Raw genomic sequence first — 57,671 nt, 5'->3', positions numbered from 1 at the left:
TCGATTGTTGAAACCACCAATCAGTCCAAATCGGTTAACCAAGAAGTTTCTGCGCTTAATAAACGTATTGAGGAAAAGATAACTAAACTCAACGTTGAAACTCAACAAGCAACGTCAATTTCAGAGCTAAAGCAATTGGTCGACAATGAGCTCAAAGAGTTAAGTAAGGACCTTATTGAACGTGAAAACATAGAACGCAAAGACAAAGAAACACTACTGCAAAGTTTCGACAAAATAAATGATCGAATCAACGTTTTAGAGTCTAAAGTCACTAACTATAAAAAACGACTTAATGAACAAAAATTCAAAAGTTTACTTGATGGATTGACCAAGTTACCTAATCGCGCTGCTTTTGATGATAGGTATAATCAGGAGTTCCACTTATTTGAAGTCCACAGCAACGATGTGACGCTAGTGGTAATTGATGTTGACCACTTTAAGTCAATCAATGATAAATATGGGCATAGTGCCGGTGATAAAACGCTGCAAGTTATCGCGCGAGCACTCAAAAAATCAATTCGTAAAGCCGATTTTATCGCTCGTTACGGCGGCGAAGAATTTGTGCTATTAATGCCAGGCATGCCCTTAAGTGCCGCCAAGGCACCTTTAGAAAAAATACGTGCAACCGTAAAAGCGATACCATTTAAATTTAAAGAAACAGAAGTGCAAATAACGATTTCCCTTGGAGCCACTCAGTTAAAGGCTGGAGATACGACATTAACAGCATTTGATCGTGCTGATAATGCCCTTTACGACGCTAAAAACTCTGGTAGAGATAGGCTCTGCTTACGAGAATAAAAAGGAGAAGTGCCTATGCATGTACAGCTTAATCCAACAGGAGTTCTTAATCTTTTATCGCAACTTGAAGTTGATTTGTTGCAACAGTCTTCCACTTTTGAACGATATAAACTTTTTAGAAACTGCGTTTTGGCAGTACTGAATGTAGGCAGCCATACTGACTCTAGCTATGAGATATACAAAAAGTTTGAAGACTTTGATGTAAAGCTCGTAGCCAGAGAAAGAGGCATAAAAATTGAGTTAACAAACCCACCAGAATCCGCATTCGTCGACGGCGATATTATTAGTGGTATTCACGAGCATATTTTTTCAGTTATTAGAGACATTCTTTTCATCTGCCAAAGGCATGAAGAAGAGTTAGTTGAGACAAAAAATATCACGCATATGGTCTTCGATATGCTCAGAAATGCGGATGCACTTGAGGTAAATACAGATCCTAATATGGTTGTGTGTTGGGGGGGTCACTCAATCAATGAAATGGAATACAAATACACCAAAGAAGTGGGGTACCAACTCGGCCTGAGAGGATTAAACATATGTACTGGGTGCGGTCCTGGTGCGATGAAAGGCCCCATGAAAGGTGCAACTATTGGGCATGCGAAACAGCGTATAACCAACAACCGCTATCTTGGTTTGACTGAACCGAGCATCATTGCTGCTGAACCACCTAACCCAATTGTCAATGAACTGGTTATTTTACCTGACATCGAGAAGCGGCTCGAAGCTTTTGTACGAACGGCACACGCAATTATCATTTTCCCAGGTGGTGCTGGTACTTCTGAGGAGCTACTTTACTTACTGGGGATATTGTTACACCCAGATAATGACAAGCAAGTTTTACCAGTGATTCTAACGGGGCCGGCTTCAAGCTCTGATTACTTCAATGAAATAGCCAAATTTATTGAAACAACTTTGGGTAAAGAGGCATTAAGTAAGTTTGATATTATCATTGACGATCCAGAGCAAGTCGCAAAGGCGATTAAAAATGCCATGCCCAACGTTAGGGAATATAGGAAGTCAGAGGGCGATGCCTATTATTTCAATTGGACTCTCAAGATTGAGCCACCGTTTCAAAAACCATTTGAACCTACCCACGAAAATATGGCTTCATTGGATTTACACCTTGATCAACCAAAAGAAGTACTGGCTGCCAATTTACGTCGCGCCTTTTCGGGTATTGTCGCGGGCAATGTGAAAGACAATGGAGTTAAAGCAATAAAAGAACATGGCCCGTATACACTTAGCGGCGACAAGTCGCTTATGAAGGATATGGATAATTTATTGCGCGCCTTTGTATCACAAGGTCGAATGAAGTTACCTGGTAGCACATATATACCTTGCTATAAAATTGAGTCTTAATACAAAAACTGAGTAAACGCGGTTTTTTCTTTTGAATAAAAGCAACCAGAGGAGCGGTGAAGTATCGCAGCCCCTCTGGTATAATATGCCAATATTGCATTGTTTTAACCTCTTTGAATTCTATGGCACATTTACTTTTGATTGACGCACTAAATTTAATCCGACGAATCTATGCTGTTGACTGTGAGCAACCAGGATTAACTGATGAGCAAATCATTACAAGCTGCCATCACAGAGTAAAAAATGCGACGCGCAAATTACTTAAAACAACAGAAGCTACTCATGCCATTGCCGTTTTTGATGGTGATCGAAGTTGGCGTTACCACCTTTACGCCGATTACAAAGCAAATAGAAAGCCTATGCCTACGGCACTAAAAGATAACCTCGAACATGTTGCACAAGGGTTTAATGAAAACGGCGTTAAATCCTACTTTCCGCAGCAAGATGAAGCCGATGATGTTATTGCAACGCTTGCGTATAAATCAGCACAGCATCGTGTGCAGACCACTATCATCTCGACAGACAAAGGTTTTTTACCATTACTGCAAGAGCAAGTTAAAGTTTTTGATTACTTTAAACAGCAGTACTTAAATGAAGAGCATGTCACTACAAAGTTCTCAATTACAAAAGAAAAGCTACATGATTATTGGGGGTTAATGGGCGACAAAACCAACGATATACCGGGTGTTAAAGGAATAGGCAAAAAGACGGCTTTAGAAGTATTAGAACAGTACGGTTCAGTAGAAAATGCTGTGCAAAGCACCGATTTAAAAGACAGCATTAGGAAAAAAATTGAAGCAGATATAGACAACTTTGTATTGAGCAAAGCGCTCGTCGCTCTGAGAACAGATATTGAAATGGGGTTTAAACTCAGTCAGCTTCGCTTAACACAATTGCGTTAAACGCAAATCACTTGTTCTGGCTTAGCGCTTGGGCTAGGCTAACCGGGCTGTTCTCAGGTGACGTACATGATAAAAAAAGTTCTACAATATATTTTTCTCGGCTTGGCTGTTTATGCTGGAATCGTCTTTCTTGTCATCAACTTCTATAAAGATGACCCTAGAGCCATGGCGTGGAAAGATAGAGAAGCATTCAATAAGCGGTTTATAAGTAAACTTAAACCGAACGCCGAAATGGAGCTTGATACGGTATTAGATAACTTAGGCAGTCCAGATTTAACTTATGTTAAATCCGACAAAGAATATGTCTACCAAATAGTTTTTTACCGAACGCAATTAATGAAACCAGATGGAATAACGACACAAGACGAATGCACCGGAATGCTATTTAAAAATGGCCAACTTATTTTGTGGGGAGCCGGTGCCATTGTAGCGTATGAGAAAGCACTAAATAATGTCACAAACTAATCAAGAGATATCCAAACAACTATTTGAGCTTATTCAAAAAACGGAAATTGTTCTTAGGCTTTATTATAATAAAAATAAATGGCCCAGTATTTTCCCAACTTTGGCACAACTAGCTCAGTTATATCGCGAAACTTACCGGCTTGCCCCTAATGCTCTTCACAGCTATCTGTCTTTTTATTTTGATGAATATTCTCCTACAACAAACCTTGTAGTCAAAAAGTGTGTACTCGTTTGTATTATGTCTGAAGGGCATGGATATTCAGCAAAGATACAACAAGAACTTTTAGTCGCCTGTATCGCCAGTTTTATCTGTGTTAAAAATGAAAATGACAAACTTCAGAAAAGTTTATCTCTGACAGAGCAAGGCAAAAAGCTTTGGAAACTCAGGTATCAGCTGGCAGTTAAAGTGCTTGAGCATGGTGGCTCGGTAAATAAACAAGCTACACGCATGCTAGCAAGGCTACAGCCATATTGCGAAACCTTAAGAAGCAAAAATGCAACACCTTTATATGATAATACGACCCTAATAGTTGCTATTGCCCAAATTGTCGCCTTTGCTGTAGCAAAAAAAGGATGTAAAAACAATGCGCTAAGCCTATGCATTAAAAGGCTTTATTTGACAAACACTGACGAGTTTGTGAGAGTTTCTTTGTACAAGCTGGTTGAGCAATTTAGCCTCTTACCTGTGGGGTCCTCGACAAATTACGAGGGCACCACAGCGGTGCTTCTTCTCAAAGCAGAGCAACAAGTCTTATGTACTTTGGAAAATAACAAGCTCACCAAATTAATCAAAACTAAGAAACCCTACCGTTTCAGCTTTAATCAAATCTCGACTTCTGACAAACAATTACTCTACAAAGTGTGGAGCCATATTGAGCTACCAAGTATACAGTCAAGCGAGTCTAACTTTGACAGTACATTTGAAGTAATAGAAAAGCTCAATAAAGGTAGCTTTGGAAGTTTCAGGGCAATTGAAAAAACCATCGCCCCTTTCCCTCATATTGAAGAAGCTTTAACACAGGCTGCAAAACTCTATAATAGAGAAGCTCAAAAAGGCGCAAATATTCGCCATAGCCTCACAATGGTTGGGTTAGATACAGCGACACTTTTGTGTCAACGTGTTCTTATTGAGCAGGTCATTTCACAGTTGAGACACCCGTTTGCTCAGGATGTATGGCACAAATATCAGCAAATTTCCCTGGTTTTAGCGACGCTCATTAAGCGCGCATATGGCCAAGAGTATGAGAATATTCTCTCCCCTGTCAGTGCCGTCATTGCTTTTATGTTAAAACACCATGATATTGACATTAAGCGCTTCACATGTACCGATGAGCAATTAGATGATACTAAACCCTACTCGCTTTCTAGGCTATTTGGGTTTCAAACATTTGATGAACAAAAGCTACAAACATACTTTGACTCACACTTTGGAGATAGCCCTGCACACCAAGCATTTCAAAACTCTGAGAAAGAGAAACATAACCAGCTAAGTGGCAAAGCGAAAACCTTTGTTGCTGTTAAAGTACTCTCTATGCAATGGAGTAGCGCAGCATTTGAAGCGACTGCATGGCAAAAAACAATTCTAGAAGAACAAGCGATAAAATTTGGCTGGAAAAACATTGCTGAAGTACATGATGCGCTTTTAGCGCTATCTTTACACAATATAATTGAATAATATTTATTCTATAAATATAGGATATAACAAACATAAGTTCAATTTATGCCGTTTTTTCATTCCTTGCTGGAATAAGTATGAATAAATTGCTATAAAACGCGCTTAATTTTTCAAGCGACAACACACTTTTTATTTCATTGACTACAATAAAGTGGTCCTTTAATTAGGTGTGTATAATTTATTTTGATAAAGGAAAACTAAATGGCTAAGCAAACAGTTACTGTTATTCGAGGCGACGGTATTGGTCCAAGCATTATTGATTCAGCAATTGAAATCTTAAATGCAGCTGGTTGTGACTTTGAATACGAATACGTAGATGCAGGTCTTGCAGCCTTAGAAAAAACAGGTGAACTACTTCCACCTGCGACTCTTGAAGCAATTGAGCGTAACAAGCTTACATTAAAAGGTCCTTTAACTACGCCTGTTGGTGAAGGTTTTACTTCAATCAACGTAACACTTAGAAAGCAGTTTGGCTTATACGCTAACGTACGCCCAGTTAAGTCTTTCGAAGGTACACAAGCACGCTATGATGACATTGATATCATCACTGTACGTGAAAACACACAAGGTATGTACTCAGGTCTTGGACAAGTAACTTCTGAAGATGGTACAGAAGCTGAAGCAATGTCAAAGATCACACGTGAAGGCGCAGAGAAAATCGTAACTTTCGCATACGAACTTGCTCAACGTGAAGGTCGTAAAAAAGTTACAGCTGTGCACAAAGCAAACATCCTTAAGTCAACTTCAGGTCTATTCTTGAAAGTAGCACGCGAGGTTGGCGAGCGTTACCCAGACATCGAATCAGCAGAAATGATTGTTGATGCTACTTGTATGAAACTGGTAATGAACCCTGATGAGTTTGATGTTGTTGTAACAACAAACCTATTTGGCGATATCATCTCTGATCTGTGTGCAGGTCTAGTAGGTGGTTTAGGTATGGCGCCTGGTGCTAACATTGGTGAAAACGCAGCAATTTTCGAAGCTGTGCACGGTAGTGCACCTGACATCGCAGGCAAAAACCTAGCAAACCCAACTTCAGTGATTCTAGCTTCAATTCAAATGCTTGAGTACCTAGACATGGGTGAAACAGCTGAGCGTATCCGCAGCGCTGTTGCTGAAGTAATTAAATCTGGCGATCGTACTACACGTGACCTAGGTGGTAACCACGGTACTACTGATTTCACTCAGGCTGTGATTGAGCGCCTTTAATTAGCGTATAGAGCGAATAGCACCCCCGCTATTCGCTTCACTATCCTTACTCTCCAGCTCAAAATATCTCTATATACACCAATTACATACTTAACTATTTCTTACCGTAACTTTTTGCGTCACTCTCTTTTAATTTTATTGTGATATTCACATTAAACTTCAAGGCTTTATTATTCAAAAATGGTTATTTTTGAAAAATGAAATACTACCTTTCAAATTTATCAACGAAAATAATAGATATATTATGCATATTCACCGCATCATTCCTTGACAGAAAACCAAATTGGCCTTTAAATGAACGGGTGTTTAGATTATTTAAGTAGAAAAGAAATGACGTTTACAAAACTCGCACAGCTAGTCCTCGTGGTGGTCTTGGTTAAAAGTCCATAGGGGCCTGTGTGAGTGAACGCTTTCATCGACCCCGCCATTTGCGGGGTTTTTTTATGCCAAAATTTTATTTGACTGAGGAATGAGGTAATGAATGAGCAATATAATGGCTCCGAGTTAGTTGTAAAGGCGCTAAAAGATTTAGATGTACAATTCATTTTCGGTTACCCTGGTGGTTCAGTGTTGGACCTTTATGATGCACTTTTCGAGCAATCAGATATTGAACATGTACTAGTTCGTCATGAACAAGCTGCCACCCATATGGCTGACGGATATTCTCGTGCTACAGGAAAAACCGGTGTTGTGCTTGCTACGTCTGGACCGGGGGCAACAAACTGTATAACTGGTATTGCCACAGCGTATATGGACTCTATCCCTATGGTCGTGCTATCGGGCCAAGTTCCTTCAAACCTGATAGGCGATGACGCTTTTCAAGAAACAGATATTGTTGGCTGCTCGCGGCCTATTGTGAAGCACAGTTTCAATTGTCGAAATGCCGAAGATATTCCCTCAATCTTAGCAAAAGCCTTTTATTTAGCTGGCTCAGGCCGGCCAGGACCTGTCGTTGTAGAGTTACCAAAAGACGTGTTAAACCCGCAACTCAAGTTTAAGTATGAAATGCCAAAGCAGCTTGAGATGCGTACTTACAACCCGAATACTAAAGGCCATTCAAAACAAATTAAAAAGGCCGTTGAGGCAATTCTAAGCGCTAAAAAGCTGGTAATTTATTCTGGTGGTGGAATTATCCTTTCTAATACCTCAGACAAGCTAACAGAACTTGTAGAAAAGCTAAATGCTCCCATTACTAACACGCTAATGGGCTTAGGAGGCATAAGCGGGAATCATCCGAACTTTATTGGTATGCTCGGTATGCACGGCTCTCTTGAAGCAAACAAAGCCATGGCTAATGCAGACGTAATATTGGCCCTAGGTGCGAGATTTGATGATCGAGTTACAAATAACGTAAGTAAATTTTGCCCAAATGCAAAAATCGTCCATGTAGATGTTGACCCAACATCCATTTCAAAAACAATACAAGCACATATCCCTGTGGTTGGTTGTTTAGATACAGTCATTGATCAAATTTTGCACAGCGCAAATAACAGCAACATCGGTATCGACCGCGGTGCGCAAGAAGTTTGGTGGAATCAAATCACAAGTTGGCGCGCTCAGAATTGTTTGGGCTTTGATACTGAGACTGACAAGTTGAAGCCGCAAACAGTTATTCAAAAACTATATGAGATTACCAAAGGCGATGCATATGTTACTTCTGATGTTGGTCAACACCAGATGTTTGCTGCGCAGTACTACCCTTTTAAAAAGCCAAGGCAGTGGATCAACTCTGGCGGACTCGGCACCATGGGCTTTGGTCTTCCAGCCGCGATGGGCGTAAAAGTCGCTTTCCCTTCTGAGGAGGTTGTTTGTGTCACTGGTGACGGTTCTATTCAAATGAACATCCAAGAGCTGTCTACATGCTTACAATACGGCTTAAATGTAAAGGTGGTTTCATTGAACAACCGCTCTTTAGGAATGGTAAGACAATGGCAGGATATGCTGTACGATGGACGACACTCAAGTTCATATATGGAATCACTACCGGATTTCGTTGCTTTAGCTGAGAGCTATGGTCACGTAGGAATACGGGTTGACCATCCAGATGAGTTAGACGAAGCACTACAAAGGGCTTTTTCAATAAACGATCGACTAGTTTTCCTAGATATTCGAGTAGACGAAAAAGAGCATGTTTATCCGATGCAAATTAAGCATGGTGCTATCGATGAGATGTGGTTGAAAAAGGGAGTAAAAGCATAATGAAGCGTATCTTGGCAATCCTATTAGAAAACGAACCAGGTTCCCTATCAAGAATCGTAGGGTTATTCTCACAACGGGCTTACAACATTGATAGCTTAACGGTAGGAACGACAGACGACAAGACTCTGTCACGCATTACTATCACGACACATGGTGATGACCGCGTTGTAGAGCAAATTACCAAACAAGTTAACAAGCTTGTGGACGTATTGAAAGTTTTAGACTTAACGGAGATTAGTCACGTAGAGCGAGAACTACTAATGGTTAAGGTGTATGCTCGAAATGAAACCACAAGGGCAGCAATAACCAGAGTAAGCGATGTCTTTGGTGGCACCATAATTGATATGGGAAAACAAAGTTACACTATTCAAATGACCAGCAGTAGTGACAAAATTGAAAACTTTTTAAAGATGTTGTGCCATGAAAGTGATTTGATTGAAGTGGTGCGTTCTGGATCTGCTGGGATAGGTCGCGGAGATAAAGCTCTCAGAAATTAAAAAACAAAAAAGAGAGTTATAAACTCTCTTTTTTTAATCTACACCGCCACATTTTTTGTGGCGCTTTTATATCACCTTATTAAAGGTTCACTTGATCTTTTAGACCTTTACCAGCTTTAAATGTTGGGATATTTGCTGCTGGGATTTGGATCTCATCACCTGTTTGAGGGTTACGACCAGTACGTGCTGCACGCTCTTTTACAGAGAAAGTACCAAAACCAACTAGTGCTACTGAGTCACCTTCTTTTAGAGCTTCAGTTACAGCACTAGTTAAAGCATCTAATGCACGGCCAGCTGCCGTTTTAGAGATATCAGCGTCGTTCGCTATCTTTTCAACTAGTTGAGCTTTGTTCATTATTTAATTCCTATATTTTTATTTTCTGCCGGAGCGAATTCTATGTTTATCCATTTTTGCCCTTTGTGCAAGTGCAAATTCGCTTATAACTTAAATATTTCGCTCTAATTGTCCTTATATTGCGCGCATTTAGCATTAATGGGTACGAACCAACTCAGATGTACCTATTTCCCGTCTGATTTTGGGGTGTTTATCAAGCCACCTTAACACTTCAAAACCACAGAACCAAAGGCCCCCATAAGAAACCCAGAACAACCACACAGGTTCGATTGTTAACAACAAACCCACTTGTTGACCAGCATAGTAGCTTCCCGGAGCCCCTAACCAAACTAGTAGTAGCCTAGTTGGCAACGTCAGAACAAATAGTTTCGCAAGAGATTCTCTAAAACTGAATAACAACGCTGCCCATAAAAAAATCAGCCAAACAGGAATCCACCCGCCCTCATATCGAATGATCCCTAACCCACTCGCGACTGCCTCTATAGAAACGGCGACAACTAGGCCAATTAGCACAAACCTACAATCATTTTTTTTATCTGGGCTCAAAGCAACCATGCAAGAAATAGCCAAAGCAACGACTAACATCCCCTGCTCCTGTAAAAAGAAAACAGCAAACCAAGCCGCTTGAAATAGGGCAAAATTAATAACTACAGAATACTTTCTCATCATCACTTAGATACCTAGGCTTTCTTGCAACAAGATGCACTGCACTGGTCGCTCTTTGCTTAAATCCACCTTCGCAGTAACACAAGTAAAATTCCCATAGGCGGTAAAAACGTTGATCAAACTTCTGATTATTTATCGATGGCCAAGCTTCATTAAAGCGCTCTCTCCAATCAAATAACGTTTTAGCATAATGCAATCCAATATCTTTGATTGAGTGAACAACCATATCTGTGTTGTTACATATTTGCTTGCTCATTTCAGTGACAGAAGGAAGACACCCTCCGGGGAATATGTACTGCTGAATGAAGTCAGAATTTTTCAAATAATGCTGGTATCGCTGACATGCAATGGTGATAGCTTGAATCAACATAACACCTTCGGGCTTGAGTAATGAACTACACTTTTCAAAGAAGCCACGTAAATAATCATGCCCTACTGCTTCAATCATTTCTATTGAGACTAGCTTATCGAACCGTCCATTTAACTCCCGGTAGTCGTCTTTAAGTAGCGTTATCTGCCCTTCTAGCCCCAGTTCACAGATCTTCTCTTTAACATACGCATGCTGTTCATCTGAGATAGTAGTTGTCGTAACCTTGCACCCGTAGTTTTGTGCAGCATAAATCGCAAATGCCCCCCAGCCTGTGCCAATCTCAATAACATGGTCACTTGCTTTGAGGTCTACTTGCTCACAAATTTGCTTTAGTTTGTTACTTTGCGCTTCTTCTAGTGATGAATCATGTGATGGATACACAGCACTTGAATAAAGCATCTCTTCGCTCAAAAACGCACTGTACAGATCGTTGCCTAAATCGTAATGAGCAACAATGTTCTTTTTTGAACCAGCTTTTGTATTGCGATTTCTAAAATGCGTCAATTTGTTAGCGAAACCAGATATTAATGCGAACTTCTTTTCAAACTGGTCCAATACGTCTTGGTTAACAACGAAGATCTCTATTAGCTTTGTTAAATCAGAGCACTCCCAAAACCCGAGAATGTATGACTCTCCAGCTCCAACACTACCGCCCAAGGCAAATTTAGAGTACATCTGCTGGGAAAGCACATTGATAGTGACAGAATGCTCACCGTTTTGCTCTCCAAAATCGAAGCCTTGGGTGCCGTCAATAAGCCTGATATGTCCCCAAGTAATTTGATTTAGCGCAGCAAGCACTATCTTTTTGCATACTTTGCTAGTCCAGCTTTCACTTATGTCACTATACTGTTGCGTCGTTTTTTCCATCTTACAAACTTCCGGGATGACCAATAAAAGGAACCTTTTTGATAAAAAGCTTCAAAGCCTGCCAATAGATACCTTTGAGTATCGTGAACGTCATCGCAGGAAAACGCTTCAACAACTTTGTAACAGCGTGTCGCTCAAGGGGCACACGCTGCAACCTTAAAGTCGCATCAAAAAGAAGTTCTCGTTGATTTTTATTTTCAATATGGATAAAGGCATGCTGCGTTGGCGCTTTTATATGCCAATGATAATCCATATCTAAATTCATAAATGGTGATACGTGAAAGGTCTTTTTAAAGTTCACTTTTACACCCAATGGAACAAGATAATAGTGTCGCTCGTTCCAAGGGGTATTACTCACTTCAGCTATCATGTGCGTATATTCATCATCAGAATTGGAGAAGAAGTAAAAATTAACTGGGCTAAAATAATATCCCAAGCACCGACATTGACCCATCAACAAGATACGGCTACCTGTTGCATCGACACCAAGTTCTTTGCTCTTTTCCAGCGCCCTTTGCTTGAGACAAGCACCACCACCAGCTAGATAATCCTCTTGACAAAACTTGAGGAACTTCTTGCCTTTAGTACCAAACATAGGATGAATACCATCTAGGCGGTTTACCTCATCCAAATCAATGCACATCATATACATAGGGTACTTAAAATTATGTGAAGATACCGAGTAGCGCCGATGCCTCACATCCCCTACATAGATGGCACTTCTCAAAACTCAACCCCTAACTTTTTGGCTACATCTACCGCGCTTTTTACACCATCTTCATGGAACCCATTAAACCAATATGCACCGCAGAAGTAGGTTTTATTTGCGCCGTCAACTTCATCTTTTCGTTTTTGTGCTTGAATGCTTTGTGTATTAAATACTGGATGAAAATACTCAAACTTTTGAATGACTTTATCGGATGCAATTTGTTCATCGTTATTTAGGGTCACGCAAAATTGCTGATTTGAATCAAGTTTTTGCAATATGTTCATCTGGTAAGTGACCGTTGCAGGCCTTGACCGCCCTTGGTCCAATAGATAATTCCAGCTGGCCCAAGCCGCCTTTCTTTTTGGTAGCAGACTAATATCAGTATGAAGTACCACGCTGTTTGGCGTATAACTGATCGCACCTAACACTTCTTTCTCAATATCTGATGCGTCGGTTAGTAGCCCCAATGCTTGATCTGAATGACACGCAAAAACAACTTCATCAAAACGTTCAACAGATCCGTTATCGAACAATATTTCAACACCATTATTGTCTCGAGTCACTCCCTGTATATTGGCACTTAACCTAATTTTATCTGCATAAGATTGAGTTAGTGGTGCAATATATTGTTTTGACCCACCAGGAATTACATACCACTGTGGTCTACCTGCAACATCAAGCAAGCCGTGATTATAGAAAAACCGAATGAAGAATTGGATTTCGAAGTCTAGCATTCCCTTCAAGCTTGTTGACCATATAGCCGCTCCCATAGGTAAAATGTAGTGGCTTTTGAAAAAATCATCAAAGCCATATACATCCAAAAACTCACCTAAGTTTTTATACTTAGAGTAATCGCCACTGTGATAAAGCTCTTTTGCAATGCGATTGAACTTGACAATACTGTATAAGAAACGCCAAAACTTTAGCGAGAAAACATTGCGTTTTTGCGCGAATAACGACGCAAAAGTATGGCCATTATATTCAAAATCACGATCTGCGGTCTTTACGCTAAAACTCATTTGGGTTGGGTTGCGGCCAATATTTATTTCGTCTAGTAATTTCTCAAATAGAGGATAAGTTCTATCATTGAATACAATAAAACCAGTATCTACAGCGACGTTTCCCTCTGATGTTTCGACATCGATCGTCGCCGTGTGACCACCAAGTCTGCTGTCTTTCTCAAATAAAGTGATGTCATGCTTTTTATTTAGTAAATAGGCAGCTGTCATTCCAGAAATACCGGATCCAATTATTGCTATTTTTTTCAACGTTTTATCCTTTTTGCTAATGGCAGCCATAAACTGAATGGGAGTAATGAAAACAGTTTGAGTAAGAGAGTAAAGCGCTTTGGAAAGTGTATTTCGCGCTTTCGGCTTTCAACGCCTTTATATATTTCGTCACATGCTTTTTCTACAGAAACCAAAAATGGCATGGGAAAGTCATTTTTATCTGTCAAAGGCGTTTCGACAAACCCAGGGTGAACAAGCGTGACATCTATGTCCTCTAGCTCAACCTGCATAACACGTGTTAAATAGCTTAATGCCGCTTTGGATGCCCCGTAAGCTTGCGCCCGAGGCAGCGGCAAAAAGCTCGCGCTAGAACTGACAACCACGAGCTGACCGCCCGGTTTTATTTTTGGTAACAAAGCTTCAATGCAATAACCGGTGGCAATTACATTTGCATGAATAACCCGTTCAAACAGTGAAGAGTCAAAACTGGAGGCATCATCTATATATTCACAAACACCCGCGTTCAGTATTACAATATCGACACTCTCTACCCTATTAAAAGCGTCAATAACTTGTGCTTTTTCAGTCATATCAAACCTGAGAGGCTGAACATTTTCTGATTTAAGAGCAGATAATTTTTGCTCGTTCCGCCCACAAGCGATTACCTTGTGCGTTGAAGCGTACCGTCTGACTAAACCTTCTCCAATACCAGACGTCGCTCCAGTCACTAATACTGTTTTAGTGCCGTCGCTACTCATGACGTCGCTCTCTTTTCTATGGTTTTGATAACTTGACCCAACAATGGAATGTTCCGGTACAGTAGCGCACCTACGTCAAAATAATCTCTATGATTTACTACTTTTGAACCTTTAAAGGTAAGTTTACTGTGGCCTGCTACCGTGATTACTTTTTTCCCATTTAAACGACTATGGGAAAACTTCATATCCCAATAAAGAAAGCCCATATTATCGAGAACAAAATGCTCTTTGATGTCGAAAGAAATAGAGCTGACATTCGCATACATGTTTTCAAAGTATTTTGTTAAAGCTTCTAATCCTTCAACTTCATGGAGAGGGTCAACAAAAATGACATTCTCGTCATATATACTTTTAAGTAGATTTAAATTTTTATCTGATAGCTTATTATATATATCAACAAAATTAATAAGGTGCTGTTCCATATATTATACCTTAAATGCAGCAAGCGCTCTTTCCCTCGCTGCCTTATGCTCCACAATGGGTGCCGAATAATTGCTTTCACCAAACGCACTGAGATAGTCGTGTGGAAAATGAATATATTTAGCAGGCACAGATTCTAGTTCTTGAACATATTTACGAATAAAAGTGCCTTCAGGATCAAATTTCTCGCTTTGTGTGATTGGGTTAAAGATTCGAAAATATGGCTGAGCATCGCAGCCAGTGCTTGCAGCCCACTGCCAACCGCCATTATTAGACGCCAAATCTCCGTCAATTAACTTGCTCATAAAATAACTTTCACCCCATCGCCAATCGATTAAAAGGTGCTTAGTTAGAAAACTAGCAACTATCATTCGTAATCGATTATGCATCCAACCAGTTTGGTTTAATTGGCGCATAGCAGCATCAACAATAGGGTATCCTGTTTCTCCTTTGCACCAAGCTTTAAAATCACTATCTTTATTTAACCAATTAACGTCATTGTACTTTTCATTAAAGTTAAAGCCCTTGCAAAGTTTTGGATAAACAAACATCAGGTGTCTATAAAACTCTCTCCAAATAAGTTCATTTATATATGAGAACTCAGCTGATTTGGTTCTAATTAGCACATCTGGCGACTCTGCCTGTAATCGACCAATTAACTCTGATACTGAGATAATGCCTAGCGCCAAATATGGGCTTAAGCCCGATGTTCCTTTAATGCTTGGTATATCACGTTGTACGTCGTACTTATGGGCTTTTTCAAAGATAAATTGAGAGATTACTTTTTCAATTATATGATCTTCAATCGGCCATTTTTCAGATTGGCCGTCGCTCTTTAAAATTTCTGGAACTCTCCAAGTAATCGCGGGACCAATTGCATCTACCCGACGCCCAACTGGGAAAATCCGAGTACTGTTTAATGATAACCACGCCTTTTTGAAAGGAGTGAATACCCTAAACATCTCACCACCTTTAGTAACAATACTCCCTGGAGGCGATAATACGTCGCCATCAAATAAACGAATATCTATACCAATATTACTGCATGCATAATCTCTTTCGAGTTCGTTTATTTCGTATTCTCTATTTGCATAAATTGTAGAAATATTATTTAGTTTTACAAACTGTTCAAGACTAGTTGGTAAACTATTAAAGTCATTTGTTTCTATTACATTGAGCTTGATACCCAATTTAGCTAATTCACCGCCAAGATAATCAACTCGCCTTTTTAGCATATCAAGCTGAATAGAACTGACATTGTGCTTTTGCCATTGCTTTTCACAAACAAAAAACAGCGCCTCTTTGGCGCCGTTATTAATTGCCTCAATTAGCGCTTCATTACCGTGAAGCCGTAAATCGCGCCTGAACCAATATAGTGGATTATTCAAATTGCAAACCTTAATTTTAAGTCGTTAGGATAAGGGTTGAAATATACTTGTTGCTCTAAATATGCTTTTGGGTGAACCCGTAAGTGATGCTTTAGTAGCGTTAAGGGCACATTGAGTGGCACTAACCCTTGTCTAAACTCTTCAATGGCTTCAACCATCTCGGCCTTTTCGACCTGTGATATGTCGTTTTTAAAGTATCCTTGCAAATGCGCAAGTGTATTTGCCTGCCCTTTTCTACTAGCTGGTTTTTTCAGTGCTTTCATTAAGCCTGATATGTACTCTTGCGCAAGTTCATCACATTGACTCGGATCACCTTCAGCTAGTAACCTGCCAAGTGTACGATAAGCCGCATAATTGTGACTCATCAATAAATACTTATGCTGTGCATGAAAGTCTGTTAGCACTTTTTTATTAACTGCTTTTTGAATCAATTCCTGCCAAGACTTGTAGACATACACTCTCATGACAAAGTTTTCACGCAGATGCATGTCGTTTAAACGACCGTTTTCTTCACATGGTAATAGAGGGTTGTGCTTCATAATTTGTGCGGCGAAAGCGCCAATACCTTCGGCCGTAGCGCCAGTCCCAGTATCGTTGTAAATCTTAACGCGCTCCATACCACAGCTGGGGCTTTTTGCACAAAATACGAAACCAGATAACTCTCTCGCCTTACTTTTGGCTATTTTTTCTCCATACGCTGTGAGTTGAGGTCCGACATCACCAGTACCATCTGGCCTACACACCTTTATGACGTCTCCGTATCTAACTTGTCGTATTGTGTTACGCGGGATTGGCATTCCAACAGCGACTTCAGGACAAAACTTGACATATTCCACATGGTTTATGAACTCATCCATACAAAAGTTCGACCGTTTATGGCCTTTGTCAAAACGAACGCGATCTCCACCTAGACATGCACTAAGTCCAATTTGAATCGCAGTTTCAAAGTGCTTTTTTGTGTTTGTCATTAGTAAATCAACTTTCCAATAGGGTTGAGTAATTTGCTTAAGCCTTTATTGAAATGTAACGCATTATCTACCAAGGTAAAGCATAAGCAGCCGTCTTTAGTCTTAGGCGTGTGATTATGACGCCCGTCTAGCATAATAAAGTCACCAGGAACATATTCTCCGCTTTCGTCCTCGAAAGTACCGTCAAGCAAAAGGGTCAGCTCAAAACCAGTGTGTGTATGTTCTGGGATCTCACCACCTGGCTTTATATGGAGTAAACTACTTCTCAGTGGGCCTTCTTCAAGTTCAAATCGCGCTCTTGAAACCTTTCCGGCATTTATAAAACTGCCAAGTTTCAACGCCGCTATTGCCCTAGGGAGTTGAACCTGCTTGTCCTGATACTCAAAGAACTCAGGAGATTGCGGAACTAAATCATCAAACATCGACATTTCAGTGATACTTTCCATCATAGCTTCAAACTCGCAGTGATTGTCGTTTTCTACACTTTCGGAAAACACACTCGATGCTTGTTTTGCTTCCAACATATCGAATTCTTTGCCGCATTGGTCACACAGCTCAATATGCGCCGATATAGCAACGCTTAGGCCTGCAGGTAACTCTCCAAGTATGTGTTTCTGCATGAGTTGTTTTGATGGGTGATATTTAATCATGATGCTCTCCCAACTCCACTTTTAACTTTTTCAGCGCCAAGCGCAATCTTGATTTAACAGTACCAACAGGGATATCCAGATGCTGAGCTAACTGCTCTTGTGTCATATCTTCAAAATAGACCCCTACTACAACATCTCTTTGAGGAGCTGGTAAGTTTCTGATTTTTTCTTGTAGTTGGTTGGACTGCAAATGGTCTTTGAAACTTTTCTCACAAACCTGTTCGTCGTGAAACAATGGCCATATATCTTCGCTTAAATTGTCCTCACGATTACTCTTTATTTTTCTCAACGCATCAAAAGATGCGTTTCTCATTATCGTGTACACCCAAGTGGTTGCCGCGCCTTTATCGTGATGATACAACTTTGCTTTGCGCCAAACTGATGTCATGGTGTCTTGAACTAGCTCCATAGCCATCGCTTCAGATCCGAACTGTTTGATCCCAAACCTTTTTATTTTTGGAGCAAAGTACGAGAATAAATACGCGTACGCCTTTTTGTCTGCATGCGTTGCGACTTTAATTAATGCTTGAGTTAACTGCTCTGAAGGGGTTTCTTGCATCCCTACGCTTTTACCTTTTTGAATACGGCAATCTCTAGACTGCTCTAAACTAACCATAATTTTAACGCTCTCAGTCAGTAACATAATAGACTATACGCGCTTACAATACATTGCGATCACTCTTGTTCTGCAAAAATTTCCGCTAAGACATTGGTTACTCCCAGGTAGCTAGTACAACTTTGTATTTTTAGTTTTTGTTCCAAGGTCAATGGCAACAATTCTAACCACCTAGCAGCTACCCAAATTGGATTCGCATAATTCTTTTCTTTATAGAGCGTATTAAGCTGCGGGTTGATAACAAATAGGTCTCTAAGAAGATCCGCTAATTTTTCGTGAAAGCTAAGCTCATCATCTTCGCCAATTATCCAAAGTGGATCCGTGATGATTTCACAATCTCCATGCCTTAAGTCCATTTCATCTTTACTTACATTAGTGATGGTCACTCTTTGTGTTGCATGGACGTCTATCAGTAACTGGCCTCCTTTATCCTGTGAGAAGTCAACAACTTCCACGTATACACCATGTTTTGAAACTCCACATTGACTCGCGTCATCTGAGTGGCACAACACAAAACCACTGCCTTCTTTCATGGCAACTTTTACCATGTGTAAATACCGAGGCTCGAAAATTCTCAACCTCGTATAACCTTGTGGCAATAAAAAGATAGGTAATGGAAAAAGTGCTAGTTTCATATCAGTTTAGTAAAATTTGAGATAAGCTTATGTACGCCCCCCCAGATAAAACCGATCAACTTAGTCGAATAATTGTAGTCAAGTGTCCACGTCATTTATTCTTTATTACGCAAACATCAACGCCACTGATAAACCTTTAACGACAACTTGCCAGATACAATTTTAACCCCTTCGGCTAACAGTCTATTCTGCTGCTCCTGAAACTTTTCAGAATCTTCAGGAAATGAAATTTTTCCTTGGCCATTGATAACCCTATACCACGGCAAAGCGCTATCCATTGGCAAGTTCTTAAGTAAATACCCCACTGCTCGAGCATGTCGAGGGGATCCTGCCAGCTTGGCTATTTGGCCATAAGTTGCGACAAAGCCTATCGGTATAGACCCAATTAACGTATATACTCTATGCTTAAACTCTTCTTCCATCGTACTCCTCTCCTAACTTCTTAAATCCATCCCAAAGGTAGTTGGCTACAGAGCCATAATGTGGCAATTGGCGTCTAAATGCGTGAATATCGATATTGAACTGATCTTGTCGATCCAACACATTTATTTGTTCTAATGTGCCATCTTGTAACTCTTTCTCACAGTGGTTCAGCGTGACCATTGCGAATCCAAGCCCTTGCATTACAAACATTTTTATTGTCGAAATATCATCTAGCTTCATGACACTCATGCTTTTGGAGTATTCTAAACGGTCACTATCAAATTCAAACCCGCTCTCTTTCATTGCTAGGCAAGGGTACTGGTTGAGTTGTTCAAACGTTAACTCTTTCGGCATCAAGCCTGTCTTTGCCACAATCCCTAACTTTACTTCACCAATCGCGATAGATTCCAAATCTCCAGTAGCATGGAATAAGTTAAACCAAGGGCCTATCCCAATATCAGACAGTCCTTGATTTACTCTCTCCAAGGCGACAAATCTTTTCCCACTGGTAATTTCAAAAGCTGTGGATGGGTATTGCCTGAACGCGCGCTTGATCAATTCGTTGCAATCATAATCGTAACTCATAGCCTCATAGCAAATATTGAACTTAGGCTCGTTTCCCTGTGATAAGTCAGAGGCCATGGCTTTTAGGTTGGTGTGATGTTCAAGTAACTTGATTGCTTCTTTGTAAAACCTTTTGCCCTCCTCTGTGAGTTTTATTCTATAGTCTTCTCGAGTAACAAGAGCAAAACCTAACTCACTACTGAGCCTCTTAATTGCCTGCGTAACAGCAGGTTGGGTCTTATATAAACGCTTTGCTGCGTCATTTAAACTCGCTGATTGTGCTACAACATGCAGTACTTCTAAGTCTGACAATTTCATAAATTTTATTTATAGTTTTTCTAATTTTTTATAATTTTTATAATTTTTATTTTAGTACCAATTTATATATCCTGCACTACATTATTTTAGGAGTCATACATTTCGGAGTAACCTTAGTGTTCAAACGCGTATTCGTATTATCTACGGCCCTTCTATTAGGAGCCTGCCAAGATGAAGTTAATACACAAGCAGAGCCAGAACAAATCAGGCCTGTTAAGCTTCATACCGTCAATGATCCTGCCGCAGCCACTTTGCGCCATTTTCCGGCAGAGGTCGTCGCTAATCAAGGGTCTTACCTCGCATTTAGAGTCAATGGAGAATTAGTAGACTTTCCAATTTTAGCTGGCCAAGAAGTAAAGAAAGGACAACTGTTAGCTAAGTTAGACCCTGAAGACTTCGAGTTGCAATTTCAACAACGCAAGGCACAGTACGAACTGACGGCTCTACAACTAAACCGCATTGAATCACTTTTTAATAAATCCACAGCTTCTAAGGCTGAGTACGACCAAGCATTAGCAAATAAACAAGTTGCGGAATCAGCATACCGTATCGCTCAAACTAACTTAGCAAACAGCGAACTTCGTGCACCATTTGACGGCACAGTTGCAAAGGTGTTCGTTAAGAACTTTGAGAACATCGTTGCAAAACAAAATATTTTACGCCTTGAGACTCGAGACCGCATGGATGTTGTCATCCAAGTCCCTGAAAAACTCGTTGCGAGAGTAAACAAAGATCTAGACTATCACCCAAGTGTTGTGTTCGATGGCTTTCCAGATAAATCTTACTCTCTTACTATAAAAGAGTGGGATACTCAGGCAGATCCCGTTACTTTGACATACAAGGTTGTATTTTCTCTACCCATCCCAGAAGATTTTAATCTGCTTGCTGGTATGACTGGTCATGTCTATATCGACCCCAGCAAAGTCACCAACCTTGCCAAAAAAACACTAATGGTACCAACAGAAGCCGTTTTTTCATCACCAAATGAAAAACTAGAAGGGAATCACTATGTCTGGGTGTACGATACAGAATCGGGTGAGGTCTCTATGCGCCATATAAAAATTGGCCAAATGAGGCAGTCAGGCATTGAGGTTCAAAGTGGTTTGCAAGCGGGCGAAATTATTGTTTCTGCAGGTGTTCACCACTTAAAAGAAGGACTAAAAGTTAGACCGTGGACCAAAGAGCGAGGCTTGTAATATGAGCTTGGCACAATGGTCAATTGAGAACAAAGTTATCAGCGCTATGTTTGCAGTGCTTTTGCTGGCAGCTGGCACGGTTTCTTACTTTGGACTTGGACAACTAGAAGATCCTGAATTTACGCTAAAAAAAGCAATGGTAATTACGACTTACCCTGGTGCGTCACCACAACAAGTCGAAGAAGAAGTGACTTATCCAGTCGAGAACGCGATTCAGAGCCTGCCGTATGTAGATTATGTGACGTCAATCTCATCTCCGGGTAAATCGCAGATTTCAGTGGAAATGAAAAGTACCTATAGAAAGGAAGATTTAAAGCAGATCTGGGATGAACTAAGGAGAAAAATAAATGACCTAACTCCTCAATTACCTCCTGGAGTAAACCCTCCCAGTATTATTGATGATTTTGCTGACGTTTACGGCATGCTTTACGGTGTAACAGGCACTGGTTACACATATGATGAGCTGAAAGATTATGTCGATTTTTTACGTAGGGAACTTGTATTAGTAGATGGTGTAAGCAAAGTTACAGTCGCTGGTGAGCAGCAACCACAAGTCATTGTTGAAATCTCGACGCAAAAACTTTCCCAGTTGGGTATTTCTCCAAACCATATTTTTTCTCTGTTGCAAACACAAAATACCGTTTCTAATGCAGGTAAAATTCGTGTAGGTAATGAATCTATCCGTCTTCACCCTACAGGTGAATTTTCTGATGTGTCCGAATTAGAGGGCCTTTTGATCTCTTTGCCAGGCGCGAAAGAACTTATTTATCTTGGCGACGTAGCCACTGTATCGAGAGAATATCAAGAAGTACCGAGTCATATTACACGCTTTAATCAAGAGCGTGCTTTGCTACTGGGCATCTCTTTCACATCGGGTGTCAATGTGGTTGATGTTGGACATTCCATTCAAGACAGATTACATGAACTCGAATACCAAAGACCGTATGGTATAGAAGTGAACGCCGTTTATAATCAACCCGCTGAGGTTAAAAAGTCAGTTGATGGCTTTATCATTAGCCTATTGGAAGCCGTTGCAATCGTAATAATCGTGTTATTGATTTTTATGGGGGTCAAAAGCGGAATACTAATCGGGGGGATCCTTTTACTCACCGTACTAGGCACATTCATTTTTATGAAATTGTTTGCGATTGACCTGCAACGTATCTCTTTAGGCGCACTGATCATCGCACTAGGTATGTTAGTTGATAATGCAATTGTGATAACAGAGGGCATATTAATCAACCTCAAGCGCGGTCAAACCAAAGTCAAAGCAGCGGTCAATATTGTTGAACAGACTAAATGGCCTCTGTTAGGTGCCACTGTTATCGGCATCACAGCTTTTGCGCCAATCGGTTTAAGTTCAGACGCCAGTGGTGAATTTGCTGGTTCATTATTCTGGGTACTTTTCATTTCTTTATTACTAAGCTGGGTCACAGCAATTACACTTGCGCCGTTCTTCGCTAACATGCTATTCAAAGAACAAATCCAATCAGCACAAACCGCTGAACATGTGGATCCATATCAGGGGGTTATTTTTACTGCATACAAAGCTCTTCTGACTTTTTGTCTAAAGAACCGTTGGACAACTGTTGTTGCTATGGTGTTATTGCTAGTAGGTGCAGTTATGGGCTTTAAGTCTGTTAAACAATCTTTCTTCCCTGCTTCTAATACACCAATGTTCTATGTCGACTATTGGCATTATCAGGGTTCCGATATTAGGAGTACTTCTGACAACGTCGAAAAGCTAGAGGCATTTTTAAAACAGCACGACACTGTGAAAGAAGTGACAACGACAATTGGGCAAGGTGCGCCGAGGTTCATGCTAACCTACGGCCCAGAAAAGCAATACGATGCTTATGGCCAAATGATCATTCGCGTAGAAACTCGTGACGATGTTACCGCGATGATTTCAAAAGTCAGAGAATATGCGGCTCAAAACGAGTTGGATGGCCAACTTAAGATCAAACGAATGGAAATTGGTCCTTCCACAGATGCCAAAATAGAAGCAAGGTTTTCTGGGCCTGATCCGGTTGTGCTCAGACAATTGGCATATGAAGCTAAAAGCATTCTTGCGAAGGATGATGGTGCACACAGTATCCGTGACGATTGGCGAGAAAGAAGTAAAGTTCTTCAGCCAGTTTTCAATGAGCAAAAAGCACGTCGATTAGGGATCAGTAAAACAGACCTTGACCAACTACTGCTGACAAGCTTGTCTGGTGCTCAAGTTGGCTTGTATAGAGATGGAACAAAGATGCTTCCAATCGTTGCCCGTTCACCTGAAGCTGAGCGCTATAGTGTTGAAAATTTACAGGATTTACAAGTATTTAGCCCTGTTTTGAATGTCTATGTACCTGCAAGCCAGATTGTAGACAGTTTTGAAGTGGTCTGGGAAGATAGCTTGATTATGCGCCGCGATAGAAAGCGCACAATTACGGTGATGGCAGATCACGATGTAATTGGCAATGAAACACCTGCAAAACTATTTGCCAGAGTTAAAGCAGATATTGAAGCGATTGAATTACCCCAAGGCTATACCATGGAATGGGGCGGCGAGTACGAATCATCAACCGATGCCCAAAAGGCTATCTTTGGCTCGCTACCTATCGGGTATTTGAGTATGTTTATAATTACAGTACTTCTGTTCAATTCAGTCCGCAAACCTCTAGTAATATGGAGTACGGTTCCATTAGCCATTATTGGCGTAACTGCTGGTCTTGTACTTTTCCAAGCTCCGTTCAGCTTTATGGCTTTACTTGGATTACTCAGCTTATCAGGTATGCTAATCAAAAATGGTATCGTGTTGATGGATCAAATAAACCTAGAAGTAGACAGTGGAAAAGATCCATATCAAGCTGTATTTGATTCTGGTGTTAGTCGTGTACGACCAGTATCCATGGCTGCGATCACTACAATCTTGGGCATGATACCGCTGCTGTTTGATGTGTTCTTTAAGTCCATGGCTGTAACGATTATGTTTGGCCTTGGCTTTGCCACAATTTTAACTTTAATAGTTATCCCTGTGGTTTATTGCTTAGCGTTTAAGATAAAAGCACCAAAACATGCTTAATACATAAAAAAAATGGCCGCTTAGCGGCCATTTTTTTTGTTCAAGGATAAAGTACCCTTTAACTTTTGAGATGACTTTACAGCTTTTTTAGGTTTTTCTACTTTTTTTCGAACATTGCTTTTAGTAGGCTTTGTTCCGTCGTGCTTCTTTGTCGCTCTGCTATTAGGGTTTGAATCACCCTGTTTCCTTGTCGCTTTGCTGTTAGGCTTCACGCGCTTTTGTTTATCCAATGACGCCTCCTCTGTTTTTGAAGACCCTTCAATAGACGCGTTAATTTCAGCCATTTCTTTTTCGCTTAAATGTCTCCACTCGCCAGCTCTAAGTCCATTTAAGTTAACATTCATAATACGAACGCGCTTTAGTGTTTGTACTTCGTAACCAAAGTGCTCACACATTCTTCTGATCTGTCTATTTAGACCTTGCGTCAATACTATCGTAAACTTTTTAGGCCCCGTCTTTTTTACAAAACACTTTTGAGTAACGGTACCAAGGATTGGCACACCAGAACGCATACCATGTATGAATTTCTCATCGATAGGTTTGTCGACAGTAACAACGTACTCTTTTTCGTGATTATTACCCGCGCGAAGTATTTTATTTACGATATCTCCTTCATTGGTGAGAAATATTAAACCTTCAGAAGGTCTGTCTAATCGGCCAATGGGAAATATACGTTCAGGGTAGTCTATCGCGTTAACGATATTGCTTTTGATTTTGCGCTCAGTTGTACATGTCACACCAACGGGCTTGTTGTAAGCGATATAGACCAGTTTAGGCTTGGCTTTGAGTGGCTTATTGTCAATCAAAATTTCATCGCTGTCTGTAACTTTAAGTCCCATTTCAGCTACTTGACCATTAACCGAAACCCTACCTTCACCAATTATGGTGTCTGCTTCTCTTCTGCTACAAAAACCAGTTTCGCTGATGTATTTATTTAATCGCTTAGGTGTATCCACGCCAATCTCAATATCGTAAAAAGCGTAATTGTATATCTAAATCCGTCTAAAATGAATCGCTTATTCTAGTATCACGGATTGCGTCTTACTCTGTTTGAGATACTTGGGAGAAAAATCATATTGCGTCAGCTTTTTGTCTAAAATGCTGAATTGTTTGTAGTCAATTCTCGACCAATCAGGGTTATTGGAAATCCAGATATATTCATCAATGTTATCTTGGGTAATGGAAGATAGTTCAAATGTAATTTGACTGTTGTTGAGCCAATATTTATTACCATGATGATAATCAAAAATGGATACAAGGGCCCATCCACCCATCATAAAATGCCCACCAACTGATGCACTTAAATGCCCTTGTTGAATCAAAGATAAACTATCAGACAGCCAATCAAAACCACCAATTGCGACTTTACTTCCCTCTTTGTTAAGTTGCCTTATTGCTGTCTGTGCTCCCATAGCCATTAGGTCTGAAGCACTCCAAATTAGTTGCGTATTTGGGTAACGTTTAAATAACCGTTTTGTTTTTGTGTAAGCTTGCTCTTTGGACCAACTTGCATGTACAGTTTGCTGCAGCTTTACCCCTGCACTCTTAAAGTAATCTGCGGCTCCCTGATTACGCTTATCTGACTCACTTCCGTAATGACCATTGATGGCCAAACCGTTCACATTTCCTTTGTATCCATTAGCTTTTACTCTGTCATGTAGCGACTTGGCTAAATCAAACCCAGCTTGGTAATTATCGAAATAGATCTCACCTAACCAGTGCTCAAAGCGTTGCTTAGGAAACCCTATTTCTTCTTTTTCCATGCCTGTAATTGTCTGCTCTAAGGTAATAAATTTTATGCCGTAGTTGTCCAACATTGTTAATGTTTGCTCAGCACCACCGGGGTATAACATTAAGATGACGTAGTCTGGACTGGCCCTGTAATCAAGGTACTTTTTTAACTCTGCGAGCTGAATGTGCCGATTTCCATCTCCATAAATCACATCGATGTTTACACCGAGTTGTTTGCAGGCTTCTTCAGTAATTTTTTGTACTTTGCCCCAAAACGGCTCACCAGCTAGAGAAGGATTAACAAACAACACTGAAAAGCCTGGTTTTGCTAAACATGCAGGTGAACAAACTAATACAGCAAAAATTAGAACTACTCTGAACAATGTCATTTAGCTACTCTCTTTTGAAAAAATTCCTGAAGACTCATGAATAACCTCTCCGCAGGCCCCATTACTTTATAATATGATAAAGTCCAAGCTAAACTTAATTGTAGAACAGTCAGCGCAACAAATATTGTTATGAAATGTATTTGGCGCAATTCCAGTTGCAAATTTTGCAAGATGAGCTGAAACGTCACAATACCCAGAATAGACTGTAGTAAATACAGAGACAACGAATAGCGACCAGCTAAAACTAAAACGTTACCTTTTGCAATTTTCGACCGGGGAATGTAGGTAGATAAGCTAATAAGTGCGAGACAAAATGGGATCGCAAATAGCCAGTTTACAACCTCAAAAACAATTCTATGCTCATAAAAAAATAGCCAACGAGCACTGATGGAACCAAAAACAGCCAATGGTATCAATACCGCAATACAAAAGAGTGGCGAAAGAGCTCGACCCTGCAACCATCCGGCTCGGTACATAAGTACACCGATCACCATTAACCCAAAAGTATACCAGAGCGTTAAAAATGGTATAAGCGTGAGCATTTCAAAAAAGTGTTCAATATTGCTACGAAAAAATGAGAGTAACCCATCAACAGGTTTGGTTGGAATTAACGGGGTTGGCTCATCATAAACAAAAGCCAAATAAGCGAGCAGTGTAATTGGTAATACGATTGTACAAACTGAAAGCTTAACCAGTGTTTTACTGTCGGACTGGATGACATAGAGTAAAAGCAAACCCGAGAGCGCATAATTAACTAGTATGTCTCCAGGCCAAATTGCAAAACCGTGAATACACCCAATAACGCCTAGCGCATAGAGCCTTGTTTGGGCTTTTCGAGTAAAAAAATCATTGCCATGTTTTTCTATAAAAAGGCACATAGATAAGCCAAACAATATACTAAATATTGTACGAAAGCGCCCTTGAGCCACAACATCAATAAAAAACGTTAAAAATGCGTCTAAACCGCCCTCATCAGCTGCAATATATCCATTATTGAAATCAGCCATGTAAGCGAGGTTGGTCAGTGGGAGCCCCAAAAGGGCAACCCCCCTTAAAGCGTCTACTAAAGAGACTCTACTCATCAATATACATGTTCACGATACATATCTGCCCAATTGACTGCTTGAGCGTGGAAGTCTGGCAAGCTTTCATCAGACATGTTCAGCATAGTACATGCCTCTTGCATAGCCCACCAGCTACCACTTTCGTATGCTCTGACAATATTTAAAATGTAAAATAAAGTATTTGGTTCACCCAGCAATGCGTCATGTAAAACTTCGGGAAATGGCAGCCGTTCTACCACAACTTCCATTGGCTTGTCTAAAATCGCATCCAATAGAGAGAACAATCCAGTTAAAAAGCTCATACTTGATAAAGAAGGCGCAACTTGCTTGCTTATGAGTTCACAAAATCGCGAACGAACTATGCTTAACCTAGTAAGTTCAGTTGGTTTTTGCTCTGCAACGTGTGCAGTCATAATAAGATTTACAAACTTGATAATGCGTTCATGACCTAAATAAACGAGTGCTTGTTTGAGTGATTCAATACGATTTTTAATCGGGAAAACACCAGAGTTAATAAGCCTGAGTAATTTGTATGCCAATGCAGTGTCTTGTGCAAATAGCTCGGCAATACGGGGAATATTCATATTTGGTTTTAATGCTTCTGAATAAATCAACATGACAATGGCATAATTAATTTCAATGTCATTTTGGGCAATCATGGTCGGCTTAGCAAAAAAATAACCTTGGAAAAAGTTGAAGCCCATTTCTTTTGCTTGTAAAAACTCCTCTTCTGTCTCGACTTTCTCAGCCAACAATTGAAGGTTTTTACGCTGTTTTAGCTCTTTTACGAGCGGAGCAATTTCCTCTAGTGGGCTTTGAATAAGATCGAACTTTACTAGCCTTGCTAGTTTAAGAAATGGCTCCCACTCCTTGGAGTAATTAAAATCATCCAGTGCTAATCGGAAATTATTGTGAAATAGCTGTCTTACTTTTTCGTAGTTTTCTCTTGTTGGGGGAATTGTTTCTAATAATTCTAGGATGACATCATCTGTAGGTAAAAACTGTGCCAGTTCTTGATTTAGTGACTCTTCACCGATGTTAATTAATGCCTTCTTTCCAGATGTTAAATACCTTGTCCCTAAATTCAGTTGATTATCCATAATCAACCTAGCAGTGGCAGCGTTTTCAGCGATATTGGGAAAGCTGTTTTTCGTTCCATCACGAAACAACAGCTCATATGCTACCACGTGCTTCTTGCGATTAAAAATGGCCTGGCGAGCCACAAACACTTTCAAATCATCGCTCCTAGCTTTACTGTTTAATAACAGTACTTTTGTTCTATGCTTTTTAATTATATTTAATAATTTTAACCCGAATTTCTGATAAATAAAATCAAACTAAAACATTAAAGTACTAGTTTTGTATTGCTAGGTTGAGCTAGCCCTAACTACTCATATAACTTTTCCCTGTACAGTATAGCGCTTTGTTCCCACGTAAACCGTTTTTCTGCCGCATTTTCAGAAATTTTATTATAGCGCTGCGAATCACTCTTAAACATTTCAATGCATTCACCAAACCGATTAACTAAACTCGTTGATTGTTCAGCAATGCTGTCCCCAGAAAACACAAACCCTGAAATATTGTTGTCAACGGTGTCTGCCAACCCACCAACATTGTTAACTAAACAAGGCTGACCAGCCCTCATAGCAAGCATCTGACTAATGCCACACGGCTCAAAAGAACTTGGCATCACAAATAAGTCGCCAACCTGATAAAGAAGCTCACCAATACCTTCTCCATAACCCCTTAAATACAGAACATTTTCATTTCGCGCCATGACTTGCGAAAAAATATACTCCAGCTCAGCATCACCAGAGCCGAGTATAATCATTCTGCCTTCAACTCTTGCTAACAGCCTTGCCATTGCGTCAAGAACAAGGTCACTATCAAATGGTTGTTTCAACAGCAGTGCTTTTTGGTCTGTAAGTCGGCCCACACTGGTTACCAAAGGGCCTGCACAAGGAGTACTGAGCCACTTAATTACCCTTTGGTGAGCAATATAATGTGTACTTTGCAATTCATTTTGTTTTGCCATCCAAATAAACAGGTTGGACTCAGCGCTTTCTAAAAGTAACTCCCAACTGGCTTTTGGCACTTCATAGTCATAGTTACAACCATTTAATATACCGACTAACTTCCCTCTCTTAGCCGCCAACTGCATATCGTGTTCAAGACCTTCGCCGCCAAAGAAACCAGCCTGATGATCACTCCCCTTTTGCACCTCATTACAATAATTAGGTGAGACTAAATGAACTCGGTCAGCTAAGTTAATTGCAGCTCTCATGGGGTTAAAGCAATGGGGATAATGATGGTCGCAAATTCGTTGGCCATCATAACTTAATGTCGGATACCAAGCTTCTAGGCTAGACTCGTCGCCATTGAAAGGCCTAATGCCTTGTAACGCTAGGTTATGAACAGTAAAAATAGTTTTTAAGTTTTTAAGCCTTTCAAATCGTGGGCTAAATTCTCTTAGTACAGCAACGCACGCAGCATGCCAGTCATGCAAGTGAAGCACATCGACTTCTGAAATCAACTCGTGTTCGATCACTTCACACACTGCTGCACTAAAAAATGCAAACTTATTTGCATCCGTATAAAAAGGTCTGCCATTGTCGTTACAATACACCTCACCGCCATGCTCAGAAAATAATGAGTGTGAAATAACATATTGGCTTACACCATCTTTTTCTTCAACTCGCCATAAAACGGCTGTCTCAAGGTGCTGCTTAAACGGAATCGCAATATCTGCCACAAACTGACGCGGCATATGGGCTTGGCCATAATCTGGCACAATTACCGATGTTTTAATATTTTTTTCAGCTAAAGCGTAAGGGATGTCACGGATCACATCCGCAACACCACCCACTTTGCAATTAGGCAGCCTATCATTTTCGGCTGCCACCATAACTACATGCATAAAATAACCTTAGGCGCTTTCTAAACTAGACTCTTTCGGCTTTTGGCTTTGCTGCAGTGCTGCAAGCATATCCCGAGTAACTAATACAATGCCCTTGTTAGATACCCTAAAGCCATTGCTGCGATCTTCCTCAGCGTCATACCCAATCCTCATCCCTGTGGGTATTTCACAACTTCGATCAATTATCGCATTTTTAATTCTACAATGGCGATTGATTTTAACCCCTGGCAAAACTACGGCCCCTTCAATTTCGCAGTACGAATGTACATGCACATTTGAAAACAGTAGGGATTTTCGAACTACAGAGCCTGAGATAATGCACCCACCTGAAACGGTAGAATCTACTGCCATACCTCGTCTATTTTCGTCATCAAAAATAAATTTGGCAGGAGGTAGCTGCTCTTGATACGTCCAAATCGGCCAAGACGGGTCGTATAAATCTAATTGAGGTTCAACTGATACGAGCTCCATATTAGCTTCCCAGAATGAATCTATTGTTCCTACATCACGCCAGTATGGTTGGCCTGGATGACTTGGGTCTCTAAATGGAAATGCATATACATTATGTTCCTCTATGATTGAGGGAATAATGTCATGTCCAAAGTCTCTGCCAGAGCCTTCTCGTTGAGCATCTCTTTTTAGCTGTTCAAATAAAAACTCTGTATTGAACACGTAATTACCCATAGATGCTAAACAAATCCCTGGTTTTCCTGGTATGGATGAAGGCTCTGCCGGCTTTTCATCGAATCTACGGACACGTTTATCTTGGTCTACCGTCATTACGCCAAACGTATTCGCAGCCTCATCACAATCTACCTCAATACAACAAACGGTCATGTCAGCACCTGTTTCTACATGCTTCGCAATTAACGCACCGTAGTCCATTCGATACACATGATCCCCTGACAAAATCATTACGTACTTTGGTAATTCATGACGAATAATATCCATGTTTTGAAAAACAGCATCGGCTGTACCGCAGTACCATTCATCACCATAACGCTGCGATGCGGGTAAAATTTCGACTGATTCCCCTAATTCTTTTTTGAAGTGACCCCACGCACGATTTACGTGGCGTATCAACGAATGCGACTTGTACTGCGTTGCAATACCCACTCGTCGAATACCCGAGTTTATGCAGTTCGATAATGGGAAATCTATAATTCTGTGCTTACCACCAAAGTAGACCGCTGGCTTAGCACGCCAGTCGGTTAATTCGTGCAACCGACTGCCACGCCCACCTGCAAGGATCAACGCATACGTGTCTCTTGTCAGGTTACTGATATAACGGTTTGCATAACTCGGCATTTCTTATCTCCATATTTATGTTCAAGGCGGTTACTGCATGGGTTTCAATCGCCAAATATCTTCACTGTATTGCGAAATCGTGCGATCACTAGAAAATGTGCCACTAGCTGCTGTATTTAATATACTCATCCGATTCCACAATGTTTTGTTCGTGTAACTCTGCGCAGCACGTTGCTGTGCGTCAAAATAACTTTCGAAGTCTTGAGCAACTAACCAAGGGTCATGAGGGCTCTGAATTGACAAAATGATGTCGTCAAAAATATTAGGCTCAAATAGATTGAAGTGACCGCTGGCCAATAGCTTCATAGTATTTTTTAAAGGTGTAAAAGACTCGATAATTTCACTGGGGTTATAATTCTGCCTTACTTGGTTGGCCTGCTCTGCAGTTACACCAAACAAAAAGAAGTTATCGTCTCCAACTTGCTCACGAATCTCTATATTCGCTCCATCCAATGTTCCAATGGTCACTGCACCATTCATCATGAACTTCATATTGCCAGTTCCGCTGGCTTCTTTACCTGCGGTTGAAATTTGTTGAGACAAATCAGTCGCGGCGCAAATGGTTTCCATTGCTGTTACATTGTAATTAGGTAAAAATGCAACTCTTAAGTAAGGCTTGGCAGCACTGTCTTTGTTAACGACATTAGCAACATTGTTTATGAGCTTTATAATGAGTTTAGCCATGTGGTAGCCCGGAGCAGCCTTACCACCAAACAAAACACACCTAGGGACCATGTTTTTTACTTCACCACGTCGAATTTGGTCATATAAAGCAATGACATGAAGTATATTAAGCAATTGGCGTTTATATTCATGAATGCGCTTTACCTGAACATCAAACATCATGTCAGTATCGAATTGAACACCACAACGGCTTTCCACCAGCTTCGCTAGTTTCACCTTATTGTGCTCTTTTACTTGCTGCCACTCACGGTGAAAAGCCGCTTTATCATAAAAACGTCTGATCCCCTGTATTTCTGAAAAGTCAGCTTGCCAACCCTCACCAATTTTTTCCGTGACTAGTTGTGCTAGCTCAGGGTTACAATGGGCAAGCCATCTTCTCGGAGTTACACCGTTTGTCTTATTGTTGAATTTGCTTGGCCACAAATTATAAAAACTATTGAACAGACCTGATTTAAGAAGTTCGGTGTGTAACGCTGCAACACCGTTAACCGAAAAGCTGCCGACGATAGCAAGGTATGCCATTCTAATTTGGGGCTCGGGGCCTTCTTCAATTAATGATAATTCTCTTTGTTTATCAATATCACCTGGCCACTTAAGTGCCACTTCAGCCAAGAATCTAGCGTTAATTTCATAGATGATTTCTAAAACGCGAGGTAGAAGACGACTAAATAAAGATACAGACCATTTTTCAAGCGCCTCAGGTAGCAACGTATGATTGGTATACGCCATCGTTGTTGTCGTAATGCTCCACGCAGCCTCCCACTCTAACTCATATTCATCCAACAACAACCGCATAAGCTCCGCAACAGCCACACTCGGGTGTGTATCGTTTAGTTGAAAAACATGGTAATCCGCAAAATCACTAAAATCGGTGCCATGCTGCTCGGTCCATTGATGTAGTATGTCTTGTAAACTGGCACTGGATAGGAAATACTGCTGTCGAAGCCTAAGCTCTTTACCATTTTCACTCGCGTCGTTTGGATACAACACCATGGTAATTTGCTCTGCAAGGTTCTTTTTGGCTACAGCTTCAGAGTAACTTCCTTGATTAAACTCTTTTAGATTGAATTCATCTGTCGCCTCAGACTTCCAAAGCCTAAGGGTATTTACAACCCCATTTCTATAACCGGGGATAGGCACATCAAATGGCACAGCGAGAACATCTTGAGTGTTTACCCAATAATGATGAACTCGACCTTGTTTATCGGTATGCGTTTCTACATTGCCAAAAAACTTAACTACCTTAGCCTGCTCTGGAGCACTCAACTCCCAAGGGTGTCCCTCTCTGAGCCACTTATCCGGATGCTCTATTTGTGCACCATGTTCAATTGATTGATTAAACATTCCATACTCATAGCGAATACCATATCCGATAACCGGAAGCGCAAGAGATGCACAACTATCAAGAAAACATGCAGCCAATCGTCCTAAACCACCATTTCCAAGCCCAGCATCATGCTCTGCTGACTCTAATTCTTCTAAGTTAGTGCCATATTCACTGAGTGCGGACTCAATCTGTTCTTCCAAATCCAAGTTTAATATTGCGTTACCTAGTGCTCGCCCCATTAAAAATTCGAGCGATAGATAAGCTGCTTTTTTGGTTTTTTGCTGGTCTAAATGCTGCTTTGTGGCACGGCACCTAGCAACCAGCCTATCCCTAATGGTCAAGGCTAAAGCTTGAAATAGGTAGTGCTTAGACTCCCCTACTTTATCTCGTCCAAGTGTGTAGTAAAAATGTCGATTTAAGTCATCAGCTAAATCGCTTTCATTGAGCTTAGGCGCATCCTGCCAGTGTTTAACGACACACACATTAGACTTTTTCTGAGCCATTCGCGGTTTCCTCATTATGAGACAAGAGTACCCATGCACTCTGTCCTGTTAGGCGAAAAGAGTTGAGAGGCTGATCTGCTTCAATATCAATATCTAAAGAAGAATAGGCAACCTCCCAGCTAGTAGAAAACGGAGATTCAGGTAACTGTATTTCGGCTCCATCACAATCTGCATGCAAAATCACTAATACAGCACTGCGTTTTTCATTATCAGCCAAAATATAGATTAAGGTTTTGTTGAGTTCATCATGCCAGTCGGACTCACTCATGATTTGCCCCGCGCTGTTGTACCACAGCACCGCAAATCTATTGTCATCCGCGTGAACATAAAACGGATGTTTAAACACACTCAATTTGCTGCGAATTTTCATGAGTGATGTAATTGACGCTTTGAGTATTTGTGGAGAGTCTAGATTATGCCAATTAAGCCAACTATTCTCGTTGTCTTGACAATACGCATTGTTGTTGCCCTTTTGAGTATGGTTAAGCTCTGTGCCTGCACAGATCATCGGCACCCCTTTGGACATAAATAATGTAACCAAGGCATTTGTTTGTTGTCGCTTGCGTCTGTTTATTATTTCAGGATCAACAGTTTCACCCTCAACACCACAATTAAACGAATAGTTTTCACTGTGCCCATCGCGATTGTGCTCACCATTCGCATCATTATGTTTGTTTTCATAGCTAACCCAGTCGGCAAGACTAAACCCATCGTGACTGGTTAAGAAGTTTATTGAATTTAGCGGCCCTCTCAAATTGTGTTCAAACAGATCATTTGAGCCGTGTATACGCTTAGCAAGCTCAGGTAGTGTGCCACTGTCACCACGCCAAAATCGTCTTACAATATCACGGTATTTATCATTCCATTCCCTCCATGGTGGTGGAAATGCGCCAAGTTGATAACCTCCAGGCCCTACATCCCAAGGCTCTGCAATTAGCTTCACTTGTGACAAAACAGGGTCTTGTGAGATAGCTTGAAAAAAAGCATGCTGACCATGAAAGCCATCGTTTGTTCGCCCTAGAATTGTCGCAAGATCAAACCTAAATCCGTCAACGCCCATGTATTCAACCCAGTACCGCAAACTGTCTAGAATAAGCCTCAAGGTAATCGGGTCATCAATATTTATGGTATTTCCACACCCAGTGTCGTTGATATAAACCGACTCAGGTGTATGTAACATTCGATAATAACCACGATTGTGCAACCCTTTCATGGATAGCATTGGTCCATCAATTCCGCTCTCAGCAGTGTGGTTGTATACCACATCAATTATGACCTCAATGTTATGCTCGTGGAGCGTTGCTACCATCTTTTGAAACTCAGTGACATTTCCATTCACACAGTATGCTTTGTGTGGCACAAAAAAACTCAATGTGTTGTAGCCCCAATAATTCTGTAAGCCCTTGGTTGTCAAAAACTGCTCACTGATAAAGGCATGAACAGGCAGAAGCTCTATTGCCGTAACCCCCATACTTTTTAAGTGCTCAATAAAACCGCTATCACATATACCTAAGAATGTGCCTTGCTTCTCTTTACTCAATCCTATTAAAGTTTGTGTTGCGCCTTTGACATGACACTCATAAATAAAAGAATCGTGCCATGCTATATCTGGCTTTTTACCCTCATAAACTTTTGGGGTAAAAACTCTGCTTTTTGGCATGTCAATGGCATTATCATGAGAATTAAATTCGCCAACAGGTAGATGGCAGTAGTGCCGCTCACTCCAAGTAAAATCCCCTCTAAAATCCTTACAATACGGATCTAACAACAGCTTATTTTTATTGAAAAAGAAACCTTCTCCAGGGTCGTACAGGCCATCAACACGGTAGCCATATAATGCGCCTTCACCGATGGACTCTACAAACAGAGTCCAAAGCCCGCCTTCACGTTTGTTCATCTCCATACGAGCTATCTCAGTGTTTGCCTGATCATCAAACAAACACAGAATAACCTGCTCAGCATTAGGGGCATATACCGCAAAGTTGACCCCCTTTTCACAAACTGCATTACCCAGTGGGTATGTACATCCAATTGACGTTTTTAACATGTTATGCCGAGATATACTTTAGATAGACAGTGCACAGAGGTGGAACTGTTATTTCTATGCTTTGTTCAAAGCCATGACTAGAAACGGGCTTTGACTCTACCAATTGCTGTTTATGAGCAACAACCTTAACCCCACTACCAAACAAATCTTGATCATCAGAGTTAAAAACCACTTGATAAACTCCGGCTCTTGGTACACCTAATTTGAAGTGATGGAATACTTGCGGAGTGAAATGACTTACCACTATTGTTAAGTCAGAATAGTGTTTGCCAAAGCGCGCAAAACTAAATATGGACTGCTCATCATTATTACAGTCAATCCAGCGGAAACCAGCAGGCGATGTGTCCACTTCGTAAAGCGCAGGCGTTTTGTTATAAAGTTTATTTAAAGACTTCACTGTTTTATAGATGCCGCTATGCGCTTCACTTTCCAGCAAAGACCAATCCAAACTTTGATTATGATCCCACTCAGTTCTTGGCGCCAACTCACTCCCCATAAAGAGTAGTTTCTTTCCAGGGTGGGCAAACATAAACCCATAATAGGCTCTCAGGTTGGCAAACTGTTGCCAATCATCTCCTGGCATTTTACTGAGTAATGAGCCTTTGCCATGCACAACTTCGTCATGACTTAGAGGCAAAATATAATTTTCAGAAAACGCATACGCCATAGAGAAAGTCATTTCATGATGGTGATACTTTCGGTGAATAGGGTCTCTCTGCATAAAGCCAAGACTGTCATTCATCCATCCCATGTTCCATTTAAACCCAAATCCAAGACCACCATGTTCTACGCTTTGCGTAACGCCCGGCCAAGCAGTAGACTCTTCTGCCACCATCATGATGTGCGGATTGTTCTTGTAACAAGCTGAATTGCTCGACTGTAAACAATTGATCGCACCAATGTTTTCTCGGCCGCCATATTGATTGGCTATCCACTCACCCTCATTTCTCGAATAATCGAGATAAAGCATAGATGCCACAGCATCAACTCTTAGCCCATCTAGTTTAAACTCACTTAGCCAATAGTTAGCATTGGAAAGTAAGTAACTCTTAATTTCCGGCCTTTCATAATTAAACACACAAGTATTCCAGTCAGGATGAAAACCTTGCCGCTTATCAGCATGCTCATACAAGTGCGTACCATCAAACTTCTGCAATCCATGCGGATCTGTAGGGAAATGACCGGGCACCCAATCAAGTAACAACCCAACCTCCTGCTCCTCACACTTTTTGCTAAAGTATTTAAAATCCTCTACCGAGCCAAACCGGCTCGTAGGAGAAAACAAGCCAACCGGCTGATAACCCCATGACCCATCGAATGGGTACTCACTGATTGGCATCAGTTGGATGTGAGAAAAGCCCAATTCTTTGACGTAACTCACCAAGTCATCTGCCAACTCACGATATGTTAAATATCGATTGTCTTCTTCTTGGCGCCTTTTCCACGATCCCAAATGTACTTCGTAAATAGAAATGGGGGCATCTACACTATTTCGTTTACGACGAGCATTGATTTGCTCACAACTCAACTCAACAACGGATGTATTTTCTTGAAGGATACTTGCCGTACCGGGGGCTTGTTGCATTTTTTGAGCGAATGGATCTGCTTTTTCTAAAACACTGCCGTCAAGTGTTGTAATTGCAAACTTATAACATTGATCTGGCTGTAACCCTGGGACAAATAAATCCCAAACCCCACTTGCAGGGTGCAAACGCATAAAATGCTGATTCGGTTGCCAATAATTAAAGTCACCGATGACGGATACACTTTTAGCGTTAGGTGCCCAAACACTAAATTGAACCCCTTTGGCCCCTTGGTGTGTTAAGAAGCGAGCACCAAAGTGTTTATTGCCATGTTCTAACGTGCCTTCATTAAACAAATACATTGCATGTTCATCCAATGCACTTGCGAACCTATATATATCGTCAAAGATGACCTCTGAACTTTCAAAAGACACTTTTAAACGATAATCTTGGGTATTGAATGATTCTTCAAACTGGGCAACAAACAGGCTTGAATCGAGGTACCTTTTCATTTGCGTCTCAATGCCATCATGCAAAACCTTGACTGAAATTGCGCTGGGAATAAATATTCTCAATGCAACTGCACGATGTGTTTCAAAATCAACTACGTGAGGACCTAAAAAGCTAAATGGGTCACTAAAACAACCCGATGACAATGCACTCACTTGTTCTGAATAATCTTCAATACTTCCAAGCTTTTTGTTTACAGAATTCATTGTTTTTTCCTGATCTCATTAAGCTGTTTGATAAATTCTTGCTGCATTTCAAAGATATCAACAAGCTCATGATTTAATTTGCGACGCCAATTGGGGTACTCGGTATCGGTACCTGGTATATTTACAGGTACCTGTTGCAAGTCTAGGTCATCAAGCTGAATAGCCAAAAGTTGGCTGGGACACGCGGCTAAAACTTTCATAACATTTTGATAAATAACTTCACTAGAACTGTCCATATCAAAGCAACCATCCGTGAACTCATGTAACCAATCTAATAGGCGGCCCTTTTCAACTTCCCTATCTCGTAACTGCTTTTGCCGTTGCTCTTGATTAATAATTTCATATGCAAGCTTGACGTTAATATCATTACCGCTCCACCAACCATGAAAAGGGGGAACATCATGGTTTGCCACCATAGTTAGCGCATTGGATCTGAGCTTTTCGCTTGACTTAAATGCACCATTTTCATTTTTTTCAAAATAAAAAAGCGTATTGCCAAAAATAGCTGACTCTTCTAAAGAGCTAGTCACTTCAGGAGGAACTACTCCCAAATCTTCCCCAATAACGATGGTTGAACTCAAATGGGATTCAATCTTTAAAATCGCTAATAAGTGCTCAAATGGGTAGTAAACATAACAACCAAGCTCTTTTTCATCCTGTGTGAAACACCACCATAACCTACGCAGGGCCATAACATGGTCGATTCTCAAAGCACCAACACTGCGCATGTTTGCTCTAACCAGAGATTTGAAGTAATGAAAATTATGTGCTTTCATTTTCTGTGGGTTTGGTGCAGGTAACCCCCAGTTTTGGCCGTTTTCAGCCCATGGATCTGGAGGCGCCCCCACGTTTGCTCCATGTGTGAAGCAATCTCGATAAGCTTGAAACTCCATACCTTCTTTGGTACACCCCACAGCGAGATCACTAACCAAACCAATACTCATACCAAGTTCAGTGGCCAATTCTTGACACCTTTCAAGCTGCGCTGAGCTAACCCATTGCAAAAACCATTCAAACTGACTTAAAGGGAGTTCTCCAAGCTCTGCTTTTTGCTCTGCCAAAAACAGCTGAAAGCTTGCACATGCATCAGATTCAGGTGCCCACGCGTCGTATAGCTTTTCAAACAGAAGGTACTTCGTCTGACTGACAACAGAATAATCAACATACTGTCCATCAAATGCTCTATTTTCATTGGCATTCGTACTGCTTAAAAAACGCCTCCAACACGCATTGCCAACGATGCTTTCAACATCGTCTAATGATATGTATAACGGATTTATCAAACAGCGATGAGAAGGGCTATAAGGGCTCGCTTTTTCTGGTTGATCTGCAAATAGCATGTGCAATGGGTTCAATAAAATAAAATCGACCCCAAAATTGGCTGATTTACACACTAACTCCTTTAAATCGCTAAAGTCGCCAAAACCAAAGTTCCTGTTACTTTTCAGCGTATACAGCTGTATGGATAGGCCTAGCGACTTTCGCTCACTTTTGCCCAAATATGGGTTGTAACATGTTTTTGGAACAGACCATAATTCAGTCCTGAATGTTCCTAAGTTACAAGTTACCTCCATATCGAAGTACCCAACAGGCAGTGCTCCAACAGATACTTCTATAGCAATGTAATGCTCATTGTTATATTGATAGTTTCCAACTTCACGGCAATCTGCCAAATTCACCGATAACGCTACACCACACTTAAATATTTTTATATCAACTAGATGACCGCGATATGATGATGGCACTTTTAATTCAAAAGTTCCCATCTCTGAGCTCGCCAATGTCACCTCTGCGAGCATTTGCATCCAAGGTGCAACATCCAAAGCAAAATTCTTCGCGGTGATTAGGTTTTGATCCGACGTATCAATACCACAGCAATGCAAAGCTCCCTTTCTAGTTGCTTCATCAAAGACAACATATTCACCATTATATTTTGTAAAGTCGTACCCGATACCATGCAGGTAGTACAGTTGCTCTAACCCTTCCATTGGCAGCTAAGCCAATCTTTGTGTATCAACTATACTATTTTCACTGCCAAACCCATTGGCAGCATATCCATCAGCATTGTGGTCGTTATCCCAGCTTTTGCCATCAATAAGGTAACGAAAGTGAAATTGCTTCTCGGTTGGGAGTCGGTGTTTTAGTCTAAAACGTTTGTCTTTTTTATTAAATTTCATCGAAATGGGTTGCCAATCATTAAACTCAGCAACTAATTCGACCTTACTTGCATCTGGGTGAGAAAACTCAAACGTAATTTCAGCTTCGTTTTTTGTTTTAAAAAAACGTTTTGTTAACATCTTGGGCTCCAAAAACCTAACCTGGTTGGTGTTCCTTGCCACAAAAGGATGTCGTATAATTCATACTTATACGTACACATTTTGTGAGAATAATTTAGTACATCAAATAAACTCGTACGCCTCACAACAGTGCAATACAACTTACATTTGCACCAGAAAAGTACATTTTTGGATAGTTAACTTGATCCCTAGCTGGTAGCAGCAAATATCAAGCCAATGACATAAAAAAGTAGATAAGAATTATTATCATGTAAAGTGAATTAATTTGATAATTGATCTTACTCAGTGAATTTTAAATTATTTTGTTTAATCAAAGTTGAATTTATTTTGATAATTGCACTTGTTAGAAAAAGCGTGTAAAAGGTTGTAATCTCTGTGACTAATTTGATGTATACTACAGAGTTAAGAAGGATCCGTTTATCGGTTAATTTTGGATTGTCTCAATCATGCAAAATGTATTTAAAAATTTAGCTTACGGCTTAGTCAGTATCATAGTGATTGGGATTGCTGCAAACTTGACGTTTGCAAAGCACGTTTTAAACGCACAGTCAGGTCTGTTGACGTTAGATACCCAAATAGCGAATTTCTCCGAGGTAGATAACACGTCTCCATGGTTTCAGTTTGTTCTTTATGACCAAGATTTTGTAGAACTCAATACACAATACTATGTCATTGTTGGTAAAGAAAACGCCAACTATGTTCTTGCAACCACGACTGAAGTGTTTACGCTCGTTTGGTCATCGCCCGCTCTACTTATGTTGTGCTTGCTCATCGTTATCTTTATTTTTTCAAGGCTGAAAAGTCAATCTCACGAATCGGCACAATTAGACGCTTTACTTGCCATCAATAAAGATTTAACTACGTTACTAGAAGGCTTAGATATTCAACACAAAGAGCTGCATTCTGGTGGCCCTATGGCTCAAATATGTCACTCTGTTCAAGCTTTAAGTGACAATTTGCAACGAATAAAAGTTCAATCAGATAGTCATGTGTATCAAGACAAATTGACCAAGCTTATAGATAGACATGCATATATTGAACATATTAGCGAACAGCTAACTGAAGCAGATAAAAGTAAAACTAAATGTGGTTTACTATTTATTGACTTAGACGGCTTTAAACAAGTGAACGACTCATTTGGTCATAGTTTCGGCGATGAGATTCTTATTCAAGTATCTGGTCGCTTAGAGCAAGTTGTTAGGCAATTTCAACTCAACGATGCACATCCAGTGCATGGCTTAGATCAAAATTTATCGCGTCTTGGTGGCGATGAATTTTCTATTTTTATTCCCAATTTAAGAGACACCAGCTTTTGTACAGAAGTGGCACAAACCATACTCAGCGAAGTAGAACGCGACTTTGTTCTCGGCAATAAACTTGTCAAAATTAGTGCAAGTATTGGTATAGCCGTATTTCCAGACAGTGCTTCAACACCTAATGCCTTATTGCAAATGTCAGATGTCGCTATGTATAGGGCAAAAACAGATGGCCGGGGTATCTTTAGGGTTTATTCACCAGAAATGGGCAACAAGATCCGCCGTTACCATTATTTATTAGAAGAATTGAGACTTGCTATAGCCTCTCAAAACTTTCAACTATCTTTTCAACCAATTGTTCATGTTGAAGATTGTTCAATTGATTACTTTGAAGCTTTGACTCGCTGGCACCACCCAATTGAAGGGTTAATTCCTCCTTCGGAATTTATTCCTATTGCGGAAGAGTCAAACCTTATTTTAGAACTTGGAGATTGGATTTTACTTGAATCATGTCGACAAATGTCAGCATGGCACAATGCAGGCATGAAGAAAGTCAAAATTTCTGTCAATGTATCTGGTATTCAGTTAAAGCACCGCCCTATTTATGATTGGGTATTAAACGCACTTGAAAAGTCTGGGCTACCGGCCAGTTCACTGATGATAGAGATTACTGAGTCCACACTTATTACTGCCAGTGACGAAATCATAGCGCAATTAGAGCGCTGTAGAAGTGCAGGCGTCACAATTGCTATTGATGATTTTGGCACTGGATTTAGCTCATTGAGTACCCTTGCTGATTTGCCTATAGACGTCATAAAAATTGATAAATTGTTTATCTCCCAAGCAAAAGATAATCCCAAGTATTACAAGATCTTAAACTCAATTAGTGAATTAGGAGCACAACTTGGACTAAAAATTGTCGCAGAGGGTGTCGAGCAGTTAGATCAATTTGAGTTGGTCAAAGACATGGGGATCTGTTGTGTTCAAGGTTACCTAGTTAGCCGTCCCGAAACTTCGCGAAATGTAGGCGACAAAGTACTTAAGGGCAACGTAAATCATATAGCCACTACAGGAACCAGTGTCTGGTTGCCAAAAGCCAATTAGTTTCGGCGCATGTTTAGCGCTGAAACTTGGTTTCTAAAATAACCGCTGAGTTTGTTCTCTCTACACCATCTAAATTACCAATTTCGTCTAGTAATTTGCTCAGTTGCTCTAAGTTTTGGGCCTCGACAATAGCGATCATATCGTACTCTCCACTAATCGCGTATAAAGCTGATATATGATCTAATTGCTTGAGCGCATTGTTGGTCTTGGCAGTTAATTTTTGCTTCACCTTAATCGAGACGTGCGCAGAGACTAGGCTACCTAAATAATCTTGCCCAAAGTCAATTTTATAACCTTGTATAACGCCATTTTGCTCAAGTTTCTGTAATCTTGACTGGACTGTTGTACGAGACATATCTAATAGCCTCGCAAGCTCTGAAATGCTTGCGCGTGCATTACTGCGTAGTACAGAAATCAATCTTTCATCTTGTTTACTTATCATTTTGACAAATCCCCTCGTCATTTTGACGAGTATTCTACTCATTTTATATAAATTTACACTGCAAATTTTCATCAGTTCACGCAATAATGACCCAATAAGAATATACACAAAACCAAACGTGTAAATTAAGTTGAAGTAATATGAGGACGAAGTCATGCAAGTGAATCGCGAACTATTTGATGAAGTAATGGTACCTAACTACAACCCTTCTGCGGTTATCCCTGTAAAAGGTAAAGGAGCACGTGTTTGGGATCAAAAAGGCGATGAATATATCGACTTCGCAGGTGGTATTGCAGTTAACTGCTTAGGCCATAGTCACCCAGCTCTAGTTAATGCCCTTAAAGAGCAAGGCGAAAAAATCTGGCACCTATCTAATGTAATGACAAACGAACCAGCACTACGTTTAGCTAAAAAGTTAACGGACGCAACATTTGCAGATAAGGTTTACTTCGCAAACTCTGGTGCAGAAGCAAACGAAGCTGCTCTTAAACTAGCTCGTCGTTTCGCAATTGATAAGTTTAATGAAGAGAAAACACAAATCATCGCTTTCAATAAAGGCTTCCATGGTCGTACTTTCTTCACTGTAACCGTTGGCGGACAAGCTGCATATTCAGATGGCTTTGGCCCTAAACCTCAAGATATCATCCACATTGATTACAACGACTTAGAAACTTTCTCTAAAGTGATCTCAGATAAAACTTGTGCCGTTATGATGGAACCACTTCAAGGCGAAGGCGGTATTATTTCTCCAGAGATTGAATTTGTTCAAGGCGTAAGAGAACTGTGTGATAAGCACAACGCATTGCTTATTTTTGATGAGGTTCAAACTGGCGTAGGTCGTACAGGTGATTTGTATGCATATCAAGGTCTAAATGTAACACCTGACATTTTGACCACTGCAAAAGCACTTGGCGGCGGTTTTCCAATTGGTGCAATGATTACAACAACAGATATTGCCAGACACCTTAAGATTGGTACGCACGGTTCTACTTATGGTGGTAACGCGCTAGCTTGTGCGGTAGCTGAAGCAGCGTTCGACACAGTGAACACGCCTGAAGTTTTAAATGGCGTGAAAGAAAGAGAGCAAATGTTCCGTGATGGACTAAATGCAATCAACGAAAAGTACAATGTATTTAGCGAAGTACGTGGTAAAGGCCTGTTACTTGGCGGCGTGTTAAAAGGGGACTATGAAGGCAAGGCTCGTGATTTCCTAGTAGCAAGTGCAAAACACGGTCTAATGACACTGGTTGCTGGCACTAACGTAGTTCGATTTACACCTTCATTGGTTATCACTGAAGAAGAAATTAAAGCAGGCCTAGCTCGTTTCGAGCTTGCCGTAGCTGACGTTGTAAACGCTTAATTATTTAGGGCGGTGTTCCGCCCTCTTAGATACTCATATGCAAGTACTTAGACCAATCAGCAGCGAAGATTTCGCTGCTTTAAAGACCATTGCAGTAGAGTCGGGGCATGGCTTCACTTCTCTACCTGTAGATGATGAACTTTTATCAAATAAAATTCAGCGCTCTCAAGAAAGTTTTGCAAAGTCACTCAGCACACCTATTGATGAAGGCTATTTGTTTGTACTGGAAGATACGCAAACAGGTGATATCCTCGGAACGACGGCAATAGAAGCCGCTGTGGGTATGCAGGTTCCTTTGTATCATTACCACCAAGGTAAGACCGTTCATCATTCCAGCACTTTAAACGTATACAATACTGTCGAAATCCTATCCATTTGCAATGATTACACAGGCAGCTCTGAGATCTGCACGCTGTTTTTAAGAGAACAGTTTCGTCGTGGTCTAGCGGGTAGATTCTTATCTCGTGTTCGTTTTTTGTTTATGGCACAACATAGTGAAAGGTTCAGTGATAAGGTAATCGCTGAAATGCGTGGGGTGAGCGACGAAAATGGCCACAGTCCTTTTTGGCAATGGCTTCAAGAGCACTTTTTTAGTATTGAGTTTCCTCAAGCAGACCATTTAGTCGGCCTAGGTGACAAGGTATTTATTTCTGAGCTAATGCCTAAGTACCCTATTTATTCGAACCTTTTGAGTCCAGAAGCACAAGCAGTTATCGGTCATGTACACGAAAAAACGAAGCCAGCTTTAAGACTGCTGCAAAAAGAGGGATTTGAGCACAGAGGATACGTAGATCTTTTTGATGCTGGGCCGACTGTCGAGGCACGATTAGAGAATATCCAAACAGTAAGGGAAACAAAAACGGGTACTTTGACTATTGGTGACAAAATACCAAGTTCTGCGGACACTTGGGCTTTATCTAATGGTCAACTAACTGAATTTAGAGCCACATTTACAACCAAAGTAATGTGGGATGAAGCGTCACAAACATTTACGGTAGACCATGAAACTGCGCAAGCACTCAAACTCAGTGCTGGCGACAAATTGAGTGGATTCGTTTTATAACAATCAAATACGTCGTGCTTTGTCGTAACATTAACTCGCGGCCAAGCCGCAATTTTAAGGAATTGTCATTATGCACAACAATGTAGATAGCTTATTCGATAACCTATGGAGTAATTACCTTGAAGTAACTCCATCTGCGGTAAAAGTTCATGAGCTATTAGGTTCAACACAACAGGATGATGTCATTAACGACCACATCGCACTGCGTACTTTCAATCACGAAAAAGTGGGACTAGAAAAGTTAGCAGCGCACTTTAAAGCTGTTGGTTATAAAGAATGTGGCGAGTATCACTTTGAAGCTAAAAAACTGTATGCAAAACATTATGAGCATAGTGATCCAAGCAAGCCAAAAGTATTCATTTCAGAACTTTTGCTAGAAAAGTGCTCTGAAGAGCTACAGTCTATCGTCGCGAAAATGATCGATAGTATTGACGAAAGCGCAGTAACAGCTGAAAACTTTTTGTATTCAGGTACACACTGGCAGGTAAGCAACGAAACGTACAAGCAACTTCTTGCTGAAAGTGAATATGCAGCTTGGATGTCTGCATGGGGCTATCGCGCTAACCACTTCACAGTGAGCATTAACTACTTAGCAAATTTCGAAACAATTGAAGCGGTAAATCAGGCACTTAAAGATGCCGGCTTTGCACTAAATACATCTGGTGGTGAAATTAAAGGTTCTCCAGAGGTATTGCTAGAGCAGTCTTCAACGCTTGCGGATCACCAGCCTGTTGCATTCTCTGATGGTGAGTTCGAGATCCCAAGTTGCTTCTACGAGTTTGCGCTTCGTTACAATAAACCAGATGGTGAGCTATACACAGGCTTTGTAGCCGCATCTGCTGATAAGATCTTCGAAAGTACTAACGCAAGGTAACCTAACTCGCGTTGATATTAGTTGAAGTAAAACTAACTTAAACACACAAAGCAGCCATTGGCTGCTTTTTTCTTGCCCTCAATTTGAGCTCCATGTACATTGTGTCAGTAACCACGGTTTGCCGTTTATTTTGTTAAGGACAATGGAGAAATACGTGTATACAGTGATCCCTCCCCCGCACTCTCTTGCGCCTTACGTCATTAACTTCTGGTATTGTTGTGGCGCCGTACCTGTAATGCCTCAAGCAATTCATAGTGATGGATGCATTTCAATATTGTTGGTGATGTCTGGTGAGTCCAATATCAATAATGCTGCTATTCGCTCTGGGGCTTTTCTACTTGGCCCTCAAACAACATCACATCTATGGCACTTTAAATCTGACAAACAAACAATGTTCGGTGTGAGATTGACCCCCTTGGGTGCAAAGCATTTTACTCATATGCCTTTGAAATACGCAAAAAACCAATGCATCGAACTACAAGAGTTTATAAGCATTATTCCATTACAAATGAAAGTTATTAGCCCTATTATGGAGCCAATACAACGTATTTACTCGTTATGTGAGTGGCTGGAAACACATTTTAATCATATCTCTTACCACCTGCCTGATGCTTACTATTTGATATCAAGTCAGATAGATAGCAAAGCTAGGTCAATAAAACTCTCAGATTTGTATGACACAATGGGCATGAATGGTCGGCGTGTCGAAAGGGCCTTTATTGAAGTACTGGGGATCAGCGCGAAGGAATACGCAACATTGGTCGAAGTATCGAAATCCAGAAGCGTAATTAAGTGTAACCCGCATAAGTCACTAACTGATATCGCCTACGATTTAGAATACACCGATCAGTCCCATTTTATACGTCAATTTAAGAAAGTGATGAAAATCACCCCCAAGCAATACAGAATGAGGCTACCAACTTGAGAAAGCAACAAACGCAATATCAGCACAGTAAGGAATTGCCAAATATAAAAGAGGCATTAGAATTCCCTGCAATAGACTCAAAAAGCGCTTACAAGCAGGCCCTCAAATATTGGCAAAATGAATTACTTCATGTTCAGCAGGCTTATTACCACCAAGGGCAACGCGCAGTAATTGTTTTTGAAGGTTGGGATGGAGCAGGAAAAGGAGGCGCTATACGGCGTATTACGGAGAAGCTAGACCCAAGGGGATATCAAGTATTCCCTATCGGCCCACCAACAGATGACGAACAAGGCAGACATTATCTTTATCGATTTTTTAATAAACTCCCCAAGCCTGGCACACTAACCATATTTGACCGTTCTTATTATGGCAGAGTGCTAGTGGAGCGAATTGAAGGCTATGCAAGTGACTCTGCATGGCATCGCGCCTATAAAGAGATCAATGATTTTGAGCAACTTTTGCTAGACGATAACATTAAAGTCATAAAACTGTTTTTACATATCAGTAGCGATGAGCAGCTTAAACGATTTTCTGAGCGGCTAAATAACCCTTATAAACGTTGGAAACTGACAACAGAAGACATAAGGAACCGAAGTAAACGTGCCGATTATGAAGTTGCTATAGATGAGATGCTATTTAAAACAAACACAGAGCAAGCACCATGGAACGTGATTTTGGCTGATCACAAATGGTATGCGCGTGTCGAGATACTCAAATATATTACACACGTTCTAAGCGACAATATGGTGATTGCGCCGCCGCCCATTGATCCTAAAGTTGTAGAGCTGGCGGAACATCAATTGGGCATAAAACAAAGAGGATGTAAGTATGAGCCGTGAAAAGTTATTAAGTACATATATTAAACGCCATGATGGCTGTGAACCTTCTGCCACCCTTGCTAAACACGAGAAAATGGCCTCTAGCCCTTTTCACTTTTTCCGTGGCACAGCACCATTAATGTACCAAGATATCTTTGATGGCTTAATTGCTTTACCAGATGAAGTTTACAGCATACCTGTGACCACAATTATGGGTGACTGCCACACCAGTAATTTTGGTTTTTTAAGTGAAGAGGGCTCCCACGGGGAAACGTTAGTGTTTACGCCCAATGATTTTGATGATGCATGTGTAGGACATGCGGTTTGGGATATTTTTCGCTATTTAGTAAGCTTGAACCTAGCACAACAAGCTGGTCAATTACTCCAAGAGACTACTGAAGATTTGACTATGCGACAAAAGCCCCTCGTATACGCAAGTGATGTACCAGAAGCACAAAAAGGCTTTCTAACTCAGTACACCCTCACGTGTGAGGCTTCTATTAGAGGAGAAAACAATAGTCAAAGCGCTATTACCAAGTTCGAACAAGATCACATTTTACACAAACGTTGGCAAAAAGGGTTACAACGTTTGGTCGGAGGCTCTGCTTTCAATTTAAAGAGCAGCCTCGCTAAAAGCGTCGACTTATCAACCTCACCTTTGCGTTTTAAAGTCGACCCGTTGAAGTTTGAGCCAATACACAGTGATATCAAAGCAAATTTGATAAATCAATTTAGGCCTTACGTTGATGATGAAATTATTGATTGTGTTGAACGTCTTGATGCAGGAACTGGCAGTAACAACCTTAAGAGATATTACTTGCTTGTTGGACCAAGGTCTCAAGCTCCAACAGAGCTTTATCATATTGTCGAAGTTAAACAACAAAACCTTGCAGCACCTCTAAACTATTTCACAGATCTAAGTCCTGTAAACAGATTAAATCACGCCCATTTAACCGTAAATTGCCAAAGACAAATGCAGCGTCGTCCTGATCTCATTATTGATGACGCTTTGTGGCAAGGTATTCATTGGTTAGTTCGGTCTCGACATCATGCTCGCGTTGGCATAGATCCTGAGCACATTGTATTGGGCAAACGCGCTGCCCAAAAAGGAGGATTCAAACAATATGCTCAAAGTTGTGCCGAAGTGCTTTGCTATGCACATATGCGCGGGGATAGACGTTCAATGGCTTTTCAGCAATTTTGTATAAATCAATTGCCCAAACAATTTGAGCAACTTATTGAGTTAGCGAATAATTATGCACAGCAGGTGAACACCGATTGGCAACTATTTAAGTCACTCAGAAAGTAGCTTTTTAGGCACATCAATAATGTCTCCGTCACTTGCCAGAACTAAGTGACCATCGAAGTTATCGTGGGCTTCCGCTTTTAGGCTTTCTAATAAACCGGGCCCATGATAACGCACACTGAAATGAGTCAACACCAGTGACGCGATATTCTCACACTGAGCAAATTGGGCCACCCTTTTCGCGTCACTGTGTCCTGTGTGATGACCGACTTTCATTAAGTCGCTATGTGTGAATGTTGCCTCGTGCACCAACAGATCTATATCACCTACGTAAGGTTTTAAAAGGCTTGGCTTCTCATTATCACCACATACTATTACTTTGCGAGGTCTCCAGCTTGGAAATACATATTTACTTGAGTATAAAATCTGGCCATCGAACTCAACATCTAGTCCCTTTTGTAATTGATTAAAGTGTGCGCCTGTGGGGATCCCGTCGGCCTTAAGTGACTTAATTCGCAACTTGTTAGGAATGATTTTTTCTGTAACTTTAAACCCATAGCTCGGTACACGGTGTTTTAAAGGCATAATCTCAACCGAGCAAAATTCAAACTCCAGTTGACCGTCCACCTCTTCAATTGCTGTTGTTCTTAAATCAAAAGGCAAAGACATATCTGTAAGTGCAAAAGTCGCATGGAGATATTCGATTACTTTTTTTGGCGCAATCATATATACCGGTTCCTGCCTTCCTGACATTGACATAGACGCGATAAGCCCTGGCAATCCATAGCAGTGATCTCCATGAATATGACTGATGCAAATTAAACTTAATTGGTACAAGGTTAGTTTGGACCTTAGAATTTGGTGCTGTGTCCCCTCTCCACAATCAACAAGAAGCCATTGTTTGCTCTTTTCAAATTTAATAGCGGTTGCTGACATATTCCGATATGTGGTTGGGCTGCCTGAAGAAGTCCCTAAAAATTCTAATTGCATAAACTGACTAAACGACTTAAAAGTAATAACACCCAGTGAGTTTAAATTAACTTTACTCGTAACAAAAGGATTACTCAATGCACTCGGATACACACCAGTATGAAATACTTATTGTTGATATTCAGCAAAACTTCCAGCCACATATTGACCAATATGAATCAGTCATAGAAGTATCGCAAAAGCTGCTAAGCGCCGCTCGTATGTTAGAAATACCAATACTTGCCTTTGAGCAATACCCCAAAGGACTTGGGCATACAGACAGCCGTCTTATGGCGTTTTCTCCTCCGGTTATTGAAAAAACTGCGTTTAGTGCAATGGCAGCCATGACACAATCAGCCAAAAGCCTTAGTCCGAAGAGTATAAAGGTAATTGTAGGGTTGGAAGCACACATTTGTGTTTATCAAACTGTACAAGACCTACTCAAATGCGGGCAGCAGGTTTATGTTTTAGCAGATGGTGTTTGCTCGAGAGATCGGCAACATAAAATCTGGGCATTGGAGCAGTTAAGGTATGATGGCGCAAAGGTGATGTGTCTAGAAACTTTTTTGTTTGAAGCGCTAAAAGACGCAACGCACCCGCAGTTCAAACAGGTATCAAAACTGATCCAGTAAACCTATTCACCAGTATCAGTGAATATGATTGTAAAAATATGATTATGTTATGAAGAATGAATTAAGTACTAACCTCGTATTAAAAGTGTATGAGCACATCCGCCAGAACGGTCAAGACTACGACTTGGGCAAACAACTTGAGGGCATTACGGCTTTTTCTGATCCCGATGGGTATACCATTTATCTCAAAGGAAGTGGGGTTTTCTTAAGATTTGGATTTCACAACACGTATCACTTTGAATACGACAAGGAATCGCAAAAACAAGACTTTGTGAAAAAGCTCAAATATATAGCAGAGTCCATTGATGATTGAACGACGTAACCGCCCACGGCGGCTTAGGGACACTTCAACACAATACCTAGAGCAAGTCGTGCTAACACTAAGATCTGAGCCACATAAAATCTCAGTGATCAAAAGTAACTGTGACTATTACCAGAAACAGCGCTTTTTAAAAAAGGGTTTTCAGCGAGCCGTCGAGCACATGCAATGGGTGCTTGCTGTAGATGATGACATTGACCGGATCTGTAAACAAATAATGTCAGACGATTATATTGGAACAAGACTAAGGAAATACCCACTCCTTTTCAAAGGCGTAAACACTTAACCAAAAAAGGAATACTTTAAACTACAAAAATGATTAAAAATAAATAGTTCATTTAATCATCAATGACTGTATCTGTGCCATGGTAGGATTTCCTCTCGGTATTCCCTTCGTCACCATTACTTGTAATTTTATCTCATTTTCACTTCTAGTTAACTTTAATAAATGACCACTGAACGAAAAAGTGATATGGTATGCCGCATTTTTTGGAACCGAGAAAATTTGCTATGTCGAATGCAGTAGAGACTAAAGCTAAGCAAGACTCACAATCTCCTGAGCAACAAAGTGGTTTATTTAATCGCTTTTTAGCGACAGTTGAATTTTTAGGGAATATGCTTCCTCACCCTATCACTCTTTTTGCGATGTTCTGTATTGCAATCGTACTGTTCAGTGGTATCGCTGATTGGATGGGACTCAGTGCCATCGATCCTCGTCCTGAAGGCGCGAAAGGTCGTGACGCAGATGGTGTTATCGAAGTTGTCAGTTTGATGAGCGCCGAAGGCCTACAAAGAATTGTTACTGGTTTAGTAACAAACTTCACTGGGTTTGCTCCACTTGGAACTGTTTTAGTTGCGTTGTTAGGGGTGAGTGTCGCCGAACATTCCGGCATGCTGTCTGCTGCGATGCGCGGCATGGTAATGGGTGCTTCGAAACGTCTTGTAACCTTTATGGTTGTATTCGCTGCTATTTTATCAAATACAGCATCAGAGCTTGGATATGTCGTTCTTATTCCGCTTGCAGCGATGATTTTCCATAGTTTAGGAAGACACCCTCTAGCTGGTTTGGCCGCTGCTTTTGCCGGTGTGTCTGGTGGTTACAGTGCTAACCTACTGCTTGGCACAATTGATCCACTGCTAGCTGGTATCACGACACCTGCAGCACAGATGATTGATCCTACCTACCAAGTTGGTCCTGAGGCTAACTGGTACTTCATGATGATTTCAGTATTCTTGATTGCCATCGTTGGTACATTAGTAACTGAAAAAATTGTTGAACCTAGACTTGGCAAGTATGACCCAAGCGAAGCGAGTATAGATTTATCTGAAAATAATATTGAGCACTTGAGTGAAAAAGAAAAATCAGGCTTGAAATGGGCTGGTGTTTCTCTACTTGTTGTATCTGCACTATTAGCACTGACTATCGTGCCAGAAGACGGTATCTTACGTCACCCTGAAACTGGTGCGGTTGCTGGCTCTCCATTCTTAAAAGGCATCGTAGTATTCATTTTCGTCACGTTCGCCATCCCTGGTTTTGTATATGGCCGTGTGGTTGGAACCATGAAAAATGACCGTGATGTCATTGACGCGATGAGTAAGAGCATGAGCTCAATGGGCATGTATATCGTGCTCGTATTTTTCGCTGCGCAGTTTGTGGCTTTCTTCAAATGGACCAATTTAGGTACAATCCTAGCAATTAACGGTGCAGCGTTATTGCAGGCACTAAACCTGACTGGCCCTGAAGTTTTTGTTTTGTTCATTCTAATGTGTGCATTGGTTAACCTCAGCTTGGGATCTTCATCTGCACAATGGGCTGTTACAGCACCTATCTTCGTACCAATGCTCATGCTTGTTGGCTATGCGCCAGAGACAATTCAAGCTGCGTATCGTATTGGTGACTCTGTAACCAACCTTATCACACCTATGATGAGTTACTTTGGCCTGATATTGGCAGTAGCCACCAAGTACAAAAAAGACATGGGTATCGGTACTCTCGTTGCGACCATGCTACCTTACAGTATGTTCTTCTTTGTTGGCTGGGTTGCTCTATTCTATATTTGGGTATTTGGTTTTGGCTTACCGGTTGGTCCAAATTCACCGATTTACTACACACCGTAGTCACTGATAATAAGAGCATTATGTGTGTAAGACACATAATGCTCTTGAAAATCTAGCTTTTAAATATCAAATACTACCTCTAAGAAAACCTTCTCACCCTTTCTTTATTTAAAAAATTCCTAGTAAAGGTAAAACCTTTAACTGTAGAAAAAGTATTGGTTAATAATGTAAACAGCCTTTGATGGATATAAATTTTTGAATAAAAATACAGCATTTTATTTGTTATTATCCAAATGCTGTCCTAAAGTGCTTATGGAATTACCAAAAAAGGAGCTTTCCAGCCAATAAAAATTTGACGATAAGGCCAGCTATGTACACTTTGTTTTATTATCCTCGCAATGCCAGTCTCGCCCCACATTTTGTTTTAGAAGCGCTAAAAGTCCCATACCAATTAGAGCTCGTAGATAGAAAAAAACAAGCACACAAATCGGCTCAATATCTAACACTCAACCCAACAGGACGGATCCCTACTCTGGTTGATGAAGAGTTTGTTTTATTTGAAAGTGGCGCCATATGCTTATATCTTGCTGAAAAGCACCCTGAATCTCAGTTGATCCCATCAGAGCCAGAGAAAAAAGGTGAGTTTTACCAATGGCTTATGTATTTCACTACTACGGTACAAGCTGAATTAATGATTTACTCTTATCCGGAAAGGCATACCCAAAGCGCTTTGATGTACGATGATATTGTAAAAACACAGCAAAGCAGACTAGTGAGTATGTTTGAAATCATTAACAGACACCTTGCGGGTAAGCATTATGTGGTAAACGACCAATTTACAGTATGTGATTGTTACTTGTTTATGCTCTGTATTTGGGCTGACGAGTTGAACAAACCACCTCTGCAATTTGAACATTTAGCCAATTATCTGCGTTCTTTAGCCAAACACCCTGTGATCAAAAAAGTATGTGAGGCAGAACTCACTGATTTAAGCCCATATAAATAAAAGTACATATGGCGGTTTATTCTTACCGCCATATTTAACGTGTTGTATATATAGTTTCTGCAGTTTTCAGGCAATTTTACATAATCTAACAATTGAGTTATTAGTAGCCATTCCATTCGTAACAACCCAAAAAACATGTAAGTTTTTGGGTCAAATAAAAGCGATTATTACACCTTCATAATGCTTTCTCTTCACGTTAATATATTCATAATTGTAAATTTTTAGCCTATTTAAATGTCCATTATTCAATCTTGTTATGATCAGCTTGTGCATGAGGGAGTTTTAACCCGTGATCAAGCACAGTACGCTGCAATATCGGCTCTAGATGCCCTACTACATCAAATCAATAACAATCAAGGGACAAAAGGTATATATCTATATGGACCAGTAGGTCGCGGAAAATCGTATTTAATGGATTTGTTTTTTGAATCAATTCACTCTGAGAAAAAACAACGGCTGCACTTTCATCATTTTATGTCACAAATCCATCAACAATTGCGAGCAATTCAAGGAGAAAAAAACCCATTGCAAAAACTCGCGATCCAATGGGCTAAAAGCACTAAAGTGTTATGTTTTGACGAGTTCTTTGTTAAAGATATCGGCGATGCAATGATACTCTCCGGGCTTTTGGAAGCGTTTGTAAAATCGGGTATTATTTTTGTGACTACCTCAAATTCACACCCCAATGAGTTATACAAAAACGGATTGCAACGATGCCGATTTGAGCCCACCATCAGTTTAATTTTAGAGCAGTGTGAGATTATCAATATTTGCGGAAAATTTGATCATCGCTTTAGGCATGGGTTCGTCAGCAACTACTACATTGTAAATGATCGAGCGAAATTCCATACCCTATTTTCAAGTGTTTTGGGTACCTTGAAAACAAGCAAGGTAGAGATTTTGGGTAGACCCATCTCCATAGAAGGTACTTCTGAGTCATCAATTTTAGCTGATTTTATGGCCTTATGCTCATCTCCTAGAGCTACTGCTGACTACATGGAGCTTGCAAATCAATACGACGCAATTTTTGTAGGGTCAGTAAAACAAATGGGTACATCCGCAGCCGCAAATAATAATGTGCAAGGAATTGAAGAAGGCTACATTCGATCAAAGCACAGTTATACACCACGTACACTGGATGATGAAGCTAGGCGCTTTATTGCTTTAGTTGATGAATTTTACGACAGAAAAAAATTAGTAATCGTGTCTGCAGATGTTGAATTGCAATCACTCTATATTGGCGAACAATTGGCTTTTGAATTTGAACGAACAAAGAGTAGATTAGTTGAAATGCAGTCATGGCCACTACCGCAATGATATAGTTATTTATCGACTACCTATTTAGTTAACCTGAAAATAGAAAAGGCGAACATAATTCGCCTTTGCTGATTACAAATAAAATCTTGCGCTTTACTTGTCTAATTTTAGCTTAACGCCTTTTAACCTGCTTCTTACTGAGCTGATTTTACTTCGATTTTTCGCTCTAGCTTCACCACTCGCTTGGTTGCTAGGTCTATTTGTACGCACTTTTCTTCTTTGGTGACTTGGCTTTTTGCTCAAGTTCTCAATTAAGTTGTCACGATTAGCTACTTCGTAACCTGGCAGGTAATAACGTTTAATCTTTTGACCAATCAACGTCTCAATATGCAATAAAAACTGCTCTTCCTCACGGCTCACAAAAGAAATCGCCTGACCACTGTTACCTGCACGGCCTGTGCGACCAATTCTATGTACATAGTCCTCAGCAAGATAAGGTAAGTCGTAATTAACTACACGAGGCAAACCTTCAATATCAATACCTCGAGCAGCGACTTCTGTTGCCACAAGAACTCGAACTTTGCCCTCTTTAAACTCTTTAAGAGCTCTTCGTCTTGCGCCCTGCTTTTTGTCACCGTGACATACAGTCGCGGCAATTCCATCTAACTCAAGCTCTTTAACAATCGTATCCGCGTCGTCTTTCATATTCACGAATACCAGCACCTGTTGCCAATTTTTCTTACCTATTAGCTCAGATAGAAGCTCTTTCTTTCGCTGTTGCTCTACAGGGTAAACAACATGACGAACAGTTTCAGCGGTCGTATTCTCAGGCGCAGTTTGTACTAGTTTAGGATCTTTTAAAACTTGCTTGGCGAATTGTTTAACTTCTGATGGGAATGTAGCAGAGAATAACAATAGTTGCTTATCTTCACGCGCTAATCCAATCACTCTGCGCATTTCGTCAATGAATCCCATATCGAGCATACGATCTGCTTCGTCCAAGACTAGATGCTCAATATTTGACAAGTCTACACTTCCTAAACGCACTAAATCGAGTAAGCGTCCTGGTGTAGCCACCACAATATCCGCGCCTTTAGCTAAACGCTGTGACTGCCCTTCAACATTAACTCCACCAAAAACAGCTACAACACGAAGTGAAGTATGCTTAGCAAAAGACTCACAGTTAGTTGCGATTTGCTCAGCAAGTTCGCGTGTCGGCGCTAAAATAAGTGCACGAGGGGAAGCGGAAGAAGTTCCTTTTAACAGATTATGGATCACAGGCAGCGCGAATGCTGCTGTTTTACCCGTACCAGTTTGTGCTGTTGCTAGTACGTCATGCCCTTTCCTAACTACAGGAATGGCCGCCTGCTGTATAGGAGTAAGCTCTTTAAAGCCCATTTCATCTAAGGCTTCTAATAAAGGCTCTGGGAAACTAAACGATTTAAAATTCATAACAACAAACCTGCGACCAATAATGAGGGTCGCAGATTATACGTCATTAATTAGCATTAACAAAGCTTAAGTAGCGTTTCA

The 57,671-nt window shown here is 40.6% G+C and carries 52 protein-coding genes (2 of these 52 running past the window's edge); 23 read left to right on the top strand and 29 right to left on the bottom strand.

The genetic code is table 11. The features are described 5' to 3' along the window. The 8 genes from N475_RS10845 to ilvN all read left to right on the top strand — a co-directional run. Positions 1 to 798, top strand: partial view of a GGDEF domain-containing protein gene (locus tag N475_RS10845; protein WP_063356269.1) — the 3' portion only. 735 nt of this gene lie to the left of the window's left edge; the window shows 798 of its 1,533 coding nt (coding positions 736–1,533); the start codon falls outside the window, past its left edge; the stop codon is at positions 796 to 798. A 15-nt stretch (positions 799 to 813) separates the two neighbouring features. Further along, on the top strand, positions 814 to 2,157 hold the full coding sequence (gene ppnN / locus N475_RS10840; protein WP_063356268.1) for a nucleotide 5'-monophosphate nucleosidase PpnN: 1,344 nt from the start codon (positions 814 to 816) through the stop codon (positions 2,155 to 2,157). A 122-nt stretch (positions 2,158 to 2,279) separates the two neighbouring features. Beyond that, on the top strand, positions 2,280 to 3,059 hold the full coding sequence (xni, locus tag N475_RS10835) for a flap endonuclease Xni (protein WP_063356267.1): 780 nt from the start codon (positions 2,280 to 2,282) through the stop codon (positions 3,057 to 3,059). A gap of 66 nt (positions 3,060 to 3,125) precedes the next feature. After that, positions 3,126 to 3,524, top strand: coding sequence for a DUF3192 domain-containing protein (locus N475_RS10830; protein WP_063356266.1), 399 nt, complete (start codon positions 3,126 to 3,128; stop codon positions 3,522 to 3,524). Continuing rightward, positions 3,511 to 5,199, top strand: coding sequence for a hypothetical protein (locus tag N475_RS10825; protein ID WP_063356265.1), 1,689 nt, complete (start codon positions 3,511 to 3,513; stop codon positions 5,197 to 5,199). The genes N475_RS10830 and N475_RS10825 overlap by 14 nt, the downstream gene beginning before the upstream one ends. A gap of 201 nt (positions 5,200 to 5,400) precedes the next feature. Continuing rightward, on the top strand, positions 5,401 to 6,408 hold the full coding sequence (locus N475_RS10820; protein ID WP_063356264.1) for an isocitrate dehydrogenase: 1,008 nt from the start codon (positions 5,401 to 5,403) through the stop codon (positions 6,406 to 6,408). Between the two features lie 477 nt (positions 6,409 to 6,885). Then, the gene (locus N475_RS10815; protein WP_063365252.1) at positions 6,886 to 8,607 is read left to right on the top strand and encodes an acetolactate synthase 3 large subunit; all 1,722 of its coding nucleotides are present in this window, start codon (positions 6,886 to 6,888) and stop codon (positions 8,605 to 8,607) included. Beyond that, the gene (gene ilvN, locus N475_RS10810) at positions 8,607 to 9,104 is read left to right on the top strand and encodes an acetolactate synthase small subunit (protein WP_063365251.1); all 498 of its coding nucleotides are present in this window, start codon (positions 8,607 to 8,609) and stop codon (positions 9,102 to 9,104) included. The genes N475_RS10815 and ilvN overlap by 1 nt, the downstream gene beginning before the upstream one ends. Before the next feature lie 79 nt (positions 9,105 to 9,183). Here ilvN and hupB read toward each other — a convergent pair whose 3' ends face one another. The 14 genes from hupB to N475_RS10740 all read right to left on the bottom strand — a co-directional run bounded on the left by hupB (position 9,184) and on the right by N475_RS10740 (position 20,040). Beyond that, the gene (gene hupB, locus N475_RS10805; protein ID WP_063356261.1) at positions 9,184 to 9,459 is read right to left on the bottom strand and encodes a nucleoid-associated protein HU-beta; all 276 of its coding nucleotides are present in this window, start codon (positions 9,457 to 9,459) and stop codon (positions 9,184 to 9,186) included. Between the two features lie 135 nt (positions 9,460 to 9,594). Then, positions 9,595 to 10,128, bottom strand: a complete 534-nt coding sequence (locus tag N475_RS10800; RefSeq protein ID WP_063365250.1) for a DUF2878 domain-containing protein — start codon at positions 10,126 to 10,128, stop codon at positions 9,595 to 9,597. Further along, positions 10,100 to 11,362 (bottom strand): SAM-dependent methyltransferase, encoded by a 1,263-nt coding sequence (locus N475_RS10795; RefSeq protein WP_063365249.1) that lies wholly within the window; start codon positions 11,360 to 11,362, stop codon positions 10,100 to 10,102. The genes N475_RS10800 and N475_RS10795 overlap by 29 nt, the downstream gene beginning before the upstream one ends. A gap of 1 nt (position 11,363) precedes the next feature. Continuing rightward, complete coding sequence (locus tag N475_RS10790) at positions 11,364 to 12,089, bottom strand: DUF1365 domain-containing protein (protein WP_063356258.1); 726 nt, start codon at positions 12,087 to 12,089, stop codon at positions 11,364 to 11,366. Beyond that, positions 12,086 to 13,339 (bottom strand): NAD(P)/FAD-dependent oxidoreductase, encoded by a 1,254-nt coding sequence (locus tag N475_RS10785; protein ID WP_063365248.1) that lies wholly within the window; start codon positions 13,337 to 13,339, stop codon positions 12,086 to 12,088. The genes N475_RS10790 and N475_RS10785 overlap by 4 nt, the downstream gene beginning before the upstream one ends. Further along, positions 13,336 to 14,058 (bottom strand): SDR family NAD(P)-dependent oxidoreductase, encoded by a 723-nt coding sequence (locus tag N475_RS10780; RefSeq protein ID WP_063356256.1) that lies wholly within the window; start codon positions 14,056 to 14,058, stop codon positions 13,336 to 13,338. Before N475_RS10780 ends, N475_RS10785 begins: the two co-directional genes overlap by 4 nt. Then, entirely contained in the window at positions 14,055 to 14,480 is a 426-nt protein-coding gene (locus tag N475_RS10775; RefSeq protein WP_063356255.1) for a nuclear transport factor 2 family protein, read from the bottom strand. Before N475_RS10775 ends, N475_RS10780 begins: the two co-directional genes overlap by 4 nt. A gap of 3 nt (positions 14,481 to 14,483) precedes the next feature. After that, positions 14,484 to 15,866 (bottom strand): deoxyribodipyrimidine photo-lyase, encoded by a 1,383-nt coding sequence (gene phrB / locus N475_RS10770; RefSeq protein ID WP_063365247.1) that lies wholly within the window; start codon positions 15,864 to 15,866, stop codon positions 14,484 to 14,486. Beyond that, entirely contained in the window at positions 15,863 to 16,834 is a 972-nt protein-coding gene (locus N475_RS10765; protein ID WP_063356253.1) for a YbgA family protein, read from the bottom strand. The genes phrB and N475_RS10765 overlap by 4 nt, the downstream gene beginning before the upstream one ends. Continuing rightward, positions 16,834 to 17,484 carry a ChrR family anti-sigma-E factor gene (locus N475_RS10760; RefSeq protein WP_063356252.1) on the bottom strand — a complete coding sequence of 217 codons (651 nt, stop codon included), beginning with the start codon at positions 17,482 to 17,484 and terminating at the stop codon, positions 16,834 to 16,836. The genes N475_RS10765 and N475_RS10760 overlap by 1 nt, the downstream gene beginning before the upstream one ends. Continuing rightward, the gene (locus tag N475_RS10755) at positions 17,477 to 18,100 is read right to left on the bottom strand and encodes a sigma-70 family RNA polymerase sigma factor (protein WP_063356300.1); all 624 of its coding nucleotides are present in this window, start codon (positions 18,098 to 18,100) and stop codon (positions 17,477 to 17,479) included. The genes N475_RS10760 and N475_RS10755 overlap by 8 nt, the downstream gene beginning before the upstream one ends. A 59-nt stretch (positions 18,101 to 18,159) precedes the next feature. Next, positions 18,160 to 18,735 carry an LON peptidase substrate-binding domain-containing protein gene (locus tag N475_RS10750; protein WP_063356251.1) on the bottom strand — a complete coding sequence of 192 codons (576 nt, stop codon included), beginning with the start codon at positions 18,733 to 18,735 and terminating at the stop codon, positions 18,160 to 18,162. Positions 18,736 to 18,851: 116 nt separating this feature from the next. Beyond that, positions 18,852 to 19,157: an MGMT family protein gene (locus tag N475_RS10745; RefSeq protein WP_063356250.1), complete on the bottom strand. Its 306-nt coding sequence runs from the start codon at positions 19,155 to 19,157 to the stop codon at positions 18,852 to 18,854. Beyond that, a complete protein-coding gene (locus N475_RS10740) occupies positions 19,141 to 20,040 on the bottom strand; it encodes a LysR family transcriptional regulator (protein WP_063356249.1) in 900 nt (299 codons plus the stop codon). The genes N475_RS10745 and N475_RS10740 overlap by 17 nt, the downstream gene beginning before the upstream one ends. Before the next feature lie 116 nt (positions 20,041 to 20,156). Here N475_RS10740 and N475_RS10735 point away from each other — a divergent pair, with 116 nt between their 5' ends. Further along, complete coding sequence (locus N475_RS10735) at positions 20,157 to 21,236, top strand: efflux RND transporter periplasmic adaptor subunit (protein ID WP_063365246.1); 1,080 nt, start codon at positions 20,157 to 20,159, stop codon at positions 21,234 to 21,236. Position 21,237: 1 nt separating this feature from the next. Beyond that, positions 21,238 to 24,303, top strand: a complete 3,066-nt coding sequence (locus tag N475_RS10730; protein ID WP_063365245.1) for an efflux RND transporter permease subunit — start codon at positions 21,238 to 21,240, stop codon at positions 24,301 to 24,303. Between the two features lie 20 nt (positions 24,304 to 24,323). Here N475_RS10730 and rluF read toward each other — a convergent pair whose 3' ends face one another. The 11 genes from rluF to N475_RS10675 form a co-directional block, all read right to left on the bottom strand. Next, on the bottom strand, positions 24,324 to 25,259 hold the full coding sequence (gene rluF / locus N475_RS10725; protein WP_063365244.1) for a 23S rRNA pseudouridine(2604) synthase RluF: 936 nt from the start codon (positions 25,257 to 25,259) through the stop codon (positions 24,324 to 24,326). 60 nt (positions 25,260 to 25,319) lie between these two features. Next, entirely contained in the window at positions 25,320 to 26,423 is a 1,104-nt protein-coding gene (locus tag N475_RS10720; protein WP_227008506.1) for an ABC transporter substrate-binding protein, read from the bottom strand. Beyond that, positions 26,420 to 27,505 carry a DUF418 domain-containing protein gene (locus N475_RS10715; protein WP_081215867.1) on the bottom strand — a complete coding sequence of 362 codons (1,086 nt, stop codon included), beginning with the start codon at positions 27,503 to 27,505 and terminating at the stop codon, positions 26,420 to 26,422. The genes N475_RS10720 and N475_RS10715 overlap by 4 nt, the downstream gene beginning before the upstream one ends. Next, positions 27,505 to 28,722, bottom strand: coding sequence for an EAL and HDOD domain-containing protein (locus N475_RS10710; protein ID WP_063356244.1), 1,218 nt, complete (start codon positions 28,720 to 28,722; stop codon positions 27,505 to 27,507). The genes N475_RS10715 and N475_RS10710 overlap by 1 nt, the downstream gene beginning before the upstream one ends. A 152-nt stretch (positions 28,723 to 28,874) precedes the next feature. Beyond that, on the bottom strand, positions 28,875 to 30,404 hold the full coding sequence (locus N475_RS10705) for a glycogen synthase (protein WP_063365243.1): 1,530 nt from the start codon (positions 30,402 to 30,404) through the stop codon (positions 28,875 to 28,877). Positions 30,405 to 30,413: 9 nt separating this feature from the next. After that, complete coding sequence (glgC, locus tag N475_RS10700; RefSeq protein WP_063356242.1) at positions 30,414 to 31,712, bottom strand: glucose-1-phosphate adenylyltransferase; 1,299 nt, start codon at positions 31,710 to 31,712, stop codon at positions 30,414 to 30,416. 30 nt (positions 31,713 to 31,742) lie between these two features. After that, positions 31,743 to 34,226, bottom strand: a complete 2,484-nt coding sequence (locus N475_RS10695; RefSeq protein WP_063356241.1) for a glycogen/starch/alpha-glucan phosphorylase — start codon at positions 34,224 to 34,226, stop codon at positions 31,743 to 31,745. After that, positions 34,207 to 36,273, bottom strand: coding sequence for a glycogen debranching protein GlgX (glgX, locus tag N475_RS10690; protein WP_063356240.1), 2,067 nt, complete (start codon positions 36,271 to 36,273; stop codon positions 34,207 to 34,209). Before glgX ends, N475_RS10695 begins: the two co-directional genes overlap by 20 nt. A 1-nt stretch (position 36,274) precedes the next feature. Beyond that, positions 36,275 to 38,512 (bottom strand): 1,4-alpha-glucan branching protein GlgB, encoded by a 2,238-nt coding sequence (gene glgB / locus N475_RS10685; RefSeq protein WP_063356239.1) that lies wholly within the window; start codon positions 38,510 to 38,512, stop codon positions 36,275 to 36,277. Further along, positions 38,509 to 40,500: a 4-alpha-glucanotransferase gene (gene malQ, locus N475_RS10680; protein WP_063365242.1), complete on the bottom strand. Its 1,992-nt coding sequence runs from the start codon at positions 40,498 to 40,500 to the stop codon at positions 38,509 to 38,511. Before malQ ends, glgB begins: the two co-directional genes overlap by 4 nt. Positions 40,501 to 40,506: 6 nt before the next feature. Beyond that, complete coding sequence (locus N475_RS10675; protein ID WP_063356237.1) at positions 40,507 to 40,809, bottom strand: isoamylase early set domain-containing protein; 303 nt, start codon at positions 40,807 to 40,809, stop codon at positions 40,507 to 40,509. A gap of 446 nt (positions 40,810 to 41,255) precedes the next feature. Here N475_RS10675 and N475_RS10670 point away from each other — a divergent pair, with 446 nt between their 5' ends. Then, a complete protein-coding gene (locus tag N475_RS10670; RefSeq protein ID WP_063356236.1) occupies positions 41,256 to 43,169 on the top strand; it encodes a putative bifunctional diguanylate cyclase/phosphodiesterase in 1,914 nt (637 codons plus the stop codon). Positions 43,170 to 43,182: 13 nt separating this feature from the next. On the opposite strand, the gene N475_RS10665 is transcribed toward N475_RS10670, so the two are convergent. Continuing rightward, a complete protein-coding gene (locus N475_RS10665) occupies positions 43,183 to 43,611 on the bottom strand; it encodes an Lrp/AsnC family transcriptional regulator (protein WP_063365241.1) in 429 nt (142 codons plus the stop codon). 154 nt (positions 43,612 to 43,765) lie between these two features. On the opposite strand from N475_RS10665, the gene N475_RS10660 reads away from it, so the two are divergent. From N475_RS10660 to N475_RS10635, 6 genes are all read left to right on the top strand, one after another. Further along, complete coding sequence (locus N475_RS10660) at positions 43,766 to 44,971, top strand: aspartate aminotransferase family protein (protein ID WP_063365240.1); 1,206 nt, start codon at positions 43,766 to 43,768, stop codon at positions 44,969 to 44,971. Positions 44,972 to 45,008: 37 nt separating this feature from the next. Further along, complete coding sequence (astA, locus tag N475_RS10655) at positions 45,009 to 46,034, top strand: arginine N-succinyltransferase (RefSeq protein ID WP_063356233.1); 1,026 nt, start codon at positions 45,009 to 45,011, stop codon at positions 46,032 to 46,034. A gap of 70 nt (positions 46,035 to 46,104) precedes the next feature. Further along, positions 46,105 to 46,908, top strand: coding sequence for a DUF1338 domain-containing protein (locus tag N475_RS10650; protein WP_063356232.1), 804 nt, complete (start codon positions 46,105 to 46,107; stop codon positions 46,906 to 46,908). A 154-nt stretch (positions 46,909 to 47,062) separates the two neighbouring features. After that, on the top strand, positions 47,063 to 47,833 hold the full coding sequence (locus N475_RS10645) for a helix-turn-helix domain-containing protein (RefSeq protein WP_063365239.1): 771 nt from the start codon (positions 47,063 to 47,065) through the stop codon (positions 47,831 to 47,833). Then, complete coding sequence (locus N475_RS10640; protein WP_063356230.1) at positions 47,830 to 48,672, top strand: polyphosphate kinase 2 family protein; 843 nt, start codon at positions 47,830 to 47,832, stop codon at positions 48,670 to 48,672. The genes N475_RS10645 and N475_RS10640 overlap by 4 nt, the downstream gene beginning before the upstream one ends. After that, positions 48,662 to 49,960: a DUF2252 family protein gene (locus N475_RS10635; RefSeq protein ID WP_063365238.1), complete on the top strand. Its 1,299-nt coding sequence runs from the start codon at positions 48,662 to 48,664 to the stop codon at positions 49,958 to 49,960. Before N475_RS10640 ends, N475_RS10635 begins: the two co-directional genes overlap by 11 nt. Here the strand turns inward: N475_RS10635 and N475_RS10630 are convergent. Beyond that, the gene (locus tag N475_RS10630; RefSeq protein ID WP_081232414.1) at positions 49,946 to 50,887 is read right to left on the bottom strand and encodes a ribonuclease Z; all 942 of its coding nucleotides are present in this window, start codon (positions 50,885 to 50,887) and stop codon (positions 49,946 to 49,948) included. The genes N475_RS10635 and N475_RS10630 overlap by 15 nt on opposite strands. A 77-nt stretch (positions 50,888 to 50,964) precedes the next feature. Here N475_RS10630 and N475_RS10625 point away from each other — a divergent pair, with 77 nt between their 5' ends. The 6 genes from N475_RS10625 to zapE all read left to right on the top strand — a co-directional run bounded on the left by N475_RS10625 (position 50,965) and on the right by zapE (position 56,198). Continuing rightward, on the top strand, positions 50,965 to 51,498 hold the full coding sequence (locus N475_RS10625) for an isochorismatase family protein (RefSeq protein ID WP_063365237.1): 534 nt from the start codon (positions 50,965 to 50,967) through the stop codon (positions 51,496 to 51,498). Between the two features lie 49 nt (positions 51,499 to 51,547). Beyond that, on the top strand, positions 51,548 to 51,811 hold the full coding sequence (locus tag N475_RS10620; protein ID WP_063365236.1) for a DUF3081 domain-containing protein: 264 nt from the start codon (positions 51,548 to 51,550) through the stop codon (positions 51,809 to 51,811). Then, entirely contained in the window at positions 51,804 to 52,103 is a 300-nt protein-coding gene (locus tag N475_RS10615) for a hypothetical protein (protein WP_063365235.1), read from the top strand. The genes N475_RS10620 and N475_RS10615 overlap by 8 nt, the downstream gene beginning before the upstream one ends. 224 nt (positions 52,104 to 52,327) lie before the next feature. Beyond that, positions 52,328 to 53,935, top strand: a complete 1,608-nt coding sequence (locus tag N475_RS10610; protein ID WP_063356297.1) for an AbgT family transporter — start codon at positions 52,328 to 52,330, stop codon at positions 53,933 to 53,935. Between the two features lie 310 nt (positions 53,936 to 54,245). Beyond that, a complete protein-coding gene (locus tag N475_RS10605) occupies positions 54,246 to 54,881 on the top strand; it encodes a glutathione S-transferase family protein (RefSeq protein WP_063356225.1) in 636 nt (211 codons plus the stop codon). A 234-nt stretch (positions 54,882 to 55,115) separates the two neighbouring features. Further along, positions 55,116 to 56,198 (top strand): cell division protein ZapE, encoded by a 1,083-nt coding sequence (gene zapE, locus N475_RS10600; RefSeq protein ID WP_063365234.1) that lies wholly within the window; start codon positions 55,116 to 55,118, stop codon positions 56,196 to 56,198. A 93-nt stretch (positions 56,199 to 56,291) separates the two neighbouring features. Here the strand turns inward: zapE and N475_RS10595 are convergent, their stop codons facing one another. Both N475_RS10595 and dapA read right to left on the bottom strand, forming a co-directional pair. After that, positions 56,292 to 57,590, bottom strand: coding sequence for a DEAD/DEAH box helicase (locus tag N475_RS10595; protein ID WP_063356223.1), 1,299 nt, complete (start codon positions 57,588 to 57,590; stop codon positions 56,292 to 56,294). A 56-nt stretch (positions 57,591 to 57,646) separates the two neighbouring features. After that, positions 57,647 to 57,671: the end of a 4-hydroxy-tetrahydrodipicolinate synthase gene (gene dapA / locus N475_RS10590; protein ID WP_063365233.1), read on the bottom strand. 890 nt of this gene lie beyond the right edge of the window; 25 of the gene's 915 nt are visible here — the last part of the coding sequence; the start codon falls outside the window, past its right edge; its stop codon occupies positions 57,647 to 57,649.

Origin of the sequence: Pseudoalteromonas luteoviolacea DSM 6061 (genome assembly GCF_001625655.1) — a bacterium.
GTDB lineage: Bacteria > Pseudomonadota > Gammaproteobacteria > Enterobacterales > Alteromonadaceae > Pseudoalteromonas > Pseudoalteromonas luteoviolacea.
The sequence above is the reverse complement of the archived record's forward strand: the minus strand, read 5'-3'. Positions and strand labels throughout refer to the sequence as shown.

Coding starts and splice junctions, on each gene's coding strand:
- N475_RS10830 (WP_063356266.1), top strand. CDS start 3,126: ATGATAAAAAAAGTTCTACAATATATTTTTCTCGGCTTGGCTGTTTAT.
- glgX (WP_063356240.1), bottom strand. CDS start 36,273: ATGTTAAAAACGTCAATTGGATGTACATACCCACTGGGTAATGCAGTT.
- N475_RS10660 (WP_063365240.1), top strand. CDS start 43,766: ATGCAAGTGAATCGCGAACTATTTGATGAAGTAATGGTACCTAACTAC.
- N475_RS10760 (WP_063356252.1), bottom strand. CDS start 17,484: ATGATTAAATATCACCCATCAAAACAACTCATGCAGAAACACATACTT.
- N475_RS10595 (WP_063356223.1), bottom strand. CDS start 57,590: ATGAATTTTAAATCGTTTAGTTTCCCAGAGCCTTTATTAGAAGCCTTA.
- N475_RS10795 (WP_063365249.1), bottom strand. CDS start 11,362: ATGGAAAAAACGACGCAACAGTATAGTGACATAAGTGAAAGCTGGACT.
- malQ (WP_063365242.1), bottom strand. CDS start 40,500: ATGGAAGGGTTAGAGCAACTGTACTACCTGCATGGTATCGGGTACGAC.
- N475_RS10615 (WP_063365235.1), top strand. CDS start 51,804: ATGATTGAACGACGTAACCGCCCACGGCGGCTTAGGGACACTTCAACA.
- N475_RS10670 (WP_063356236.1), top strand. CDS start 41,256: ATGCAAAATGTATTTAAAAATTTAGCTTACGGCTTAGTCAGTATCATA.
- N475_RS10705 (WP_063365243.1), bottom strand. CDS start 30,404: ATGCATGTAGTTATGGTGGCAGCCGAAAATGATAGGCTGCCTAATTGC.
- glgC (WP_063356242.1), bottom strand. CDS start 31,712: ATGCCGAGTTATGCAAACCGTTATATCAGTAACCTGACAAGAGACACG.
- N475_RS10730 (WP_063365245.1), top strand. CDS start 21,238: ATGAGCTTGGCACAATGGTCAATTGAGAACAAAGTTATCAGCGCTATG.
- N475_RS10750 (WP_063356251.1), bottom strand. CDS start 18,735: ATGAAACTAGCACTTTTTCCATTACCTATCTTTTTATTGCCACAAGGT.
- N475_RS10620 (WP_063365236.1), top strand. CDS start 51,548: ATGAAGAATGAATTAAGTACTAACCTCGTATTAAAAGTGTATGAGCAC.
- N475_RS10665 (WP_063365241.1), bottom strand. CDS start 43,611: ATGATAAGTAAACAAGATGAAAGATTGATTTCTGTACTACGCAGTAAT.
- N475_RS10775 (WP_063356255.1), bottom strand. CDS start 14,480: ATGGAACAGCACCTTATTAATTTTGTTGATATATATAATAAGCTATCA.
- N475_RS10605 (WP_063356225.1), top strand. CDS start 54,246: ATGTACACTTTGTTTTATTATCCTCGCAATGCCAGTCTCGCCCCACAT.
- astA (WP_063356233.1), top strand. CDS start 45,009: ATGCAAGTACTTAGACCAATCAGCAGCGAAGATTTCGCTGCTTTAAAG.
- N475_RS10755 (WP_063356300.1), bottom strand. CDS start 18,100: ATGGTTAGTTTAGAGCAGTCTAGAGATTGCCGTATTCAAAAAGGTAAA.
- N475_RS10740 (WP_063356249.1), bottom strand. CDS start 20,040: ATGAAATTGTCAGACTTAGAAGTACTGCATGTTGTAGCACAATCAGCG.
- N475_RS10715 (WP_081215867.1), bottom strand. CDS start 27,505: ATGAGTAGAGTCTCTTTAGTAGACGCTTTAAGGGGGGTTGCCCTTTTG.
- N475_RS10765 (WP_063356253.1), bottom strand. CDS start 16,834: ATGACAAACACAAAAAAGCACTTTGAAACTGCGATTCAAATTGGACTT.
- N475_RS10610 (WP_063356297.1), top strand. CDS start 52,328: ATGTCGAATGCAGTAGAGACTAAAGCTAAGCAAGACTCACAATCTCCT.
- N475_RS10695 (WP_063356241.1), bottom strand. CDS start 34,226: ATGGCTCAGAAAAAGTCTAATGTGTGTGTCGTTAAACACTGGCAGGAT.
- N475_RS10650 (WP_063356232.1), top strand. CDS start 46,105: ATGCACAACAATGTAGATAGCTTATTCGATAACCTATGGAGTAATTAC.
- N475_RS10625 (WP_063365237.1), top strand. CDS start 50,965: ATGCACTCGGATACACACCAGTATGAAATACTTATTGTTGATATTCAG.
- N475_RS10675 (WP_063356237.1), bottom strand. CDS start 40,809: ATGTTAACAAAACGTTTTTTTAAAACAAAAAACGAAGCTGAAATTACG.
- N475_RS10815 (WP_063365252.1), top strand. CDS start 6,886: ATGAATGAGCAATATAATGGCTCCGAGTTAGTTGTAAAGGCGCTAAAA.
- hupB (WP_063356261.1), bottom strand. CDS start 9,459: ATGAACAAAGCTCAACTAGTTGAAAAGATAGCGAACGACGCTGATATC.
- zapE (WP_063365234.1), top strand. CDS start 55,116: ATGTCCATTATTCAATCTTGTTATGATCAGCTTGTGCATGAGGGAGTT.
- N475_RS10635 (WP_063365238.1), top strand. CDS start 48,662: ATGAGCCGTGAAAAGTTATTAAGTACATATATTAAACGCCATGATGGC.
- ilvN (WP_063365251.1), top strand. CDS start 8,607: ATGAAGCGTATCTTGGCAATCCTATTAGAAAACGAACCAGGTTCCCTA.
- N475_RS10630 (WP_081232414.1), bottom strand. CDS start 50,887: ATGCAATTAGAATTTTTAGGGACTTCTTCAGGCAGCCCAACCACATAT.
- xni (WP_063356267.1), top strand. CDS start 2,280: ATGGCACATTTACTTTTGATTGACGCACTAAATTTAATCCGACGAATC.
- N475_RS10800 (WP_063365250.1), bottom strand. CDS start 10,128: ATGATGAGAAAGTATTCTGTAGTTATTAATTTTGCCCTATTTCAAGCG.
- glgB (WP_063356239.1), bottom strand. CDS start 38,512: ATGAATTCTGTAAACAAAAAGCTTGGAAGTATTGAAGATTATTCAGAA.
- ppnN (WP_063356268.1), top strand. CDS start 814: ATGCATGTACAGCTTAATCCAACAGGAGTTCTTAATCTTTTATCGCAA.
- N475_RS10745 (WP_063356250.1), bottom strand. CDS start 19,157: ATGGAAGAAGAGTTTAAGCATAGAGTATATACGTTAATTGGGTCTATA.
- N475_RS10825 (WP_063356265.1), top strand. CDS start 3,511: ATGTCACAAACTAATCAAGAGATATCCAAACAACTATTTGAGCTTATT.
- N475_RS10720 (WP_227008506.1), bottom strand. CDS start 26,423: ATGACATTGTTCAGAGTAGTTCTAATTTTTGCTGTATTAGTTTGTTCA.
- N475_RS10820 (WP_063356264.1), top strand. CDS start 5,401: ATGGCTAAGCAAACAGTTACTGTTATTCGAGGCGACGGTATTGGTCCA.
- N475_RS10780 (WP_063356256.1), bottom strand. CDS start 14,058: ATGAGTAGCGACGGCACTAAAACAGTATTAGTGACTGGAGCGACGTCT.